At 71.3% G+C, this 56,291-nt stretch carries 49 protein-coding genes (2 of these 49 only partly in view); 17 read left to right on the top strand and 32 right to left on the bottom strand.

The features are described from left to right. A protein-coding gene (gene hisD / locus WFI16_RS17970; protein WP_419899217.1) for a histidinol dehydrogenase crosses the window boundary here: on the top strand, positions 1-920 show its 3' portion. Its footprint begins 364 nt before the window's first position; the window shows 920 of its 1,284 coding nt (coding positions 365-1,284); its start codon lies beyond the left edge, outside the window; the stop codon is at positions 918-920. Between the two features lie 74 nt (positions 921-994). On the opposite strand, the gene WFI16_RS17965 is transcribed toward hisD, so the two are convergent. Beyond that, positions 995-1,423: a serine hydrolase gene (locus tag WFI16_RS17965; RefSeq protein ID WP_419899216.1), complete on the bottom strand. Its 429-nt coding sequence runs from the start codon at positions 1,421-1,423 to the stop codon at positions 995-997. Between the two features lie 571 nt (positions 1,424-1,994). On the opposite strand from WFI16_RS17965, the gene WFI16_RS17960 reads away from it, so the two are divergent. The 4 genes from WFI16_RS17960 to WFI16_RS17945 are packed head-to-tail and all read left to right on the top strand — an operon-like array spanning position 1,995 to position 10,335. Then, the gene (locus WFI16_RS17960) at positions 1,995-2,819 is read left to right on the top strand and encodes a polysaccharide pyruvyl transferase family protein (RefSeq protein WP_419899215.1); all 825 of its coding nucleotides are present in this window, start codon (positions 1,995-1,997) and stop codon (positions 2,817-2,819) included. Further along, positions 2,816-9,064: a glycosyltransferase gene (locus WFI16_RS17955; protein WP_419899214.1), complete on the top strand. Its 6,249-nt coding sequence runs from the start codon at positions 2,816-2,818 to the stop codon at positions 9,062-9,064. The genes WFI16_RS17960 and WFI16_RS17955 overlap by 4 nt, the downstream gene beginning before the upstream one ends. Further along, positions 9,061-9,699: a hypothetical protein gene (locus tag WFI16_RS17950; RefSeq protein WP_419899213.1), complete on the top strand. Its 639-nt coding sequence runs from the start codon at positions 9,061-9,063 to the stop codon at positions 9,697-9,699. Before WFI16_RS17955 ends, WFI16_RS17950 begins: the two co-directional genes overlap by 4 nt. Further along, positions 9,700-10,335 carry a hypothetical protein gene (locus WFI16_RS17945; RefSeq protein ID WP_419899212.1) on the top strand — a complete coding sequence of 212 codons (636 nt, stop codon included), beginning with the start codon at positions 9,700-9,702 and terminating at the stop codon, positions 10,333-10,335. 155 nt (positions 10,336-10,490) lie between these two features. Here WFI16_RS17945 and WFI16_RS17940 read toward each other — a convergent pair whose 3' ends face one another. The 4 genes from WFI16_RS17940 to WFI16_RS17925 form a co-directional block, all read right to left on the bottom strand. After that, positions 10,491-12,017 carry a GMC family oxidoreductase gene (locus tag WFI16_RS17940; protein WP_419899211.1) on the bottom strand — a complete coding sequence of 509 codons (1,527 nt, stop codon included), beginning with the start codon at positions 12,015-12,017 and terminating at the stop codon, positions 10,491-10,493. Then, positions 12,014-13,378 carry an alpha/beta hydrolase gene (locus WFI16_RS17935; RefSeq protein ID WP_419899210.1) on the bottom strand — a complete coding sequence of 455 codons (1,365 nt, stop codon included), beginning with the start codon at positions 13,376-13,378 and terminating at the stop codon, positions 12,014-12,016. The genes WFI16_RS17940 and WFI16_RS17935 overlap by 4 nt, the downstream gene beginning before the upstream one ends. A gap of 47 nt (positions 13,379-13,425) precedes the next feature. Further along, a complete protein-coding gene (locus WFI16_RS17930) occupies positions 13,426-15,255 on the bottom strand; it encodes a glycoside hydrolase family 15 protein (protein ID WP_419899209.1) in 1,830 nt (609 codons plus the stop codon). Positions 15,256-15,641: 386 nt separating this feature from the next. Beyond that, positions 15,642-16,538: a LysR family transcriptional regulator gene (locus WFI16_RS17925; protein ID WP_419899208.1), complete on the bottom strand. Its 897-nt coding sequence runs from the start codon at positions 16,536-16,538 to the stop codon at positions 15,642-15,644. A gap of 140 nt (positions 16,539-16,678) precedes the next feature. Here WFI16_RS17925 and WFI16_RS17920 point away from each other — a divergent pair, with 140 nt between their 5' ends. The 3 genes from WFI16_RS17920 (at position 16,679) to WFI16_RS17910 (ending at position 20,044) form a co-directional block, all read left to right on the top strand. After that, entirely contained in the window at positions 16,679-17,008 is a 330-nt protein-coding gene (locus WFI16_RS17920) for a nuclear transport factor 2 family protein (RefSeq protein WP_419899207.1), read from the top strand. Further along, positions 17,005-17,784, top strand: coding sequence for an SDR family oxidoreductase (locus WFI16_RS17915; protein WP_419899206.1), 780 nt, complete (start codon positions 17,005-17,007; stop codon positions 17,782-17,784). The genes WFI16_RS17920 and WFI16_RS17915 overlap by 4 nt, the downstream gene beginning before the upstream one ends. A gap of 175 nt (positions 17,785-17,959) precedes the next feature. Continuing rightward, complete coding sequence (locus WFI16_RS17910) at positions 17,960-20,044, top strand: catalase (protein WP_419899205.1); 2,085 nt, start codon at positions 17,960-17,962, stop codon at positions 20,042-20,044. A 139-nt stretch (positions 20,045-20,183) separates the two neighbouring features. Here WFI16_RS17910 and uxuA read toward each other — a convergent pair whose 3' ends face one another. From uxuA to WFI16_RS17870, 8 genes are all read right to left on the bottom strand, one after another. After that, a complete protein-coding gene (uxuA, locus tag WFI16_RS17905; RefSeq protein WP_419899204.1) occupies positions 20,184-21,380 on the bottom strand; it encodes a mannonate dehydratase in 1,197 nt (398 codons plus the stop codon). A gap of 28 nt (positions 21,381-21,408) precedes the next feature. Further along, positions 21,409-22,893: a mannitol dehydrogenase family protein gene (locus WFI16_RS17900; protein WP_419899203.1), complete on the bottom strand. Its 1,485-nt coding sequence runs from the start codon at positions 22,891-22,893 to the stop codon at positions 21,409-21,411. 58 nt (positions 22,894-22,951) lie between these two features. Then, positions 22,952-24,229 (bottom strand): TRAP transporter large permease, encoded by a 1,278-nt coding sequence (locus WFI16_RS17895; RefSeq protein WP_419899202.1) that lies wholly within the window; start codon positions 24,227-24,229, stop codon positions 22,952-22,954. Further along, positions 24,229-24,729: a TRAP transporter small permease gene (locus WFI16_RS17890; protein WP_419899201.1), complete on the bottom strand. Its 501-nt coding sequence runs from the start codon at positions 24,727-24,729 to the stop codon at positions 24,229-24,231. The genes WFI16_RS17895 and WFI16_RS17890 overlap by 1 nt, the downstream gene beginning before the upstream one ends. Positions 24,730-24,793: 64 nt before the next feature. Beyond that, positions 24,794-25,786 carry a TRAP transporter substrate-binding protein gene (locus WFI16_RS17885; RefSeq protein WP_419899200.1) on the bottom strand — a complete coding sequence of 331 codons (993 nt, stop codon included), beginning with the start codon at positions 25,784-25,786 and terminating at the stop codon, positions 24,794-24,796. A 28-nt stretch (positions 25,787-25,814) separates the two neighbouring features. After that, a complete protein-coding gene (locus tag WFI16_RS17880; protein ID WP_419899199.1) occupies positions 25,815-26,834 on the bottom strand; it encodes a Zn-dependent oxidoreductase in 1,020 nt (339 codons plus the stop codon). A gap of 25 nt (positions 26,835-26,859) precedes the next feature. After that, complete coding sequence (locus tag WFI16_RS17875; protein WP_419899198.1) at positions 26,860-27,546, bottom strand: GntR family transcriptional regulator; 687 nt, start codon at positions 27,544-27,546, stop codon at positions 26,860-26,862. A gap of 206 nt (positions 27,547-27,752) precedes the next feature. Next, positions 27,753-27,911: a hypothetical protein gene (locus tag WFI16_RS17870; protein ID WP_419899197.1), complete on the bottom strand. Its 159-nt coding sequence runs from the start codon at positions 27,909-27,911 to the stop codon at positions 27,753-27,755. Positions 27,912-28,119: 208 nt separating this feature from the next. Between WFI16_RS17870 and WFI16_RS17865 the strand changes: the two genes are divergently transcribed. After that, positions 28,120-28,398, top strand: a complete 279-nt coding sequence (locus WFI16_RS17865) for a hypothetical protein (RefSeq protein ID WP_419899196.1) — start codon at positions 28,120-28,122, stop codon at positions 28,396-28,398. Positions 28,399-28,617: 219 nt separating this feature from the next. Here WFI16_RS17865 and repB read toward each other — a convergent pair whose 3' ends face one another. The 7 genes from repB to WFI16_RS17830 form a co-directional block, all read right to left on the bottom strand. Continuing rightward, positions 28,618-29,703 (bottom strand): plasmid partitioning protein RepB, encoded by a 1,086-nt coding sequence (gene repB, locus WFI16_RS17860; protein WP_419899195.1) that lies wholly within the window; start codon positions 29,701-29,703, stop codon positions 28,618-28,620. Further along, positions 29,703-30,917, bottom strand: a complete 1,215-nt coding sequence (repA, locus tag WFI16_RS17855; RefSeq protein ID WP_419899194.1) for a plasmid partitioning protein RepA — start codon at positions 30,915-30,917, stop codon at positions 29,703-29,705. Before repA ends, repB begins: the two co-directional genes overlap by 1 nt. A gap of 57 nt (positions 30,918-30,974) precedes the next feature. Continuing rightward, a complete protein-coding gene (gene repC, locus WFI16_RS17850) occupies positions 30,975-32,246 on the bottom strand; it encodes a plasmid replication protein RepC (RefSeq protein WP_419899193.1) in 1,272 nt (423 codons plus the stop codon). A 214-nt stretch (positions 32,247-32,460) separates the two neighbouring features. Next, positions 32,461-33,423, bottom strand: coding sequence for a replication initiator protein A (locus WFI16_RS17845; protein WP_419899192.1), 963 nt, complete (start codon positions 33,421-33,423; stop codon positions 32,461-32,463). Between the two features lie 607 nt (positions 33,424-34,030). Further along, entirely contained in the window at positions 34,031-35,206 is a 1,176-nt protein-coding gene (locus tag WFI16_RS17840) for a hypothetical protein (RefSeq protein WP_419899191.1), read from the bottom strand. 201 nt (positions 35,207-35,407) lie between these two features. Then, entirely contained in the window at positions 35,408-35,725 is a 318-nt protein-coding gene (locus tag WFI16_RS17835; RefSeq protein ID WP_419899190.1) for an Atu4866 domain-containing protein, read from the bottom strand. A gap of 89 nt (positions 35,726-35,814) precedes the next feature. Then, the gene (locus WFI16_RS17830) at positions 35,815-37,059 is read right to left on the bottom strand and encodes an MFS transporter (protein ID WP_419899189.1); all 1,245 of its coding nucleotides are present in this window, start codon (positions 37,057-37,059) and stop codon (positions 35,815-35,817) included. A gap of 236 nt (positions 37,060-37,295) precedes the next feature. Here WFI16_RS17830 and WFI16_RS17825 point away from each other — a divergent pair, with 236 nt between their 5' ends. Beyond that, the gene (locus tag WFI16_RS17825; RefSeq protein ID WP_419899188.1) at positions 37,296-38,597 is read left to right on the top strand and encodes a PQQ-dependent sugar dehydrogenase; all 1,302 of its coding nucleotides are present in this window, start codon (positions 37,296-37,298) and stop codon (positions 38,595-38,597) included. Positions 38,598-38,612: 15 nt separating this feature from the next. On the opposite strand, the gene pqqE is transcribed toward WFI16_RS17825, so the two are convergent. From pqqE to pqqA, 5 genes are read right to left on the bottom strand one after another with little or no spacing between them, the layout of a single operon-like run. Continuing rightward, a complete protein-coding gene (gene pqqE / locus WFI16_RS17820; RefSeq protein WP_419899187.1) occupies positions 38,613-39,692 on the bottom strand; it encodes a pyrroloquinoline quinone biosynthesis protein PqqE in 1,080 nt (359 codons plus the stop codon). Then, positions 39,689-39,958, bottom strand: a complete 270-nt coding sequence (pqqD, locus tag WFI16_RS17815; RefSeq protein ID WP_419899186.1) for a pyrroloquinoline quinone biosynthesis peptide chaperone PqqD — start codon at positions 39,956-39,958, stop codon at positions 39,689-39,691. Before pqqD ends, pqqE begins: the two co-directional genes overlap by 4 nt. After that, on the bottom strand, positions 39,955-40,695 hold the full coding sequence (gene pqqC / locus WFI16_RS17810; RefSeq protein WP_419899185.1) for a pyrroloquinoline-quinone synthase PqqC: 741 nt from the start codon (positions 40,693-40,695) through the stop codon (positions 39,955-39,957). The genes pqqD and pqqC overlap by 4 nt, the downstream gene beginning before the upstream one ends. Then, positions 40,692-41,624: a pyrroloquinoline quinone biosynthesis protein PqqB gene (pqqB, locus tag WFI16_RS17805; RefSeq protein WP_419899184.1), complete on the bottom strand. Its 933-nt coding sequence runs from the start codon at positions 41,622-41,624 to the stop codon at positions 40,692-40,694. The genes pqqC and pqqB overlap by 4 nt, the downstream gene beginning before the upstream one ends. A gap of 31 nt (positions 41,625-41,655) precedes the next feature. Continuing rightward, positions 41,656-41,763: a pyrroloquinoline quinone precursor peptide PqqA gene (gene pqqA, locus WFI16_RS17800; protein WP_419899183.1), complete on the bottom strand. Its 108-nt coding sequence runs from the start codon at positions 41,761-41,763 to the stop codon at positions 41,656-41,658. Between the two features lie 121 nt (positions 41,764-41,884). On the opposite strand from pqqA, the gene WFI16_RS17795 reads away from it, so the two are divergent. The 3 genes from WFI16_RS17795 to WFI16_RS17785 all read left to right on the top strand — a co-directional run bounded on the left by WFI16_RS17795 (position 41,885) and on the right by WFI16_RS17785 (position 45,044). Next, positions 41,885-43,201: a PQQ-dependent sugar dehydrogenase gene (locus tag WFI16_RS17795; RefSeq protein WP_442970706.1), complete on the top strand. Its 1,317-nt coding sequence runs from the start codon at positions 41,885-41,887 to the stop codon at positions 43,199-43,201. A gap of 144 nt (positions 43,202-43,345) precedes the next feature. Next, positions 43,346-44,707 carry a type II toxin-antitoxin system HipA family toxin gene (locus tag WFI16_RS17790; RefSeq protein ID WP_419899182.1) on the top strand — a complete coding sequence of 454 codons (1,362 nt, stop codon included), beginning with the start codon at positions 43,346-43,348 and terminating at the stop codon, positions 44,705-44,707. After that, the gene (locus WFI16_RS17785; RefSeq protein ID WP_419899181.1) at positions 44,694-45,044 is read left to right on the top strand and encodes a helix-turn-helix domain-containing protein; all 351 of its coding nucleotides are present in this window, start codon (positions 44,694-44,696) and stop codon (positions 45,042-45,044) included. The genes WFI16_RS17790 and WFI16_RS17785 overlap by 14 nt, the downstream gene beginning before the upstream one ends. On the opposite strand, the gene WFI16_RS17780 is transcribed toward WFI16_RS17785, so the two are convergent. After that, positions 45,022-45,588: a TetR/AcrR family transcriptional regulator gene (locus tag WFI16_RS17780; protein WP_419899180.1), complete on the bottom strand. Its 567-nt coding sequence runs from the start codon at positions 45,586-45,588 to the stop codon at positions 45,022-45,024. The genes WFI16_RS17785 and WFI16_RS17780 overlap by 23 nt on opposite strands. Positions 45,589-45,692: 104 nt before the next feature. Here WFI16_RS17780 and WFI16_RS17775 point away from each other — a divergent pair, with 104 nt between their 5' ends. Then, positions 45,693-46,985 (top strand): ArgE/DapE family deacylase, encoded by a 1,293-nt coding sequence (locus WFI16_RS17775; RefSeq protein ID WP_419899179.1) that lies wholly within the window; start codon positions 45,693-45,695, stop codon positions 46,983-46,985. A 10-nt stretch (positions 46,986-46,995) separates the two neighbouring features. Here the strand turns inward: WFI16_RS17775 and WFI16_RS17770 are convergent, their stop codons facing one another. Both WFI16_RS17770 and WFI16_RS17765 read right to left on the bottom strand, forming a co-directional pair. Then, a complete protein-coding gene (locus WFI16_RS17770; RefSeq protein ID WP_419899178.1) occupies positions 46,996-47,340 on the bottom strand; it encodes a hypothetical protein in 345 nt (114 codons plus the stop codon). Between the two features lie 95 nt (positions 47,341-47,435). Next, positions 47,436-48,689, bottom strand: a complete 1,254-nt coding sequence (locus tag WFI16_RS17765) for an MFS transporter (protein ID WP_419899177.1) — start codon at positions 48,687-48,689, stop codon at positions 47,436-47,438. Positions 48,690-49,013: 324 nt separating this feature from the next. Here WFI16_RS17765 and WFI16_RS17760 point away from each other — a divergent pair, with 324 nt between their 5' ends. After that, complete coding sequence (locus WFI16_RS17760; RefSeq protein WP_419899176.1) at positions 49,014-49,952, top strand: 2-hydroxyacid dehydrogenase; 939 nt, start codon at positions 49,014-49,016, stop codon at positions 49,950-49,952. On the opposite strand, the gene WFI16_RS17755 is transcribed toward WFI16_RS17760, so the two are convergent. Beyond that, a complete protein-coding gene (locus WFI16_RS17755) occupies positions 49,946-50,665 on the bottom strand; it encodes a DJ-1/PfpI family protein (protein WP_419899175.1) in 720 nt (239 codons plus the stop codon). The two genes, WFI16_RS17760 and WFI16_RS17755, sit on opposite strands and share 7 nt — an antisense overlap. A gap of 258 nt (positions 50,666-50,923) precedes the next feature. Here WFI16_RS17755 and WFI16_RS17750 point away from each other — a divergent pair, with 258 nt between their 5' ends. Both WFI16_RS17750 and WFI16_RS17745 read left to right on the top strand, forming a co-directional pair. Beyond that, positions 50,924-52,141, top strand: a complete 1,218-nt coding sequence (locus tag WFI16_RS17750) for an MFS transporter (RefSeq protein WP_419899174.1) — start codon at positions 50,924-50,926, stop codon at positions 52,139-52,141. Between the two features lie 100 nt (positions 52,142-52,241). Further along, a complete protein-coding gene (locus tag WFI16_RS17745; protein ID WP_419899173.1) occupies positions 52,242-53,123 on the top strand; it encodes a DMT family transporter in 882 nt (293 codons plus the stop codon). Positions 53,124-53,151: 28 nt separating this feature from the next. On the opposite strand, the gene WFI16_RS17740 is transcribed toward WFI16_RS17745, so the two are convergent. From WFI16_RS17740 to WFI16_RS17730, 3 genes are all read right to left on the bottom strand, one after another. After that, positions 53,152-55,155: a HAMP domain-containing methyl-accepting chemotaxis protein gene (locus tag WFI16_RS17740; protein WP_419899172.1), complete on the bottom strand. Its 2,004-nt coding sequence runs from the start codon at positions 55,153-55,155 to the stop codon at positions 53,152-53,154. Positions 55,156-55,439: 284 nt separating this feature from the next. Continuing rightward, entirely contained in the window at positions 55,440-56,006 is a 567-nt protein-coding gene (locus tag WFI16_RS17735) for a hypothetical protein (RefSeq protein WP_419899171.1), read from the bottom strand. A gap of 69 nt (positions 56,007-56,075) precedes the next feature. Beyond that, positions 56,076-56,291, bottom strand: partial view of a hypothetical protein gene (locus WFI16_RS17730; RefSeq protein ID WP_419899170.1) — the 3' portion only. The gene runs 87 nt beyond the window's last position; only the last 216 of its 303 coding nucleotides appear in the window; its start codon lies beyond the right edge, outside the window; its stop codon occupies positions 56,076-56,078.

The following is a 56,291-nucleotide window of genomic DNA, read 5'->3' as shown; positions in this document are numbered from 1 at the left end:
TCGGCGCCTATGTGCCGGGCGGGCGCTATCCGCTGCTCTCGGCGCCGGTGATGACCATCGTACCGGCGCGCGTCGCCGGCTGCGACGAGGTGGTGGCCTGCCTGCCACCCACCGCGCATCCGGACATGGTGGCGGTCTGCCATCTCTCGGGCGCCGACCGCATCTTCCGCATCGGCGGCGCGCAGGCGATCGCGGCGATGGCCTATGGCACGGAAAGCGTGCCGGCGGTGGACAAGATCTTCGGCCCCGGCAATGCCTATGTGAACGAGGCCAAGCGCCAGGTCTTCGGCACCGTCGGCATCGACCAGCTGGCCGGGCCGAGCGAGATCTATGTGGTGGCCGACGAGACCGGCGATGCGCGGATGATCGCGACCGACCTGCTGGCCCAGGCGGAGCACGACGTGATGACGCGCGTCGGCCTGATCACCACCGACCGCGCCCTGGCCGAGGCCACCATCGCCGAGGTGGAGCGCCAGCTCGCCGACCTCTCCACCGCCGGCGTCGCCGGCCAGGCCTGGCGCGACTATGGCGAGGTGGTGCTCTGCGCCGACGAGGCGGCGATGCTCGCCTGCTCCGACCGCATCGCCGCCGAGCACCTGCAGGTGCACACCCGCGACCCGCAGGCCACGGCGCGGCGGCTGCGCAACTACGGCTCGCTGTTCATCGGGCCGCTGGCCAGCGTGGTCTATTCCGACAAGTGCTGCGGCACCAACCACACGCTGCCGACGCTGGGCGCCGGCCGCTACACCGGCGGGCTGTGGGTCGGTTCCTACCTGAAGGTCTGCACCCACCAGTGGCTGGAGCCGCAGGGCGTCGCCGCGGTGGCCCCGCCGGCGATCCGCCAGAGCGCGCGCGAGGGGCTGGAAGGCCACCGCCGCGCCGCCGCCTTCCGCGTCGAGCAGAACAGCATGACCGCCTGACGCGGGCGCGGGGGGACCGGGGCGCCAGCCCCCGGCCCCCCCCCCCGCTGACGCGGCAGGCCGTCCCTGGCCGGCTATCGGGCGGGTATCCCCGGGACCGCGCGGCCTGCGAGGGCCTGCTGGGCGAGGGCGAGCCGCAGCGCCGTCGGATGGTTGCGGTTCGCCATCACGACCAGCCCGATCCTGCGGCCGGGAATCAGGGCCACAGAGGCCCCGAACCCGTTGGTGGCGCCGGTCCTGGTCAGCAGGCTCTCGGCGGGCGGTGGCCGGGGCGGGTCGAGGCGGATGACCGGGGTTGGCCTCAGCACCATCGTGTCGCCATGGCCGACCAGGAGGTCGTTGTTTGAGACCGCGAGCGGGTACCACTCCCAGATCAGCCCCTGCGTCATCGGTCCGGCCTGGAACTGGCCCGGCTGCGTCGCCGGGAGGGCGCGTCGCAGCGTCGGGCTCACCTCGATCAGCCCGAGATGCGCCTCGACGAAGCGCAGCAGGTCACGCGCCATGGTGCGAAGCCCCTAGGCTTCCGTGGCGAGAGGCGCCATCGAGACCCTGACCGGCCTGCCGTCCCGCGTGTAGCAGCAGCAGAACCGGATGTCGGCGTGTTTTCAACGTCCTTGATGGATACGCGCTCAAGCGGAGCCCCTCCTGCCTCGGAAGGCGGCGTATGCCGGACCTGCCGGCAGGCGACGAACGAGGGCTTTTGCTTCTGACATGAGAAAATCGGGGGGGGGGGCCTGCCATCAGGGGCAGAAGCGCAGCCTCCGGCTGTCGAGGATGGCCGCGCCGACCAGCCCGCCAGCCAGGATGGCGGTTCAACCCGGCGAGGCGCCGCGGCTGCGCCCTCTTCAGGAAGACAAGCTCGGCAATAATATTCGCACACGGGGTGACCTGGTGGCGTGAAGAGGCGCCAAGGAAGGCCGGTTCGGCACAGGGGCCTTGCCACATGGCTTCAAGATACGGACACTGCAACTGCACCTTGAACCAAACGAACATTGGTCTCTAAACATCAAACCCCCGAACCTTTGCTGAACGGAGGGCAGCTTTGATTTGCCCCGCGACAGTAAATTCTCCGTGATGCGCAGCAAGAACATTGGTCCCGAGGTCTTCCACTGGCGAGCCAAGGAGGAGCTGGGAAATTTCGGTGATGCGCTCACCGTCCTGTACCAGACGACCATGCTCGACGATGTGTGCTCCTTTCGCTCGGGGGTCATTCATCTTGTTGGCAGTGTCATTTCCGAAAATAGAATCGAGAAATCCTTCTCGCGCTCCGAGAAATCATCGGGGCGGGGACAGGCCATCTTCTGGGGATGTGGAAAGAAAGACGCCAAATCTCTGCCGCGCAATCTGATCCGTAAATCGATTTTCCTGGGCGTCCGCGGGCCGGGGACGCGTGACGCGCTCGATCTGCCGCGGAATACTCCGATGGGCGACACAGCGCTGCTTTGCCCCCGCTTCTACCGGCCGAAGCCTGATTCCCGAACGCTCGGACGGGTGCTGTGGGTTCCCCATGTGCACCATGCCGCCCTCGATGTCGCGGCACTCGATCCCTCGCCCGCGAGCGTCGTTCTGAGCCCGGCCATCCCCAACACCGCCGAGGCCTGCCAGGGCTTCATCGATGCCATCGCCTCCGCGCGCTTCGTGATGGCCAATGCCATGCATGCGGCCGTGATCGCCCTCGCCTATGGCGTGCCTTTCGCCTTCTGGACCGGCAGCTACGTCAATCATCCCTTCAAATGGCATGACTTCGCTGAAGGGGTCGGGTTCGAGGCCCCCTTCGCCAGCTCGTTCTGCGACGGCATCGCGGCCTATGACCGTTGCCGGCCCGACCGCGCCTTCTCGGCCTGGGATGCTGCCCCGCTGATCTCCGTCTGCCCCTATGGACTCCGGCCGGGGCTATGACGGCAGTCCCGCCACCCCGGGCAGGCGGCGATCTGTCACGGCTGCGGCAGTCGATCGATGCCGCCAGGGCCCTGGGCGACTTTCCCACGGTTGTCGAAGGCATTGAGGCGCTACGCCAGGCCGGTCTGGATCATGGCCTGCCGCCGGCGGAGCTGGCGCGCCTGAGCCACGATCTGGCGCATGCGCTGTATTCCCTGCGCGTCATTCCGAGAGCCTGGCTGGAGGCCGAGCGGCTGCGGACGATGCCCGGGCAGGACAGGAAGCAGCAGGCCCGGTCAGGCCTGCTCGTTGCCCAGATTGCCTTGCTGGCAGGACACCGGCAGCAGGCGGTCGCGGCGCTGGAGCCGTTGCGCGCGCGCCATCCGCGGGACAGCGCGGCGCTGATCAGCCTGGCGCGCATCGCCGCGGCCGATGCGGCGGGGGCCGGTATCGACCTGCTGCGCAGCGGCCTCGCCTCGGACGGCGATGGCCGTGTCGCAGCGGAGCTCAGCGAATGGCTCGGCCGCACGGGTCATGCGGCGGAGGCACTGGCGATCGTGGAGCAGGCCGGCGAAAGCCATGGCTGGTCGCCGGCCCTGCAAGGGGCGCTGTGCAACGCCGCGCTCCGTGCCGGCGACCGCGGGCGCTGGGCGGCGGCGCTGGACGCCCTGCTGGGGGATGCCGGGCTGGTCGGCGCGGCCGAGGAGGGCGGATCACTTGCCGGCTTCCTGAACCTGTACGCCCCGGGCCACACCGGGGCACCGCCCCCGGCCGCCGGCGACGGAACGCCCTCCCCGACGGTCGCCGTCATCATGACCGCCTACAACGCCGAGGCGACGATCGGCTATGCCATCGACAGCGTGCTGTCCCAGCGCCACGGCAACTTCACCCTGGTGGTGGTCGACGACGCCTCCACCGACGGGACGGCCGCCGAGATCGCCCGGCGGGCCGCGCAGGATCACCGCATCCACGTCATCCCGGCGGCCGGGAACCGCGGAACCTTCAGCGGCAAGAACATGGCCCTCGCCGCGGTCGAGGCGGAATTCTACACCTTCCACGATGCCGATGACTGGATGCATCCCGATCGGCTGAGCGACCATCTCGCCTGCATGGCGGCCCATCCCGGCTGCGTGCTGTCGCGGTCCAAGTGGATCCGCATGCAGGGCGACGGCATCCTGGTTTCCGCCGGCAGCCGCCATATTCGCAACAATCCTTCCTCCTTCTTCGTCCGCGCCGAGGTGTTCCGGCGGATCGGCGGCTTCGATCCGGGCCGCTGGGGCGGGGATTCGGAATTCTTCTGGCGGCTGCGCCGCGTCTACGGGGCGGCCGCGACACGGCAGATCGACAAGGTCCTGTCGATCGGGCTGTCGCATCCCGCCAGCCTCACCACGGCCTATCTTCCGACCGATGTCGACGGGCGGTCGGACACGCGCTGGGACTACAACCATCAATGGCTGGGATGGCATCTTTCGGTGCCTGCCGGAGAGACCCTCTTCATGTCCGATCTGCCGCAGGCGCGTCCCTTCCCGCTTCCGTCCGCGCTGGACGAGGCCGCGCAGGGCCGCGCCCTCGTGCTGACCACGGCAACCCCCGACTACGCCCGCACCTGGAACTTCGCCATCGAGGCGCAGCGCCGCTACGCCGAACGCTACGGCCATGCCCACCGCCTCTTCTCCACGCCGGCGCCGGGGATGAACGCGAAATGGAGCAAACTGGATTACGCGCTGAAGGCGCTGCGCCAGGGCTCGCACGTCCTGCTGCTCGACGCCGATGCCGCGCCGACGCCCTTCGCGCCGGACTTCCTGCCGCTGCTGGAGGCGCATCCCGGCAAGGATATCTTCTATGTCGAGGGCAATTCGGGCCGTGCCAACAGCGGCGTCCTGCTCCTGCGCGGCGGTCCTGAAGGCCGGGCCGCGGCCTTCCTCGAAGCCTGCCTGCAGCATCGCCACCAGCCGGTGGACGCGGCGCATTTCGTCACGGCCGAGGGCGAGAACGGCCATGTCATCCAGTTCCTGTCGCGGCCGCCCTTCGCGGATGCGGCCCAGCGCCTGCCCAGGCTCTGGAACTGCAGCCATCCCGAGGGACAGGCGCAGGCCTATATCCGGCACTACACCAACCAGCTCTCGCTCAGTCTCGTCGGACCAGGCCAGGCCTGGCCGGAGCATCCGCCCGTCTTCCTGCTGCCCGCGAAGAGCGACAGCCTCTATCTGCAGCTGCTGACCGGGCCGCTGGCCGGGCGCTATCATCGCTTCTTCAGGGACACCAGCAGCCTGCCCCAGGCCGTGGCCTGGGCGGCCGCGGGCGTGCCGACCCTCCTCCATCTCCATTGGGAAGAGTTCTTCCTGAGGGATCTCGCGACCGCGGCGGCGGCGGCGGAGCGCGCGGCCTCGGTCGGCGCGCTGCTCCTGGCCTATCACCGGGCCGGAGGGCGGATGTTGTGGACGGTGCACAATGAATGGCCGCACCGCGTGCCGCATACCGAAGCCTTCCTGGCGCTCCGCCGCCAGATCGCGCGCCTGGCCGATGTGGTCCTCGTGCATCACCGGGACGCCGTCGACGTCCTGCAGAGCCAGGGCTGCGCCCCGCGCGGGGTGGTCGAGGTGCTGCCGCATCCGAGCTACAGCGGTCTCTATGAGCCGGAAGAGGACACCGTCGCGGCGCTGGAGGCCGGACCTGCGGAGGAGCCTACCATCCTCTGCTTCGGCCGCCTGGAGGCGCGGAAAGGCTTCGAACCGGCCCTGGCCACGCTCGACACCGCCTTCCTGACGGCGGCCGGGGCGCGCCTGCGGATCGCCGGCGAGGGCGCGTACGGCGCCGAGCTCTTCGCCGCGCACGGGCATCGCACGGAGATCGACTGGGACCTCCGCTTCATTCCGCAGGCCGAGGTGGGCGGCCTGTTCCGGCGCGCCGCCTGCCTGGTGCTGCCCTACGAGCAGTTCCTCACCTCCGGCATCGCCCTGCTGGCGCTCACCCTGGGCGCGGTGCTCGTCGCCCCCGAGGCGCCCCCCTTCACCGAGCTCGTCCCGGCCGAGGCGCGGCGCTTCCTCTACCGTCCCGGCGACGCCGGGGATCTGCGGCGCGCCGTCTCCGAGGTGCTGGGCCTGACGCCGGCGGAGCGGCTGGCGCTGCGGCGCGCCGGGCTGCAGGCCGTGCAGGGCCTGCACCCACAGGACATCTCGCGCCGGCTCGGCGAGATCTACGACCGGGAGATCCGCCTGGCGGCGCAGGGCGATCCGGAGCATGCGGCGGCCATGGCGGCCATGGAGCTGGTCAGGCCGCTGCCCGCGCCCGCCGGGCCGCTGCTGGCGGTCTGGCCGGACAAGGCGCTGGTGGCCGAGAACTGGGGCGACAAGCTCAACCCGGTCCTGATCGAGCTGGTCTCCGGCCGGCCGGTGCTGAGCCTGACGCTGGCGGATCCGCAGGAAAGCGCCATGCCGGTCCAGCGCGTCATCGGCAGCGGCCTCAACAATGCGGATGAGCGGCAGGTCGTCTGGGGCTCCGGCTTCATCCGCTCCGACCCGCGCCTGCCGCTCTCGCGCGCCATCCATGCGGTGCGCGGCCCCTGGACGCGCGATCACCTGCTGGAGCATGGCATCGACTGCCCGCCCGTCTATGGCGATGCCGCGCTGCTCCTGCCGCTGTTCTACCGCCCGAAGGTGGAGGCGCGCTACGAGCTCGGCATCATCCAGCACTTCCGCGACGCCGAGAGCGAGCCGCTGCCGCCGGTGCCGCCGGGCATGACGGTCAAGGTGATCGACATCCTGGGCTCGATCACCGGCGTCATCGATGACGTCCTGTCCTGCCGCCAGATCGTCTCCAGCTCGCTGCACGGGCTCATCATCGCCCACGCCTATGGCATCCCGGCCAGCTGGATCAAGTTCGGCGACCGGCCGCTCGGCGACGACTTCAAGTTCCGCGACTACTGGGCCTCGGTCGGCTGGCGCCATGCGGCCCCGATCCTCTGCAGTCCGGACGGCTCGGCGGCCGATCTCGTCGGCGAGCTTACCACGACCCAGCCGCTGCTCTGCCCGCAGGAACTGATCCGCGCCTGTCCCTTCATCGACCGGCAGCGCCGCGAGGCCCTGCTGGAGCGTTGCCGCGCGGTCATGCCGCAGATGCCGCCGGTGCGCTTCCTGGCGCGCGCGCGCGACCCCGTGGAAGCGCCGCTCCCTGTCGCGTCCGGCGACTTCGATGACCGGCTGCCTTGGCTCAGCTTCATCATGCCGGTCGCCGCCGGGGCGGTGGCAGCGGCGGCGGTGCTGCGCGACCTCGCCGGCATGCCGGCGGCGGAGGGGGTCGAGATCCTGGTTGCCGATGCCCGGCAGGAGGCCGACGAGGATCTGCGCGGCCTGGCGCAGAGCCTGGGCGCCAGCTACCTGCATCTTCCGGAGGCCGCCGGCGATGCCTGCGCCGCGGCGGAGGCGGCCGCGGGACGCAGCATCGCGCCGCGGATCGCCATCAGCGCCCCCGGGACCGCCTATCCGCCGGGACTGCTGGCGCAGATCCGGGGCTGGACCGGCGCATTGCCCGACGCGGTCCTGGCGCTGCCCACCGCCCGCCTGCTGGGCGATGTTCCGGCTGGGGCGGCGGCGGCGGCGAGCTGCTGGGACCTGATCAGCGCGCTGGACGCGCGGCCGCTCTGGGAGCCCGGATGCCTCGTGCTGCGACGGGACGCCTTCGCCCGCGCCTATGGCCTGGCGCCGCGATCGGCCTCCGGCTCCGCCTTCTTCTGGCTGATGCTGCGATGCCGGCAGGACGGCCAGCCGGTCGTCTGGCAGGACGAGCGCCTGCTCGAGCTGCGGCAGCTGGTGGCGCAGCCCGAGACGGCCGCCGCACCGCCGGCGCCAGCGGTGCTCTACGGGCCGCATCCGCTGCGCGGCATCGCCACGCCGGTCTCCGTGGTCATCGCGACGCGCAACCGTCAGGCTCTCCTGCGCCAGGCGCTGCGCAGCGTCCAGGAGCAGAGCTTCAGCGACATCGAGATCGTCGTCATCGACGACGGCTCGACCGATGGCACGGCGGAGGTCCTCGCTGCGGTGGATGACCCGCGGCTGCGCGCGGTCAGCCTGGCCGCCCATGGCGGCATCGCCGAAGCCCGCAACCTGGGCAACCGGCTCGCGCGGGGCCGCTACATCGCCGTGCATGACGATGACGATCTGATGCTGCCCCGGCGGCTGGAATGGCAGCTGGCCGCGCTGCAGCCCGGCGATGCCGGAAGCTACGGCGGCTGGATCAACGTCATGCCCCGGGAGGATGGGGGGGATCTCGACTACCGGCCGGGCCTGGCGCCCTTTGGCTTGGGCGAGCTGCTCCTGTCCAGCTCCCTGCAGAACCACCCGACCCTGCTGCTGTCGCGCGAAGTTGCGCTGCGGGTCCCTTATGACCGGCGGCTGGTCGCCGGCTCCGATTTCCAGCTCGTCTCCCGGCTGGCGCTGGCCGGCTACCCGCTCCGCCATTGCGGGAAGTATGTGACCCTGCGGCGTTTCCACGCCGACAACCTGACCCGGCACAAGAGCCATCTGCAGAGCGCCGGATCGCGCCTGATCCGCTCGGCGATCCTCGGGGCCTGTCCGGCCGCGCATGAACAGGCCTTGAAGAAGGCGGCGGCCGCGGCGCGGGCGCCCTCGATCCAGCAGGATGACCTGCCGGCCGAGATCGGGCGGATGCTGGGCCAGGATTATGCCCTGGCGGCGCGCAGCTGGCCCTGCCAGGAGCCAGCGGTGATCGACCGGCTGCGGCAGCAGGGGCCGCCTTGCGCGGTCAGGCTGCGCCGGCAGGGCATGACGATGCATCCCGAGCTGGTGGTGGTCCTCGACCAGGCGCTGCCCCAGCCGGGCGACGCCGGCGCGGCGCTGTCGGCCTGCGGCCTTCCGGGCCCTGGCGAGATCCAGCCGCTCCGCCTGAGGCGCCGCTTCGACGTCACCGCGCCGGCCAGGGCAGCAGCCCTGCACCTGCTGGCGCCGGAGCGTCTGGCGGCGCGCGCTCCGGCCAGCTTCCTCGACAGCTGGATCCTGGACGATCAGCCGGACCGCTATCTCGGGGCCTGGATGGGCGGCAGCGACTGGCCCTCGGGGGCCGCGCCCTTCCTGCCCGTCGACGAGCAGGAGCATGGCTGGCTGATCCTGGACGGCGATGGCCGGGAGGGGGGCTGGCGGCTGCTCTTCGCCCGCGACGGCGAGCAGCGGGATGCCATCCGCCTGGCGCTCCTGGCGGGCCGCTATCCCTCGGCCCGGCTCGGCACCTTCACGCAGGAGCAGCGGTCGTGAAAATCGCCTTCGCCACCGACGACCTGCTGGGCCAGAGCGTGATCGAGGCCAGGGCCGAAGCCAATGATGGCATTCCCGCCGTCCCGCGCCTGTGGGTCGATGGCCGCCTCCGCTGGAACCACCCTTCCCGGACCGCCCTGGCCTGCGTGCTGCTGCTCGATGGCTGCATCAGCCAGTCGATCTCGCTCGATCCCGGCTGCGACCCGGCGATGGCGGCGGCGATCCGCCGCTTCCTCAGGCCGCGCGCCGTGCAGATCGTGTCAGGCGCCACGCCGGCGCTGCCGCCGCCGCCGGCAAGCCGCATGGCGGTCATCGGCAGGGCGCGCGACACCGATGGCGGCTTCGCCCTCCGCCTCGCGCCCGACACCCAGCTTCGCAGCATCGTCGAGCCCGACCGGGCCGTGCTGGCCAGCAACCTTCGCACCCTGCTGAAGCCCGGCCAGCCCGAAGCCTGGCTGGAGCTGGCCCTGGCGGTGCTCTATGCCGGCAATCTCTACATCGATGCGATCAGGGTCGACCGGTCGGATCTTTCCTGGCTCGGCCCCGCGCGATGCCTGGCCTTGACCGAAGCCCTGGCCGAGGCCGGAATCGCCTTGTGCCTCGGCAATCCCGGCGGCGGCGAGGAACCTCGATAGATGCCCTTCTGCAATCTGTGCGGCTGCCGCGAGTTCGCCGATCACAAGAACCGCCGGCAGATCCGCTGCACGTGCTGCGGATCGTTCGACGGGCATCGTCTGTTCGGCCTTCTGGCGCTCCATCTTCTCTCCGCCCGCCACGGCCGTGCGGCCCCTCCCTGCGTGACGCTGCTGTCCGAGCAGGCCGAGAGCGGCCGCCTCATCCAGCAGGTCGCGCCAGCATTCTTCACCATGCGTCCGGCGGCCGATCTGATCGCCGCGGGCGGCTTCGACATCCTGCTGCTGGACAAGGGCGTGGGCTCCTTCGCCCTGGCCCCTGTCGACCTGCTCGCCGCCTGGCGGCGCGGCATCCGCGAGGACGGCCTCATCGCCTTGCCGCTCACCCTGGGCGAGCGCGGCGCGGAGACGACGCCGCAGAACCAGGCGCCCGTGCTCCACAAGGCGCCGGCCCAGCTCAACGGCCAGGCGGCGCTGGAGTGGCTGCAGAAGCTTCCTGGCTGGCGGCTCCGCATCTGGGATCCGCACGAGCATTTCGAGGCCGAGACCGCCGGCGAAATGGGATTGCGGTACCGGCCCTCCGTCGCCCCCGTCCTGCTCCTCTCGCCGGTCGCGAAAGGCAAGGCTGTGCCAGCATGACGGCGCCAGGCCCGCGGGGCGGTTGATTGCCCCGCTGGCAGCGGCCAGCTCCATGGCAGGGATCAAGGCCGTGCCGACCGGCTGCCCCGCGCCCTGTGAGCGTCGCAGCGGCTGGTCCAAACGGTGGTTTGACCAAACGTCATGGCACCCCGCCTTCAGCGGCCGGCGTCAAGAAGGCGATCCGCCGCGCGCAGCGACAGCGCCATGATGGTCAGGGCCGGATTGGCGGCCAGCGCGCTGGGAAAGATCGAATTGTCGCAGAGGCGCAGATTGGGGATGTCGAAGCTGCGGCCATCGGCGTCGACCACGGCCTCGTCGCCGTTCAGGCCCATGCGGCAGGTGCCGATGGTATGCGCCGAGCGTTGCAGCGAAAAAATGTCCTGCGCGCCGGCCGCCGCCCAGATGTCGCTCATCACCTGCCGGGCATGCCGGTCGATCGCCTGCTCATTGGCGTGGTAGGTGAAATCGATGCGCGCCTTGCGGTGGCCGGAGGCATCGGTCTCCTCCGCCAGCGTCAGGCGGTTGTCGGGATGCGGCAGGCATTCGCCATTGATGCCGATCCCGGCCATGCGGTTGTAGTGGCGCAGCGTCGACTGCAGCGGGGCGCCCCACAACCCGGCGCCCCGCGCCAGGCCGGTGGCCAGGTTGACCGGCAGCACGCCCAGGCTCTGCATCAGGTAGCCGCCGACATGGCCGGCCGCCTCGGGCCGCATCATCGCCTCGCTGATCAGCGAGGACGGATAGCCACGGTTCATCCGCATCCCGGCGTCGAAGCGGCCCCAGACCTGGGTGGCGACATGCGCCATGAAGTTCCGCCCGACCTGGCCGCTGGAATTGGCGAGGCCGAGATTGAGCAGCAGCCGCGGCGTCTCGATGCCGCCGGCGCAGAGGAAGACGGTGGCGCAACGCTGGCGCTGCTCCCGCCCGTCCTGCCGGTAGACGACGCCGGCGATGCGTCCCTGTCCGTCGAACTCGAAATCCACCACCCGGCAGCCGGCGCGGATGCGGGCGCCGTGCGCCGCCGCCAGCGGCAGGAAGGTGGTGTCCATGCTGGTCTTCGCGCCGTTGCGGCAGCCCTGGTGGCAGGTGCCGCAATGGACGCAGGCCTGGCGCTGCCCCCAATGCGGCTGCGCGTGATCGCGGGAGACCAGCGCCGCCGGCGCATCGGCCACCGCGATGCCGAGCGCGGCGCAGCCGCGCGCCATGGCCTCGGCCGGGGCGTTGCGGGGAACCGGCGGATAGGCGAAGCGGCGGCCCGGGTCCCAGGGGTAGTCGGCCGGGCCGGAGACGCCGATGAAACGCTCGACCTCCTCGACATAGCGCAGCAGCTCGGCAGGCGGGATCGGCCAGTCCTGGCCCTCGCCGGTCAATTGCCGCAGCCGCAGGTCGCGCGCATCGGGACGCGGGCAGAAGGCGCCCCAGTGCAGTGTCGAGCCGCCGAGGCCCATGCCGGAATTGTTGGCGCCGAAGGCGGTGGGGTTGTCGCCGCCGCTCAGCCGCTCCTCCATCCAGTAGAGATCGGCGGCGACCTCGTCGGCGACATGCTCCTCGGGGCGGAAGGCACGCCCGGCCTCCAGCACCACCACCGACAGCCCGGCCGCGGCCAGCCGGGCGGCGAGGGGCGCACCGCCGGCGCCGCTGCCGATGACGACGACGTCGGCGGTATCCTGCACGCTGGTCATGCCCCGGTCTCCGCCGCCTGCCAGGCTTCCGGCTGGTCCGCCCCGGTGCGGGCATAGCCCTGCTTGCGCGGGCCGTCGCCGCCGACGGCGAAGCCGTCATAGCCGATCATCGCCATGGTCGCCGGCAGCGACACCCAGAGCCGCGCCATGGTCGCGCGCACATCCTCGAACCACAGCCGCATCTGCGCCGGCGACAGCGCATCGGCGCCGTCGGCCATGCCGGCCTCGCCCGCCGCGATCCGCTGCAGCCAGGCCGCCTGGGCGTCACGGTCGAGCGCGGCGAAGCCGCCGGCCAGCGCGTCCAGCGTGGCGATGCCGCGCCGCCAGGCCTCGCCATCGGGCGGCAGTCCGGCGAAGCGCCAGCCATCGCCGGCGCCTCCGGCGATCTCTTGCTCGAGGCGGCGCAGCAGATCGTCATCGCCGGCACAATCGGGCAGCACCTGCGCGAGCAGGGCCGCGACCACCGCGCGCTGCGGCGGCGTCCAGGCCAGTGCGCCCTCCTGCCCGGCGGCCGGAACCGGCCGGCTGCGCGCCAGCATCGCCGCCCGGGTGCGGCGGCTGACCCGGTCGGACCCCAGCAGCGCCGCGAAGCCGGCGGGCAGCATCGAGTCAGCGGTTGTCGTCGCGAAGGCCGCGATCAGCGCCGCCAGCCTTTCGGGCTGCTCATAGGGGATCAGATGCGCCGCCCCCTCCATCACCCGCATCTCGCCCTGCGGGTAGTGCGGCAGGTTCAGCCGGCGCTGCGCCGCCTCGCCCAGATCGCCATCCTCGGCGCCGGCCAGGATCAGCGCCGGCATGGCGATGCGGCCGACCGCGTCGCGCCAGTCCTCGCGGCTGCCGCGCTCCAGCCAGCCCAGCCAGGCCTCGCGGCTGGACCGGCGGACATCGCCGATCGCCTGGTCGCGCAGCAGCGGCGGCAGCGGCCGGGCCGTGTTGGCATCGACGAAGGCGGCCGCCTCGGCCGGCGTCGGTGCGCCGCGCGCGAACCAGCCGATCATCTCCACCCGCCGCGCTTCCGCCATCGGCTCCGGCGCCGGCGGCGAGGCGGCGACCAGGACGACGCCGAGGATGCCGGCCAGCCCCGCCTCGCCCGCCGCGGCGCGCGACGCCACGATGGTCGCGACCTTGCCGCCCATGCTGTGCCCGACCAGCAGGCAGGCGGTCAGCCGGTGGCGGCGGATCTCGTCGGCCAGCCCGTCCGCCATGGTGGCCAGATCGGCATGGCCGGCCGCGGCCCGCTCGCCGAAGCCCGGCAGGTCGAGCGCGAGGCAGGGCAGCCCCGGCAGCGCCGCGCGGACCAGCGACCATTCCCCGGCACTGGCGCCGAGCGAATGCAGGAAGACCAGGGTCGGCTGCGCCATGGGGTCTCGCGGGGGCTGGGGGGCGGGAGGCGGCAGAGGGCGGTCCATCAGCAGGGGTCCTGCTGCGTCAGCACGTGCAGCGCCATGACATGGGCCAGATGCGACAGGCCCTGCGGCAGATTGCCCAGGAAGGCGCCGCTGGCGGGGTCGGCCATCTCGGTCATGATGCCGACGCCGCGGTCGAGCGCCGTGGTGAGCGCCGCCAGGGCGGCCTCGGCGCGGTCGCGCTGGCCGAGCAGGGCGCGCGCCTCGATCATCCAGAAGCTGCAGGCGAGGAAACAGCCTTCCTCCCGCGCCATGCCGCTGTAGCGGTAGTGATAGGGCCCGGCGCCGAGCTCGGCATCGATGGCGTCCAGCGTCTTCTCCAGCCGGTCGCGGCCGTCGAAGCCGAAGCGCACGGCCAGCGCCAGCGAGGCATCGAGCGCCTCGCTGCCGGCGTAGAAGGTGAAGGCCTGCTTCTCCTCCGACCAGCAATGCGCCTCGATCCAGGCGGCGACGCGGTCGCGCTCGCGCGACCAGCGGTCGCGGCAGGTGGTGGGCAGCTGGCCCTGGTCGGCCAGCTCGACCGCGCGCGCCAGCGCCTGCCAGCAGCTGATCTTCGACATGGTGTAGTGCTGCGGCGTCTCCAGCTCCCAGATGCCGGCATCCTTCTTCCGCCAGGCATCGGCGCATTGGTCGGCCAGGTGCGACAGCAGCTCGGCGCTGGAGGGATCGAGGATATTGCCGCAGGCCACGAAGCGCGACGCGGTCTCGAAGATGTCGCCATAGATGCCGTGCTGGTGCTGCGTGGTGGCCAGGTTGCCGACATGCACTGGCGTCGAGCGCCGGTAGCCCGGCACGTCGATCACCGTCAGCTCCGGGGCGCGTGCGCCGCCCAGCGTGTAGCAGACGCGGGCATCATGCTCGCGCAGGCGCTTCAGCAGCCAGGTGAAGGCCGCCTTCGCCTCGGCCCGCGCGCCGGCGGTCAGGAAGGCCTTGATGGTATAGCCGGCGTCGCGCACCCAGGCGTAGCGGTAGTCGTAGTTCTTGCCGCCGCCGATGCCCTCCGGCAGCGAGGTGGTGGCCGCGGCGGCAATGGCGCCGGAGGGCGAGAACAGCAGCAGCTTCAGCGCCAGGATGCTGCGGATGAAGGCCTCGCGGTGGTCGCCGTCATAGGCGACGCGGTCCGACCAGTCGCGCCATTCCTGGTCGGACAGGTCGATGCGCTCGTCGATCTTGGCGATCGGATCGACGACCAGCGGCTCGCCCTCGCCGACGATCAGCGCCAGCACCTCGCGCTGCCCCTGGGAGACGGTCAGCCAGCCGCAGACGCCATCATCCTCCTGCTCGCCGGCGAAGCCGTCGGAATGCAGCAGCAGGCCCAGCACCGTGCCGACATGGAAGACGGCGTGCTGGCCGATCTTCGAGCGGTAGGGGCTGGCGCCATTGGCGCGTCGGCCCGGCCGCATCTCGACGGCGAAGGCCACCGTGCCGTCGAGCCCCTCGACGCGGCGCGCCAGCTCGCCCCAGGGCAGCCGGCCGGCGGTGCCGCTGTTCATCGATTCGGTCAGCCGCGCGCGTCCCCGCGCGGTGGTGAAGACGGTCTCCAGCACGTTGCTGCCGGGCCGGTAGCGCCGTTCCACGGTGAAGGGCTCGACCGGCGTCAGACAGAACCGCCCGCCTTCCTCCGGGTCCAGCAGCCGGTCGAACAAGGGCGGCGAGTCCAGATTGGGCACGCACCACCAGTCGATCGATCCATCGGCGCCCGACAGGGCGACCGAGCGGCCGTCGCCGAGCGCGCCGTAATCCTCGAGCGCCAGGTAGCCGTCGATCCGCTGCCCGCCGGCCTCAGGCGCAGAGGGGCTGGGGTGCAATCCAGGAGAGCCCGCCATGCTCATCGGCAGGGCGCCAGCGCGGCACGATCGCGGGGTGCCGACCGCCACCCTCGGGAGGCAGACGCCGAGGCGGGCCAAGGCCCTTCCAGGGCGCCATGCTGTCGCAGCAGGATCGGCGCAGCGAAAGCCGGCTGCTTCCTCTTCGCCCTCGCATCACGGTACATGCCAGATCGTCTCTCCGACACGCACAGAACTTGCGGAAGCGCAGCGCCCATGGGTGTTGCGCTGTAACGGACCTAATATAGGTTAGTTTCGCCGTCCTGCCCCGGCTGGATGCGGCCCGCTGCGCGCCTGCCGATCGCCGGCTTCCCGGCCCTCGGCATCGCCGGGGGCATCCCGGACAAGCCCCGCGCCCCGCCCTCATCGTGGCGGGGTGCAGGAGGCCGGCGCTATCCGGCCGCGAAATCGCGGGCGGCTTGCAGGAACGCGCTGAAGGCCGCCGAAGGGTTCTTCCGGCCCGGATAATAGAGGGCCAGCGGTGCCAGATCGGGCGTCCAGTCCTCCAGCACGCGCACCAGCCGCCCGGCCGCGATGTCATCGCGCACCTCCGGCTCCATGACATAGCCCAGGCCATGGCCATTCTGCGCCGCGATCCTGACCAGGCTCGGCTCGTCGAGGGTGAGCGGGCCCTGCACCTCGATCTGGACGGCGTTCCCCTCCTTCTCGAAGCGCCAGCGGAACAGCGAATGGTTGGGCAGCCGCGCCCGGATGCAGCGGAACCGGTGGAGATCGCCCGGCGTGGTTGGACGGCCATGCCGGCGCAGGAAGTCCGGCGAGGCGACGACCGCATTGCTGCGCCGCAGGCCCAGCGGCAGGGCGATCATGTCGCTCGGCACCAGATCGGCCGGCCTCAGGCCCAGATCGAAGCCGGCGGCCACGATGTCGACCAGCTGGCCCTCGGTCACCAGGTCGACATGCACCTGGGGATGGCGTTGCAGGAATGCGAGGATGAGGGGCGCCATCACCTCCCGCGCCGCCGAGGCGAAGGCATTGATCCGCAAGGTGCCGGCCGGCGTCTGCTGCAGCGATTGCGCGCCGAGGATGGCCTGCTGGATATCGGTCATCGCCGGGGCGACCCGCTCGACGAACGTCCTGCCCGCATCGGTCAGCGCGACGCTTCGCGTCGTGCGGTTGAACAGCCGGATGCCCAGCCGCTGCTCAAGCCTGGCGATGGCGTTGCTCAGGGCGGTCGTCGACATGCCGAGTTCCAGGGCGGCCGCCCGGAACGAGCCCCGGCGGGCGATGCCGAGGACGGCCTCCAGTTCCACAAGGAAGGATCGGGTCATTATCCCTGTTCTCGCAACACCTCATCCTGTTTTGTCCCGCTTATCGCGTCAACCGGAGCGCCTTACCGTCATGCTCGTCGATCGGGGGATCCGATCGGGACCCCCGGCCCGTCCAGGCTGAAGACAGGAAGGACACCGCAATGCCCGTCAAACTGCCCTGCAGTATCGCGGCCTATTTCGACGCCGGCCGCGATGGCGATCCCGACGCCGCCGCGGCCGCCTTCACCGAGACCGGCCTCGTCAAGGATGAGGGCAAGCTCCATCAGGGCCGCGAGGCCATCCGCGACTGGATGGCGGAGGCCGCGCAACGCTACGGCTACACCGCCGAGCCGTTTCTCGTCACCGCCGAGCAGGGCAGGATCCAGGTGAGCGCCCATGTCACCGGCCGCTTTCCCGGCAGCCCGATCGATCTGCGGTTCCTCTTCCTCCTCGCGGCCGACAGGATCGCCGAGCTGGAGATCACCGCATGACCCCGTTCCTGACCCTGGCGGGGCGCAGGGCCCTGATCACCGGCGGCACGCTGGGCGCCGGCGCTGCCACCGTGGCGCTGTTCAAGGCGCTCGGCGCCCGGGTGCTGACCACCGCGCGCTCCCGCCCCTCGGATCTTTCGGGCGCCGCCTTCGTCGCCGCCGATCTGACGACCGGGGCGGGGGTACAGACCGTCGTCGAGGCCGTGCAGGGCGAGCTCGGCGGGCTCGATATCCTCGTGAACATGCTGGGCGGCTCCTCCGCCCCTTCCGGCGGCTTCGCCGCGCTGACCGACGCGGAATGGGACAAGGAGTTCAACCTCAACTTCTTCCCGGCGGTCCGGCTCGATCGCGCCCTGCTCCCCGGCATGTTGGCCCAGGGCAGCGGCGTCGTGATCCATGTCACCTCGATCCAGAGCCGCCTGCCGCTGCCAGAAGCGACGACCGGCTATGCCGCGGCCAAGGCGGCCCTCAACACCTACAGCAAGAGCCTCTCCAAGGAGGTGTCGCCCAAGGGTGTGCGGGTGGTGCGGGTCTCGCCCGGCTGGATCGCCAGTCCGGCCTCCAACGGCCTGGCCCTGCGCATCGCCGAGGAGGCCGGCATCGACTATGAGGCAGCCCTGCAGGTGATCATGACCTCGCTGGGCGGCATTCCGCTCGGCCGGCCGGCGGCGCCGGAAGAGGTCGCCGACCTCATCGCCTTCCTGGCCTCGGACCGGGCCGCCTCCATCACCGGGACCGAGCATGTGATCGATGGCGGCACCACGCCGACCACCTGAACGCCCCCGGCAGGACAGCCGGCCGTCCTGCCGCGTCCCCTCTCCGCCCCGTCCTGCGGCGCCGCCTGCCTCACCGGCGCGGTGGAGCGTCCTGAAGGGGAAGCAGGTCAGGCAGCGTCTCTTCGCAACCGCCTTGCCCAACCCACCGTTGAGGACAGGATCAGGGACGAGGTGGATGATGAGCCAGGACGCAGCATTTTCCCGTGGCAAGGGCGGTGAGACCCATCAGGTCAGCGATGCTGATCATCCGGTTCTCACCACCAATCACGGCATGCCGGTCAGCGACAACCAGAACCAGCTGAAGGCGGGGCCACGCGGCCCCACCCTGCTGGAGGACGAGGTCTACCGGGAAAAGATCAACCACTTCGACCATGAGCGCATTCCCGAGCGGATCGTGCATGCCCGCGGCACCGCCGCGCATGGCTATTTCGAATGCACCAGCAGCCTGGCCGATGTCACCCGTGCCGACCTCTTCCAGAAGAAGGGGCAGCGCACCGACGTCTTCGTCCGCTTCTCCACCGTGGCCGGCGGCGCCGGGTCGATCGACACGCCGCGCGACGTGCGCGGCTTCGCGGTGAAGTTCTACACGCGCGAGGGCAACTGGGACCTGGTCGGCAACAACATCCCCGTCTTCTTCATCCAGGACGCGATGAAGTTCCCGGACCTGATCCATGCGGCGAAGATGGAGGCCGACCGCGGCTTTCCCCAGGCGGCGACGGCGCATGACACCTTCTGGGATTTCATCTCGCTGATGCCGGAAGCGACGCATATGGCGATGTGGGCCATGTCCGATCGCACCCTGCCGCGCAGCTTCGCGACGATGGAGGGGTTCGGCATCCACACCTTCCGCTTCGTCAGCCGCGAGGGGCAGTCGACCTTCGTCAAGTTCCACTGGAAGCCGAAGGCGGGCCTCGCCTCCACCATCTGGGACGAGACGGTCAAGGTGGCCGGCGCCGACCCGGATTTCCAGCGGCGCGACCTGTTCGAGCGGATCAGCCGCGGCGACTTCCCCGAATGGGAGCTCGGCGTGCAGCTCTTCGACGAGGAATTCGCCAACAGCCAGCCCTATGACGTGCTGGACGCGACCAAGATCATTCCCGAGGAAGTCCTGCCGGTGCGCATCGTCGGGCGGCTGGTGCTGGACCGCTACCCGGACAATTTCTTCGCCGAGACCGAGCAGGTCGCCTTCTGCCCGAGCCATGTCGTGCCCGGCATCGACCACAGCAACGACCCGCTGCTGCAGGGCCGCCTGTTCTCCTACCAGGACACCCAGATCAAGCGGCTGGGCTCGACCAACTGGCACCAGATCCCGGTCAACCAGGCCAAGGGCCGCCCCGGCGGCTGCCCCTTCCTGAACATGCAGCGCGACGGCCACATGCAGATGCAGGTGCCGAAGGGGCGGGCCAATTACGAGCCGAACAGCCTGCATCTGGCCGGCGAGGCCGGCGGCCCGCGCGAGGCGCCCGAGGCCGGCTTCAAGAGCTTCCCGGCGGAGGAGCACGGCCCCAAGCTGCGCATCCGCCCGGAGAGCTTCGCCGACCATTACAGCCAGGCGCGGCTGTTCTGGCTGTCCATGCACCCGGCCGAGCAGGCGCATATCGCCTCCGCCTTCGTCTTCGAGCTGAGCAAGGTCTCGCTGCCGCATATCCGCCAGGCCATGATGGCCAACCTGCGCAATGTCGACGAGGGCTTGGCGCAGCGGGTCGCCGAGGGGCTGGCGATGGATCTGCCCCCCGCCTCGCCCAGCGCGGCGCCGGTGCTGCCGATGGACCCCTCGCCCGCGCTGCGGATCATTGGCGGCCCGCGCGAGCGTGATTCCCTGGAGGGCAGCACCGTCGGCATCCTGATCGGCGAGGGCACCGAGGCGAAGGCGCTGCAGGCGCTGACCACGGAGATCAAGAGGGCCGGCGGCCGTCCGCTGCTCATCGCCATGAAGGTCGGCATGGTGCCGCTGTCGGATGGCAGCAAGGTCAGCGCCGATGCGCAGCTGTTCGGCCAGCCCTCGGCCACCGTCGATGCCTGTGCCGTGATCCTCGCCGAGGCGGCCTGCGCCAGGCTGGTCAAGGAAGCGGCGGCGGTGCAGTGGGTGATGGATGCCTTCGGCCATCTGAAGGCGATCGGCCACAACGCGGAGGCGATGCCGCTGCTGGACAAGGCGGGGGTGGAGCCCGATGCCGGCGTCACCGGGCTGGAGGGCTTCGTGGCGGCGGCCGGCCGCCGCTACTGGGACCGCGAGGCGAAGGTGCGCAGCCTGGCCTGACCCCTCGGCAGAGAGGGGAAGCCGGTGTCGGGGGGTCTTCGGGCCAACCGACACCGGTCAAATGCAGGGCGACACGCCAGGGTACTGGTCCGCTCGGGCGGAGCAGGGCGGCGGAGGCCGCCCTGTCGCGCCAGGACGGTCAGACCGAAAAGCCCTTGGCCCAGGCCAGCCCGGCGATCACGCCACGCAACTCTGCCAGCCCGCGCATCCGACCGATGGCGGGGTAGCCAGGGAAGGTGGGCTTGCCCACATCATCCAGCAGCTCATGCCCGTGGTCGGGGCGGAACGGGATACGCCAGTCAACGATGCCCGCATCCTTTCGGCGCTTCTGTTCCGTGAGGAGTGCGTCGACCACCGCCACCATGTCCACGTCGCCGCCGAGATGGTCCGCTTCCATGAAAGACCCGTCCGGCTCCTTGGCGACGTTGCGCAGGTGCGCGAAACGGATGCGGTCCGCGAAGCGGCGGGCTATCGCCGGCACGTCGTTATCCGCCCCGGCGCCGAGCGAGCCGCTACACAGCGTCAGGCCGTTGGCAGGGCTGTCCACCATGGCCAGCAGATCAGCGATGTCCTGCTCATTGGAAACGACACGGGGCAGGCCGAACAACGGCCGCGGCGGGTCGTCGGGGTGCATGCACAGGCTGATGCCGACCTCCTCTGCCGTCGGCACCACCTCCTCCAGGAAGCGCTTCAGGTTGGCCTGCAGGTCGGCACGCGTCATCTGCCCGTATTCGGCCAGGATGCGGCGCAGGCCGGGAATGTCGTAGCGGTCGAAGGCACCGGGCAGGCCGGCCATGACGGAGGCGAGCAGGGTATCCTTGTCCGCCTGGGTGGCGTTGTCCACCCAGGACTTCGCCCGTGCCAGGAGCTCGGGCGCAACGCCGTCCGCCGCCCCGGGACGCTCCAGCATGAAGACGTCGAAGCCCACATACTGGTGCGCATTGAAGCGCAGCGCCGTGCCGCCGCCCACCAGGGGGTGCGCCAGCTCGGTCCGCGTCCAGTCCAGCACCGGCATGAAGTTGTAGCAGATCACCGTGACGCCGCAGGCGGCGAGGTTGCGCATCGAGGCGCGGTAGTTCTCGAACAGCGCCGCGCAGTCGGCATCGCCGCGGCGGATCTTTTCATGCACCGGCAGGCTTTCCACCACGCTCCAGCGCAGGCCAAGTGAGGCGTCCTCGGCCAGGATCGCCTGCCGCTTCTCGATCTCCTCCACCGACCAGACCACGCCGTAGGGGATATGGTGCAGCGAGGTGACGATGCCGCGCGCGCCGGTCTGCCGGATGTGGTTCAGCCGCACCGCATCGTCGGGGCCGAACCAGCGCCAGGTTTCTTGCATGGGAGAAGTCCCTCCTTGCGGGATCGCGTCAGGCCGAGGCGGCGGCGCGGGCGCCCGCGCTCAGCAGGGTTTCAAAAGCCGTCGTGACGGCGGCGACGAAGACCGGGTTGGCCGGCAGGTCGGTGCCGAAGATGGGTTCCACCGCCAGCATAGCCGCGACGCGCTCCGCCGGGGCGGGGCCCGCGGCGTCGAGCCGGGCGCGTAGCTCGGCCGCCATCGGGTCGCGCAGATCGATCGGCGCGCCACGCTCGTCCGTGCCGCCGACGTAGCGAACCCAGGCGGCGACGGCGAGCGCCAGCGCCGGGATCGGCAGCCCTGCCGCCAGCCGTTCGCGTACCGTGGACAGCAGGCGCTGCGGCAGCTTCTGCGAGCCGTCCATGGCGATCTGCCAGGTGCGGTGCCGGATGGCCGGGTTGCCGAAGCGCCGCAGCAGCGCGTCGGTGTAGGCTTCCAGGTCCTGGCCGGGCGGCTCGGGCACCATGGGGCGGATCTCGGCCCACAGTCGCCGGGCGTAGCCGGCCAGCGCCGGGTCGGACACCGCGTCGACGATGGTCTCATGCCCGGCCAGGTAGCCAAGATAGGCCAGCGCCGAATGCGCGCCGTTCAGCAGGCGAAGCTTCATGTGCTCGAACGGCGCCACGTCGGCCACCAGCTGCGCGCCGGCTGTTTCCCACGCCGGGCGCCCGGCCGGGCCGAAGCGGTCCTCGATCACCCACTGCCGGAAAGGCTCATGCCCCACGGGCGCGTGGTCGGCCAAGCCTGTCGCGGCCTGCGCGGCGGCGAGGTCGGCCTCGGCCAGCGCCGGCACGATGCGGTCGACCATGGTCGCGGGGAAGCGGACCTCGGCGGCGATCCATTCAGCCAGCCCGGCGTCCAGGCGCGCGGCGTGGTCGCGCACCAGGCCGGCGACCAGCGCGCCGTTGTGCGGCAGGTTGTCGCAGCACAGCACGGTGAAGGGCGGCAGGCCCGCTGCCCGGCGCTGCCGCAGCGCGGCGACGAGGAAGCCCACGGCGCTGCGCGGCGCGTCGGGATGCTCCAGGTCGTGCCGGACGTCGGGGTGGTCCGGGTTCAGCCGGCCGGAGGCGGGGTCGTGGCAATAGCCCTTCTCGGTCACTGTCAGGCTGACGATGCGAGTGTCCGGATGGGCCAGCCGCGCGACCAGCGCAGCCGGATCCTCGGGCGCCACCAGCACGCCCAGCAGACCGCCGACAACACGTGCCCGCTCGCCCTCCGGACCGCGTTCCAGCGTGGTGTAGAGGCCGTCCTGCGGCGCCAACCGGTCGCGCTGGTCCGGACGCTGCAGCGACACGCCGAGGACGCCCCAGTCCCCGCCGGCTTGGTTCAGCACGTCTTCGGTGTAGAGCACGCCATGGGCGCGGACAAAGGCGCCGAGGCCAAGATGCACGATGGCGGGACGCAGCGCCGCGCGGTCGTAGCGCGGCAACTCCACCGCGCCTTGCGGCCGAAGCTGGCCGAGGGAGCGGGACGACAGGCGGGGAACGGCGTCGTTCATGCGGGTACCGGAGGGATCAGGAGCGACAGCGCAGCCCCGGGATAGGGCTGCGCGCTGCTCATTTGAAATACAGGTTCGGCAGCCAGAGCGAGATGCCGGGGATGAAGCTGACCAGCATCAACACGATGATGTTGCAGATCAGAAAGGGGACGATCGCCCGGCTGACCGCGCCCAGCGACACCTTGGCGATGTTGGCGGCGACGAACAGGCAAACGCCGACCGGCGGCGTGGTCAGTCCGATCATCAGGTTCAGCACCACGATGATGGCGAAGTGGATCGGGTCGATCCCCACCGCCGTGGCCACCGCCAGCAAGGGCGGGAACAGGATGATCAGTGCCGCGATGGTTTCCATGAAGGTGCCGACGATCAGGAGCAGCACGTTCACCATGATCAGGATGAGGTACTTGTTGTCGGTGATCGAGAGCATTGCCTGCGCGATCTGCTGCGGTATCTGCTCGCTGGTCAGGATCCAGCCGAACACATTGGCCAGCCCGACCAGCAGGATCAGCGCGCCCGAACCGATGGCGCTTTCCAGCAGGATGCCGGGCACCGCGCGCAGCTTGAAGCCCTTGTAGACGAACAGCCCCACCACGAAGGCGTAGAGCGCCGCGACCACCGAGGCCTCGGTCGGCGTGAACAGCCCGCCGACGATGCCGTACAGGATGACGGCGGTCATCAGCAGCGCCCAGAAGGCCCCGCGCGACGAGCGCAGGACCTCGCCGAAGCCCGCCCACTCGCCCTTCGGGTATCCGCGTCGGCGCGACAGGAGGTAGACCGTGATCATCATGCCGAAGCCGAGCAGCAGGCCGGGGATGGCGCCGGCCAGGAACATCTTGCCGACCGACAGGCCCGACAGCGTGCCCACAATGATCATCGGGACGCTGGGCGGGATGATGGGCCCGACCGTGGAGGCGGCAGCGGTGACGGCGGCGGCAAACGGCGCGTCATAGCCGGCGCGGCGCATGGCCGGTATCATCACTGAGCCGATCGAGGCGGTTTCGGCGACCGCGGTGCCGGAGATGCCGGCGAAGATCATGGAGCCCGTGACGTTGGCCAGGCCGAGGCCGCCGCGGATGTGGCCGACCAGCGAATTGCCGAAGCGTACGATCTGGTCGGTGATGCCGCCGCCGTTCATCAGGTTGCCGGCCAGCACGAAGCCGGGGATGCAGAGCAGCACGAAGCTGTCCATGCCGGCATAGGAATACTGCGCCACCACGGACAGATCGATGTCGGCGCCGATCAGGTAGACGGCGCCCGCCAGCCCCAGGGCGATGCCGACCGGCACGCCAAGGATGAGGCAGATCGCGAAGGTGGCGAAAAGCAGCGTGACGAGCATCAGGTCAGCTCCCCGTGCGAGGCGGGCGGGGTTTCGGCATGGCCCAGCAGGCGGAAGGTGGAGAACAGGGCGAGCGAGACCGGGATCAGCAGCATCACGGCATAGATCGTGATCATCGGGATATCGACTGAGCGGGCGCGCTCGCCCAGGCTATAGGCCACGTAGTCCCAGGCGCCCGGGATGATGAGCAGGCTGAACGCCAGCACGATCACATCCACCAGGCGCTCGATGCCGCGGCGCAGGCCCGCAGGCAGCGGCGCCACGAACAAGTCGACATTGACCATTTCGCCCCGCAGCAGGGCCAGGCCGCAGGAGAAGCCGACCAGATAGACCAGCGCGAAGCGTGCCACCTCCTCCGTCCAGGAGAAGGAGGGGAAGCCCGGGATGCGGCCGAGCACCTGGATGGTGACCACGCCGATCAGCACCGTGAAGGCGACCAGTGTGCCGGCACGGCACACCGATCGGATGGCCGCCAGCGCGGCGGCCAGGACGAGACGCATGGAATTTCCTTCCGCGCGGGAGGCGCCAGGGCCAGGGCGGCCCCGCCGCATGCCCGGCCAGCCCTCAGGCGGCGATGATCTGCTCGTAGAGCGGGCGGATCTCGGCGTTCAGCGCGCCGGCCACGGCGTCCTTGGCCCGGCTGGCAAAAGCGGCCTTGTCCACCTCGACGAACTCCATGCCCTTGGAGGTCAGGTCGGCAGCGAGGTTCTTTTCGTCTTCCAGGAACAGGCTGCGCTCGTATTCCTGCGCGGCCTTCGCGGCCTCGGCGATGGCGGCTTGCTGCTCGGCCGGCAGGCGGCCCAGCTTGCGGGTGCCCCCAACCACGTAGATCCAGCTCAGCACATGCTCGGTGCGGTTGATCTTGCTCTGCACCTCGCTGAAGCTCGCCGACTTGATGAGCGCGAGCGGGTTCTCCTGCGCGTCGATGGTGTGGTTCTGCAAGGAGGTGAACACCTCGGAGAACGCCATCGGCGTCGGCTTCGCTCCCAACGCCTCCCAGAATTTCACGAACAGGGGTACGTTGGGCACCCGCAGCTTCAGCCCGTTCAGCTCCTCCGGCTTGGTGATCGGCCGGTTGGAGGTGAGGTAGCGCGGGCCGCGAGCGAAATAGGCCAGCGTCTTGAGCTGCGTCCTGTCCGCAATGTTCTCGGCGATCTTGGCGCCGATCGGGCCGCTGACGACGCGGTCCATGTGCGCCAGGTCGCGCACGGCGTAGGGCACGGCCAGCAGCGCGGCGGACGGCGCCCAGTTCTGCAGCGACTCGCCGGTGATGGTGAAGTCCACCGTGCCGAGCTGGATACCCTTGATGAGGTCGGTTTCCTTGCCGAGCTGCTCGTTCGGGAACACGCGGATCTCGATGGCGCCGTTGGTGCGACGTGCCACTTCCTCGGCAAACCGCAGGCTGGCCTTGTGCCAGGTGTTGTCCTCGTTGCCGAGGTGGCCGAGCTTCAGCGTCGTCGCCGCATGCGCCTTGAAGGCGGGTGCCACGCCGGCCGCGAAGATCCCGGCGAGGCCGCCGAGCACCACACGGCGGGGCGGGGTGAAGGTGATGGTCATTCTTGTCGTTCTCCCGAAAGGTCGATGGTCAGGCGTCGAAGCTGAGCTGCACCTTCACGGTGCTGCCCGGATCGCGCTCGATCAGCGCGAAGGCGGCTGGCGCGTCGCCGGCCGCGAAGGTCTGGGTAATCATGGCCGCAGGCTGCAGCCTGCCCTCCGCCAGCCACTGCACCACCTGCGGCAGCAGCCGCCGGTTCAGGCGGGAGCCGACCAGCGTCAGCTCCTTCTTGACGATCTCCTGCTGGCTGACGTTGCAGGGACCGGGCGAGAAGCCGAGCACGCCGATGCGCCCCGCCGGGCTGGCGACGCGGCAGGCTTCCTCCAGCAGCGCCGGCACGCCCGCGCCATCGATCACCAGCGAAGGGCCGAGGCCGTCATGCTCGCCCGCCACGGCCTCCGGCACAGACTGGTGGCGCGAGTTCACCAGCACGTCAGCGCCGAAGCCGCGCGCGCGTTCCAGCCGCGCCTCGTCCAGATCGGCCACGATGCAGCGGGCGCCGTGCAGCTTGGCCACCTGCAGCACCGTCAGCCCCACCGTACCAGCGCCATAGATCAGCACCGAATCCCCGGCATCGATGCCGGTGCGGCCCAGCACGTTGGCGGCGATGGAGAAGGGCTCGGCCAGCGCGGCCAGCTCGACCGGCAGGCTATCGGGCACCTTCACGGCGTTGGCGGCAGGCACCGCCACGCGGTTGCGGAAGCCGCCGTCGCGGTGCACGCCCATCACCTCCAGCTTGCCGCAGACGTTGGAGCGACCGATGCGGCAGGCATAGCAGTGGCCGCAGGAGATGACAGGGTCCACCACCACGCGGTCGCCGACGGCGAGCCCTTCCACCCCGTCGCCCACGGCTTCCACCTGCCCCGCGAACTCATGGCCGATGATGCGCGGGTACTTTGCGAAAGGGTTGCTGCCGTGCAAGATGTGGAGGTCCGAGCCGCAGATGCCGGCGCGCTGTACGCGGACCAGCACCTCGCCCGGCTGCGGCGAGGCGGCGGCATCGTCGAAGAGTTGCAGCACGTGCGGCTTGCTGACCGAGATAGCGACCATGGGACCTTTCCTGTCTGCGCCGCGCTCAGCGGCAGGGCGCGAAAAAATGCGGCTTGGTGACCATCAGCCGCTCGATGGCCGCGAACACGGTGCGCAGATGCTCACGCATCATCGCTTCCGCCCGGTCGGCGTCGCGCTCGGCGACGAACTGCACGAGCCGCACATGCTCCTCGAAGATTTTGCCGAGCCAGTCGTGACTTTCGAAGGACAGGTAGCGAACGCGATCCAGCTGGCTTTTGACATTCTGGATGACGGTCCAGATCGCCTCGCGGCCGGCCATGCGGATCAGTTCCACGTGCATGGCGTCGTCGGCCGGAAAGAAGGCTCGGTAGTCGCCCCCCAGTACCGTCGGCCGCTGCCGCTCCAGGTGCCGCTGCAGCGCCGCGTCGTCGGCGGGAGTGGCGCGCTCGACCGCCAGGCGGATGGTGCAGCATTCTAGCGTTTCGCGAATAAACTGACTGTCGTGCACAGCGGCGAGCCGGATGGGGGCGACAAAGGTGCCAACCTGCGGGCGGATCTCCAGAAAGCCCTCGTCGGCCAGCCGCCGGAAGACTTCCCGCACGGGGGTGCGGCTGACGCCGAGCTGCTCGGCGCAGGATACCTCGGAGATGGCGCTGCCGGGCAGCAGCTCGCTCGACAGGATGCGCTGCCGCAGCTCGTCATAGAACTCCTGCGCGATGGACGCGCGGTGTTTCGGCAGCAGGCCAGTCATGGGTCAGGCAGACTCCATCGCGCTCTTGTTCACTAGTATGCAAGATGGCCGAGCAGATCAAGGCCTGCGATGGGGCAGGTCCGGTACCGCATCCACCAGCTGCTCTGGCTGAGTGATCCGCCAGCATCGCCGGCAGCCCGCGAACCCCTTCACATATGACGGGAGGCCTGGATTACAGCGTGCGCTACAGGCACGATAACCTTTGATTATCGGGTATGAACCTTCTGACCGACTTGTTGCCGCAATCGGCGCGAGGCTGAGCGCCGCTCCAGGTGGGCCAGCAGCGCATTCAGGGCCGGATCGAGCAGCCAGAAGCCCGGCAGAATGATCGCATAGCAAAAGGCCCAGAAGCCCAGCACGGCCATGACCCGATCTGCCTCCACACCGCGCGGGAATGCACGTGCAGCAAGAACCTTGTGATCTGCGCAAGGTTTCGGACCCGCTTCGACTGGTTCTTTACGCCTTATTATTGAGGCCTGCGGGGGCCATGTATCCGTCCCGCTGCCCGGCCATGCCTGGCCGTATCGGGTTCGCGGCGGGGCCGCCTCGCCGCCACCACACGGAGGATCCGCCATGACGAAATCGACCAGCTGGGACGGGCTGGAGAACTGGGGCCGCGGGCCCTCCACCGGCCGTCCCACCAGCGTGGGCCCGCACGATGTGCGCCAGGACCAGACCGATCCCGACAATCCGGGCCTCGATCCGGCGCGCTATCATCTGCAGCCGGGCGACAACAACAACCGCACGGCCGATGATCCGGGTCCGGGCGGGCCGGTGACCATCAAGGTGAAGGGCCAGTCCGCGCCGGAAAGCCCGGACCCGGAGACGGGGAAGCCGCCGACGGGCGGCTGAGCGGCGCTTCGCCACGGGGCGCGGCGCGCTGCCGCTTCCAGGCGCCTGCTGCGGCGGCAGCACGGGGGGCGCCTCGTCGCCTTTCGGGACGAGGCGCCGATCCTGCCCCAACCCCGCCCCTGCGCGGCCACGGTGCTGGCGGCGGGACGCGTGGTTTGCCGAGGCTCCGGCGCGGCCTCTGCCCCTAGCCGCCGGCCAGCCTGTCCGGCGGTGCCGCCCTCAGGATTTCCGCTTACCGGAGGGCGGCCGCCCTTCGCTGGCCAGGAAGCCCGTGAACAGTTCTTCCATACGGTCCAGCAGATAGGTGTCGAAGCCCGCGGCCGCGCGGCGGTCGATGGCCAGCAGGGTGGCGCGCCGGCCGGTCGAGACCGTCAGCACCCGGATGCCGCTGGAATGGACCCAGTCCTGCGGCACTTCCCGCTCGGAGGGTTCTCTCGGGGCCTCGCTGGGGGGCTCGTCCCCCTCCCCGGCTGCCGGCGGAAGCGGCGGCGATGAGGGCGCCAGCGCGGCCAGGACCAGCTGGAAACGCTCGTCGGAAGCCGCCTCGGCAAAGCCTTCCTGGCCGAGCGCGGCCTCCGCCCCCCCTGCCCCGCCCTTCTGGATAAGGCTCGCCAGTTCCACCCAGCGGTCCCGCCCGGTCGCCGGGGCCGGCCCGATGGCATCGATGACGGCGGCGGGAATCCGCTCCACCACCGTGATCAGCCGCGAGACCGTGGTCTTGTCGGCGGAGAGCGCCAGCATGATGGTCTCGCGGTCATAGCCGCTCTGCTCCAGCCGGTGCGCGAAGCGGGCGCGCTCGATGAAGCTCAGATTGGCGCGGGCGCTGTTCTCCTGGCCCTGGGCCAGCACCAGCTCGCGGTCGGAGAGTGGCCGCACCACGGCCCGCACGCTCTGCCCCAGTTCGCGCGCGGCGCGCAGGCGGCGATGCCCGAAGGCCACCTGGAAGCGGCCCGGCGCGCCGGGATGCGGCCGCACCAGGATCGGCGAATCCTGGCCGCTGCGGGCGATGCTGTCGCGCAGCGCCAGGTAGTCATTGTCGTCCTGCGCCATGCGGTCGGCCATGAAGGAGGCGTCGATCACTGCCGGATCGAGCGCCACGATCACCTGGCCCGAGGTCAGCCGCGCTTCCAGCTCGCGCGCCGCATTCGCCTTGGCCGCCAGATCCTCGATGCTGCGGGTCACCGCGCCCACGGCACCGCGCCCGGCAAAGGGCATCGCCATGGCGCGGGCGGGCTTCGGCTCCTCGCTGTTGACGGCCGTCAACTTCGGCTCGGTCAGCCCGGCCAGCAGGTTCTTCCGCGCCATCAGCTTCTCCCCCAGGCGCCATGGACCAGCTGCTCGATCTCGCCATTCACCGCGTCCAGGCATTCCATGGCCCGGTCATAGGTGGCGGGGGTGAACAGCCGCCGCTCCACCTCGTAGAGGGTCTGCTTGGTGATGCCGGCATCCGAGATGGCGACGCTCTTCAGCATCGGGTGGGTCAGCACATGGGCGCCGAACAGGCTGCGCATGAAGCCGACCATCTGCGTCTGCGGCCCGTCGCTCGGCTCGTAGCGGGTGACGAGATAGCGCAGCCAGTCGTAGCGCAGCTGGCCGCCGGCATTCTTCAGATGGGTCATGACATCGCCCAGCATCAGCAGGAACTGGCACATCGACATGACGTCCAGCATCTGCGGATGCACCGGGATCAGCACCGCGGTCGCCGTGCAGAGCGCCGCCATGGTCAGGTAGCCGAGCTGCGGCGGGCAGTCGATGACGACGGTGTCGTAGTCGTCGGCGACCGCCGCCAGCGCCTGGTCGAGCCGGGCGAAGAAGTCCTGGCCCGTGGCCCCCCCCTCCCCCGTCGCCAGCACCCGCGGCGTGTCGTACTCGAATTCCATCAGCTCGATATTGGCCGGCACGATGTCGAGCCCGGGGAAATTCGTCCGGCGGATGATGTCGCGCAGCGGCCGGCGCTGATCGTCATAGCGCAGCGCCGCATAGAGGCTTTCATTCGGCCCCAGGTCGAATTCCGGCTGGAAGCCGTGCAGCGCCGAGAGGCTGGCCTGCGGGTCGAGATCCACCGCCAGCACGCGATGGCCCGTCAGCGCCAGGTGCTGCGCCAGATGCGCGGTGGTGGTGGTCTTGCCCGAGCCCCCCTTGAAGTTCACCACGGCGATGACCTGGATATGCTCGCCCCCCCGCCGGTGCGGCCGGTAGCGGCGGCTGGCACGGCCGGTCTCGTCCAGGTAGATGCGCAGCTCCTGCAGCTGCTCGGCCGAATAGGAGCGCCGGCCGCTGCTGGTGACACGGGGCGCCGGCCCTTTCCCTTCCAGCGACAGGTTGCGCAGATAGCCGCTCTTCACGCCGAGCAGCTTGGCAACCTCCGCGGCCTGGAAGGCCCGCAGCGGTTTCTGCGCCGCCGGCGGAAACAGCTCCAGCCGGTGCGCCTGCAGCTTTTCCGACAGCTCCTGCGCCTGGGTGCTGACGATGGTGTCGATATCCGCGAGCGGCTTGCGGGTGCCGGACAAGCTATCCATGGATTCCAATCGCAGATGCGGCCGCAAGGGCGGGTGCCTCAGAATATCGCATTTTCCTCAGCCACGGAAAGGGGCGGCAGGGTGAAAGTTGACGGCCGTCAACCGCTGAGGCGGCGGAAACCGTCGTTCGCGCAGGCCGAAAAGGCTCCGTTCCAGGTGCAATTCTCCCTGTTCTGCCCGGCGCAGCATGCCGCGGAGATAGCCGCCTGGGCCCGCGGTGTGGAAATGACCGGGAGGCCGGGTCGAGATCAGCGCCACGGCCACTGCCGCCGGTCGCCGTCCCAGCAGGCGGCAGGCCTCGCCATACAGCCCGCCGCTGATGCCCATCTCCCGCGCCAGGATGGCCGCCGCCTGGCTGACCGCCGGCCAGTCCGGCTGGGCCACCGCCAGCCAGCCCCCGAGCCGGGGCGCCAGCCGCACCAGTTCACGGGGCGACAGCGTCAGCGGCGCTTCCTCCCCAGCCGTCTCCGGTGCCGCCGGCGATCCATCGGCCCGTACAGCGCCTACCGTAGAACCTTCAGGTTCCTGGTGTTCTTTTGTAGGTATTATGGAGCTGACTCCCGAGTCAGCCGAGCCTGACTCTTTGGCGCTTTCCCCCGTTGATTCCGCCGCCGATTCCAGCCGCTGGCGCAGCCCGGCCTCCAGCCGCCGCAGCGCCGCGAGGCCGGATTCCAGCGCCTCCGGCGCCTCGATCCGCCGCAGGCCAGCCAGCAGCGCCAGCGCCTCGCCGGACACCTCCTCGGCCATCGCCTCCAGGCCCAGGGCGCCGGCCAGGGCGCGCAGCTGGCCGACCGACTGGCCGAGCCGCCGCGCCTCCCGCCGGCCCTGCTGCAGCGCCCGCCGCGCCGCTTCCCCCGCTTCGGCGACCGACAGCAATTCGGCATGGCGGGCGGCGAGGGGGCGCAGGCTGAAGCCCCAGGCGGCGACGATGCGGCCCTGCTCGCGCCAGCCGCGGCGGCGGCGGTCGGTGCCGTCGCGCGGCGCGATCAGCCGCGCCTCGATGGCCGCCGCGAGCAGCCGGCTGACATGGCGCTCGCTGCAATCCAGCATCAGCGCCAGCGCCTCGTTGCTCGGCCAGACGATCGGCTCAGCCTCCGGCGCCCAGTCCTGCGGCTGGGTGAAGCGGAACAGCGCCTCCATCAGCGGCAGCAGCCGGGTCTGGCCGAGGAAGGGGGCGGCACGGCGCAGCAGCGCCAGCAGCTGGTTGGGATGCCGCACGCCATCGGGCAGGCCGAGCGCCTGTCCCGCCAGCTGGCTGGCCACGAGATGATTGAGGGTGAGCTTGCGCAGGCCCATGGGGGTGCCGCGCGGAACCAGAGAGGTGTCCACCGTGCCCGTTCCTTCGTCCGAGGAGGGAAACGGAGCGGGCACAGGCCCCCGGCAGCGCCGAAACCACGTTTCGCGCTTGACCAGCGATGGCGGATGACCCTACGGAATGACTGTCCAGGACATTCCATCAGGGCCGGCGTCCACCGGCTCCGGTTTGTTCGGCAAGCCCCGCTCTGCAAAGCGGGGTTTGCTTTTTCCAGGCCCTGCCTGGCGCTCAGTCTTTGCCTGCAGGCTCTCCGTTCTCGCTCTCGCCGGCGCGCGGGGGCGCCGGCAGGGCAGGGGGAAGCGAGGGGGGCCGCAGCCCGGCCGGCCGCGCGCGCAGCGTCACCACCAGGCCTTCATAGCCAGGGCGTCCGCGGCGCTGCGTCTCGGCGGGCGGGCGGTGCAGCCCGATCTCGTATTCGATGAGGCGCTGGCTGCGTTCCAGCTCGGTCAGGAACTGGCCGAAATGCCGCAGCAGCCCGCGGGTGCCGACCCGGGCATGCAGGTCCTCGATGCCGATCGACCAGCCGGCCTCGTCGACATCCTCGGCCTTGGCGATCTCGTAGAGGCGGCGCTCCAGCGGGGCCAGGTCGAAATAGCCCTCGGCGAAGGTCAGCAGCCGGGTGTCGCTCAGGATGCCGCGATACAGCCAGGCGCAGAGCGTCACCGAGACGCTGACCAGCTCCTTCTCCGCCCGCGCATTGCGGCGGTAGCGGGTGTTCACCGCGTCTATCCAGGAGAAGACGCCGTCGGTGCCCTCGCCGCCCATCTCGATATTGGTGCGTACCTGGGTGCCCTGCAGCCGCTGCAGCATCTGCAGCAGGCGGTCATAGGCCTTGCCCGCGGTGTCGCGCCCGGCCACGCGGAAGAAGTCATGCGCGGTGAAGGTGAATTCGCGGTCCGGCCGGGCATCGTCGGGGCGCAGCTCGCCGCGCCGCATCTTCTCGGCCATCAGCGAGGCGATATAGAGGATCAGGTCCTTGTCGTAGATCGTGGCCATCCCGGCCGGGCCGGGCGCCACCTCGATCCGCACCTGGCCGTCATCGTAGCGCAGCAGCTCGCGCGACGGCGCCGTCTTGCCCAGGTGGAAGAAGGGATAGGCCATGATGCCGCGCTGGCCGCGCAGCTTGCCGCGCAGCGGGCTGTCGAACAGGTCCGGCGCCGTCTCCCGCGACCGGCGCGCGGCCGCCGCCACGCCGCCCCGGCCCGGCCCAGCGGCCGTCGGGGAGGGGTCGGGGCGGTCGAGGGAGGCCTGTCGGGCGTCCTTCCGCGCGGAAATCGGGCGAGCCATGCCGGCGCCTGTGCTGTCGAACTGCCACAATGCACAGGCGAGGGGCCATCGCGAGGGGGTTGGTTCGGGGTTTCGCCTCCGATAGCCCGGGAAAGATTCGGGGTTTCACCTCCGAAAGGCCGAATCAAAGGCGATCCACCCCGGCATGGGCGCTTCAAATCGCATCTGCGCGACGCTCTTCATCCGTCCGATCCCCCGCGATTCGGGCCGGCAAGCGCCACTCTTCCGACTCGCGGCCGGGCGTTCCGGCGCCGGGGAGGGGGTGGTGCCGGCGTGGAGGCGATTTGCAGCGGTCCAGGCTGCCGGAAGCGTCTCCAGCCCCTGCTCCGCCGCCGGTCGGGGCCGCCACCCGCCCGGTCCGCCACGGTCCCTGGCGGCCGGCTCGGGGTTTCGCCTCCGATAATCGGGGGGCAGGCGCGGCAGGGCCGCTGACGGCGGCAGGTCTAGCCGAAACGGCTCAGAAATAGCAATATATTCCTGTTGCCGTCGCGGATCCTCCTGCCGCGCGGGCTCAGTGCCGCTCGCCGGCGGCGGCCAGCGCCAGCACGTTCAGCGGCGCGCCGCCCAGCGCGATCTCGCGCAGCGGCGCCAGGCTCGCCGCATCCAGCACCAGCACCCGGCCGCGCACCGGATCGGTCACCGCCAGCAGCCCGCCCGCCGCCGAGAGCCGCGGCCGTGCCACCGCCGCGCCGCCCTCCAGCGAATAGCGCGGCAGGAGGGCGGCGCTGGCGACGATGCGGGCCTGCAGCGTGTCGATGCGGTGGATCTGCCCGTCCTCGGTCAGCACGAAGAGGGCGGCGGCGCGCTGCGGGTCGAGGCTGAAGGCCAGGCGCCGCGCCGGCAGCTCGACCACCGCGAAGCTGCCGGCATCCGGGTCGAGGATGGTCATGGCCTGCGGCCCGAAATCGCCGGCGAAGAGGTGGAAATCGGCGCCGCCGGCCAGGCTGCGGACCATGCGCCCGGCCTCGCCGCCGGCCGGATAGGCGACCTTGCGGAACTGCTGCGTCCGCGTGTCCAGCAGCAGCACGCCATCCTCGCAGCCCAGGCCGATGACCCGGTTGGACTGCGCCTCGCCATGCAGCCGCGGGCAGTCGTCGCGCCGGGCGAGCTCGGCGCCGGCCTCGTCCAGCAGCACGACGCCGCCGGGCCGGGCCCCGGCCGCGGCGGCCTGGCTGACCAGCAGCCGCGGCCCGCCGGCGGAGAGGAAGGGGTAGGCCAGGCCATGATGCGCGACATTGGCGGAGAGCCGCCGCGTGCCGCCCTCCTGCGCCACGACGATGCTGCCATCGCCGTCGAAGAAGCTGGCCAGCCGGCCATGGCCGCCCAGCACATGCGAGGGCTTCGGCCCTTCGGCGACGCGCGGCAGCAGCCGGGGCGGCGACAGCGCCAGATCGGCATGGTCGCCATGGCTTTCGACGCCGAGGCCGAGATCCACCACATCGACCCGCCCGGCCGCCCCCTGGGCCAGCGAGAGCTGCCCGGGCGCCGCGCCCGGCCGCAGCCCGCCCGGCCCGCCGGTCTCGAAGCGGGCCAGCACGGCGCCGCTCAGCAGGTCGAGGACCGCGACGCTGGCGGCCGCGTGGTCGGTGACGGCGGCGCGCACCGCCTGGACCGGCTCCTGGGCATCGGCCGGTCCGCTCAGGCAGAGGGCGGCGAGGGCGGCGGCGGGCAGCCAGCGAAGCGACATCGGATCTTTTCCAATTATGTTATAACATTTCATTAATCAGCCCGCCGTCTTCGCGCAAGTCCGGTCGCCTGCCCGATCAGGGGCCAGGGGTGCCTGCCAGTGCCGGCCGCGCGACCGGCGCCGCGCGTGCTGTCGGTGAAACGCCCGATCGCGGGAGGGGCCGGCCTCCCGCCATGCCCGGCGGCAGGCCGGCCGGCAGGCTCAGCGCTGCCGCCGCAGCACCATGCCGCCGTGATGCAGGGTGTCGGCATCGACGAACTCGCCATCGGCAGTGAAGCCGGTGTCGTCCCAGTAGTCGATATGGCGGCCGGTGACCTGGTAGCGGCCGCGATAGGCGCTCTCGCGGCTGCCGCGGGCCTCGTCATAGCGGCCACCGGGCAGCAGCCGGTGGCGGACGCGATGGTCGTCGGTGACCCAGAGGCCGATATAGGGGTGGTCTTGCATGCGCGCCGTCTCCGCCAGGCTGGCCCCGGGAAGCAGCACGGTCATCGCCAGCGCGGCGATCCTGCCGAAAGCCATCGGGCTTTTCCTCGATCCATCAGGGTTGATGGAGCGAGGCTGGCAAACGGGCGCCGGCGCGACAATCCGGCGCCGGCGCACCAGGGTGGTCAGCGGCGCTGACCAATCGCCTCCGCCTCGGCGGCCGCCGCCGCGGCGCGGGCGCTGGCGGTGGCCAGCAGCGCGCCGATCGCCAGGACCAGCGGCGCGAAGGACAGCCACAGCACCATGTCCCAGCCATAGGCGGCCAGCAGCCCGCCCGACAGGAAGGAGCCGAAGGCCATGGTGCCGAAGACCACGAAGTCGTTGAAGGACTGCACGCGGGTGCGCTCCTCCGGCCGGTGGCATTCCAGCACCAGGGCCGAGGCGCCGACGAAGCCGAAATTCCAGCCGAGGCCGAGCAGGATCAGCGTCGCCCAGAAATGCGTCACATCGACGCCGGTCAGCCCGGTGGCGGCGGCGGCGGCGGTCAGCGCCAGCCCGGCGGCGACCACGCGCGGCGCGCCGAAGCGGGTGATCAGGCGGCCGGTGAAGAAGCTCGGCCCGTACATGGCGATGACATGCCATTGCAGCCCGAGATTGGAGGATTCCTGCGACAGGCCGCACATCTTCATGGCCAGCGGCGCCGCGGTCATCAGGAAGTTCATCAGCAGGTAGGAGACCACGCCGCAGATCACCGCGGTGACGAAGCGCGGCTGGCGGGCGATGACGGCGAGCGGCCGGCCGCGCCCGGCTTCCGCCGCGCTCGGCTTCGGCAGGCGGATGCCGAGCAGCAGCAGCGCCGAGAGCGCCGCCACCGCCGCCTGCGCCAGGTAGGTGGCGGCGAAGACATGCGGCAGCCAGAGGTCCATGGTGTGGGTGACCAGCTGCGGCCCGATGACGCCGGCGAAGACGCCGCCCGCCATCACCGCCGAGAGCGCCCGCGGCCGCCGCTCGGGCGGCGCGCAATCGGCGGCGGCGAAGCGGAAGGACAGCACCACCGCGGCATAGGCGCCGCCGAAGAAGGTGGCCAGGCAGAACAGCCAGAACAGGCCCAGCATCACCGCCAGCATGGCCAGCAGGCCGGTGAGCACGCCGCAGCCTGTGCCGGTCAGGAAGGCGGCGCGGCGGCCATGGCGCTGCGCGATCATGCCGGAGGGCAGGGTGCAGAGCGCCATGCCGACGACGAAGAGCGAGATCGGCAGGGTGGCCAGCGCCGGGCTGGGCGCCAGCATGGCGCCGACGATGGCGCCGGTCGCATAGACCACCACCGAATTGGCGCCCGCCAGCGCCTGGGCGACCGCCAGCCGCAGCACGTTGCTGCGCTCATGGCGGTAATGGTCGGGGGGCGGTGGCGCGGCGGTGGCGTGCGACATGACGTTCCTTGGGGCATTCTGCGGGCCGGTAGCCGAGGATGCGGCAGCATGCCGGGCCCTTCGGCATGGCCGCGCGGGCAGGATAGACCTGCGGCGGCTGGCGGTCTTTCGATGCGATGCCAGCCGGTATCGATGAGCGGACATTCTTCCCCTGATCGCGCCCTGGCAAGGGGCCGCTTGATCTCGGCGCCCCCCGCTGGTCTGCTGGCGCCGGCAGCCTGGACAGGAGAGCGCCTTTGAGCTTCTCGGCAGTTTTCGCGCAGATGGTGGCGGCGGTCGGCCGCGTGACGGTCGCGGTCCGGCGGATGACCGATGGCGACCCCACCCCGGCCTGGGGCCAGGCGCCGGCGATCCCGGCGGCCAAGCCGCAGGGCGCCATCCCGACGCTGAAGATGCCGACCGCGCGCGGCTGGAAGGACGGCCACCTGCCGACCGTGGCGCCGGGGCTGAAGGTCAATGTCTTCGCGGACAAGCTCGAGCATCCGCGCTGGCTCTGCGTGCTGCCGAATGGCGACGTGCTGGTGGCCGAGTCCAGCAGCGTGACGCGCAAGGCGAAGAACCTCTGGGACTATGCCCAGGTCGCCACCATGCAGCGCGCCGCCGCCATGGGGGTCAGCGCCAACCGCATCACCCTGCTGCGCGACGCCGATGGCGATGGCGTCGCCGAGCAGCGCCACACCTTCCTCGAGAACCTGAACCAGCCCTTCGGCATGGCCCTGGTCGGCGACACCTTCTATGTCGGCAATACCGACGGGCTGGTGGCCTTCCCCTACGAGGCCGGCGCCACCCGCATCACCGCCCCCGGCCGGCAGATCTGCGACTTCAAGCCGGGCGGCCACTGGACCCGCAGCCTGCTGGTCAGCCCCGATGAGAAGCAGCTCTATGTCGGCGTCGGCTCGCTGACCAATATCGCCGACAACGGCATGGCGGTGGAGGAGGGGCGCGCCGCCATCCATGTCATCGACCTGGCGACGGAGGAGCGCCGCATCTTCGCCACCGGCCTGCGCAATGCCGTCGGCATGGCCTGGGAGCCGGTGACCGGCGCGCTCTGGACCGTGGTGAACGAGCGCGATGGCCTGGGCGACGAGACGCCGCCCGACTACCTGACCAGCGTGGTCGAGGGCGGCTTCTACGGCTGGCCCTATTGCTACTGGGACCGCATCGTCGATGACCGGGTGCCGCAGGATGCCGCCAAGGTGGCCAGCGCCATCAGGCCGGATTACGCGCTGGGCGGGCATACCGCCTCGCTCGGGTTGTGCTGGCTGCCGGAGGGCACGCTGCCCGGCTTCCCCGCCGGCATGGCGATCGGCCAGCACGGCTCCTGGAACCGCAGCATCCTCAGCGGCTACAAATTGGTCTTCATTCCGTTCACCGACGGCCATCCCTCCGGGCCGCCGTGCGATATCCTGTCCGGGTTCCTGTCGCCCGATGAAAAAGAAAGCTATGGCCGGCCGGTCGGCGTGCATATCGGGCCGGACGGCTCGGTGCTGATGGTCGACGATGTCGGCGACGTCGTCTTCCGCGTGACGGGGGCCTGACGCGGGCCGCCTAGCCTAGCTTCTGGCGCGGTAGCGCAGCGGCGGCGGCGGCGCGTCGCTCGCCGCCAGCGCCGCCAGCACCTGCCGGTGGTGCGGCGAGCGGTCGCAGACCGGGTCGGAGGCCGCTGCATCGCCGGCCAGCGCCAGCGCCTGGCAACGGCAGCCGCCCCAGTCACGCTCCTTCAGCGCGCAGGACTGGCATTCCGCCGGCATCCAGCCCGTGCCGCGAAAGCGGGTGAAAGCCTCTGACCTTTCCCAGATGTCTGCCAGGGCGTGCTCGCGCACCGAGGGGAAGGCCATGTCGGGAATGGTCTCGGCGGCGTGGCAGGGCAGGGCGCGGCCGGCGGGCGAGACGTTGATGAAGCGCTGCGCCCAGCCGCCCATGCAGGGCTTCGGCTGCGTCGCGTGGTAGTCGGGGGTGACATAGTCGATCGCCATCCGCCCGGCATGGATCGGCCGCGCTGCCTCCACCGCCGCGGTCGCGGCCTCGAGCTGGGCGGCGCTGGGCAGCAGCGCGTCGCGATTGGCCAGGCCCCAGCCGTAATACTGGGTGTGCGCGATCTCGACCCGCCGCGCGCCGAGCTCGGCCGCCAGCGCGATCATCGCGCCGACATTGCCGACATTCTGGCGGTGGACGACGAAGTTGACGGTCAGCGCGACATCGGCCGCGCGGATCAGCCGCGCCGCCGCCAGCTTGCGCGCCTGCGCGCCCCGGAGCCCGCCAATCCGCTCGGCATTGTCCGCGTCGACATCCTGGAAGCTGAGCTGGACATGGTCGAGCCCGGCCGCGACCAGCGCCGCCAGCCGCGCCTCGGTCAGGGTCACGCCGGAGGTGATCAGGTTGCTGTAGAGGTCGAGCCCGCGCGCATGGGCGACCAGCGCCTCCAGGTCGCGCCGCGCCATCGGCTCGCCGCCGGAGAAATGCACCTGCAGCACGCCGAGCGCCGCCGCCTGGTCCAGCACCCGCTTCCAGCCCTCGGTGTCCAGCTCGTCGGAGGCGCGGTCGAGCGCCAGCGGGTTGGAGCAATAGGGGCAGGCCAGCGGGCAGCGATGCGTCAGCTCCGCCAGCAGCGCCATGGGCGGCGCGACACTCATGACCGCAGCAGGCCCTTGGCCGCCAGATCCTGCAGCATCGCCAGCACGTCAGCGGCGATCAGGTCGCGCGGCGCATCATACTGCGCGGCCAGGGCCCCGGTGATGGCCTCGATGCTGCGGCTGCCATCGACCAGCTGCAGGATGGCGGCGGCCTGCTCGTCGGGCTGGAACAGCCGCTCCGGCGCCAGCAGCGCCCAGGCGGCCCGCGCCTTGTCGAAGCGGAAGCGCACGCCGGGGGCGAAGCGCGGCACGCTGTCCGGCGTCACGGCCGCCAGGCGCCCGGCGGGATATGGCCCGGCGACAGATAGGCATAGGCCAGCGCATCCAGCTGCGCCCAGAGCACGCCGCATTTGAAGCGCAGCGCCTCCAGCACCGCCTCCTGCTGCTCGGCCGTGCGGGCGTGCTGGCGGACATAGTCGAGGGCGAATTCGACATCCTTCGGCGCCTGGGTCAGGCGCGGCGTGAAATAGGCCAGGGTCTCCGGCGTGATGAAGTCGTAGTGCCGCAGCATCCCCGAGACGCGCTCGCTGATGATGTTGGGAGAAAACATCTCGGTCAGCGAGGAGGCGATGGCCTCCAGGATCGGCCGGTGGCGGACGAAATTGACATAGGCATCCACTGCATGCCGGGTGCCGGGCAGGATGCCGCGCGTCGAGACGACATAGTCGCGGTCCAGCCCCAGCCCGTCGGTCAGCTTCAGCCAGCGGGCGATGCCGCCATTCTGTTCCTCGCCCTCCGGCAGCAGGTCACCGTCATGATCGACGATGCGGCTCCGCCACAGCCGCCGCAGTGCCGGGTCTTCGAGGCGGGCCAGCAGAAAAGCATCCTTCGCCGGGATGCGCGCCTGGTAGTAGTAGCGGTTCAGCGCCCAGGCCTGCACCTGCACCCGCGTCAGCCGGCCGTCATGCAGCGCGCGGTGGAAGGGATGCAGGTTGTGGTAGCGCTCGGCGCCGATCTGGCGCAGCGCGGCTTCGAGCGCTTCCGGGGACAACAGCGCAGTCATGCCAGCAGGATCTCCATGCCGTCCCGCGCGACCTCCCAGCCGGCGGCGGCGGCCACCGCGCGCTCGGGGGAATCGGCCAGCAGCACCGGGTTGGAATTGTTGATGTGGACAAAGATCTTGCGGGCGACGCCGAGGCCCTCGAAGGCGCGCAGCGCGCCGGCCGGGCCTGTCGCCGAGATATGCCCCATGCGCTGCCCGGTCTTCGGGCCGAGCCCGGCGGTGATCATCTCGTCGTCGCGCCACAGCGTGCCGTCGAACAGCACCAGCTCGGCGCCGCGCAGCCGGGCGGCCAGCGCCGGCGTCATCGCCGCGCAGCCGGGAATGTAGAAGAGCACCCGCTCGCCATCGCCGATCGCGACGCCGACCGTGCCGCCCTCCTCGCCGTCCAGCGCCAGCGTGCCGTCGGCCGCCGCCTCCATGAACAGCGGCACCTTGCCGGGGACGGGGAAGAGCAGGGCGCGCAGCCCGCTTTCGGCGCCCTCGGCGTCGCGCAGCGGGAACCACTGTTCCAGCGGCACCGCCTCGCGCGGCACGATGGCGCGGTTCAGCACCTCGAAAATCGGATTGGCGTCGAGCAGGCCGAGCACCTCGGGCGTCGCCATCAGCCGCAAGGGCTGGCGTTCGCGCAGGGTCAGCAGGCCGGCGATGCCATCGACCTCGCCGCCGGTCAGCAGCACGCCGGCGATGGGCGTGGAGCGCAGCCCGTGGCGCGGCTGCAGCGCGCGGTTCTCGGCGATCTGCTGGCGCAGGTCGGGGGCGGCGTTGATGATGAACCAGCGCTCGCCATCGGCGCTGACCGCCAGCGAGGCCTGGTGCCGCGGCAGCGCGGCCGGATCACCGGCGCGGGCGCGGTTGCAGGCTTCCGCGTTGGAATTCCATTGCGGGAAGCCGCCGCCGGCCGCGGCCCCCAGCACCAGGGCGTGGATCATGCCCGGGCCCGAGGCACGCGGCCGGGAAGGATCACTTCTTCTCGGCGCAGACGTAGCTGTTGATCTCGGCGCCGAGCGCGATTTCGACGATCTTCGGGGTCTTCCAGGTCATGCGAGCCTCCTGAGCGGATGGGGACAATCGACGCCGGCGAGCTTACGGGGGGGTCGGCCAGGCGACCAGCCCGAATCTGGGGCGCCAACCGGCTTCAACCAAGGGGCGCGGCGCGCGTTGCAGGAGGGTCCGCAGGAGGGTTGCGCCGATGCATCGCAGGCTGGTCCCGTCGCTCGTCCTGGCCCTGGCCACAATGCTGGCCGGCTGCGGCGAGCAGGCGACGCGGACGGTGGAGCAGGGCAGCGGCCCCAGCCCGCAGCTGCCGCCGCCGCGCGAGGGCTGGCTGCCCACCGTCAACATCGCGCCGGCCCGTGGCTGGGCCGAGGGGGCAGCCCCGGTCGCGGCCCCTGGCCTCGCGGTGCAGTCCTTCGCCGCCGGGCTCGAGCATCCGCGCTGGATCACCGTGCTGCCGAATGGCGACGTGCTGGTGGCCGAGAGCAATGCGCCGCCGAAGCCGGAGGAGCGCGGCCTGCGCGCCTGGGTGATGGGGCTGGTGATGCGGCGCGCCGGTGCCGGCGTGCCCAGCGCCGACCGCATCACCCTGCTGCGCGACGCCGATGGCGACGGCATCGCCGAGCAGCGCGCGGTCTTCCTGAGCGGGCTGCGCTCGCCCTTCGGCATGGCGCTGGTCGGCGGGGATTTCTACGTCGCCAATACCGATGGCATCCTGCGCTTCCCCTACCAGCCAGGGCAGCTGTCGATCACCGCGCCGGGCACGCCGCTGGCGCCGCTGCCGGCGGGCCCGCGCAACCACCACTGGACCAAGAGCCTCATCGCCAGCCCGGACGGCACGCGGCTCTACGCCACCGTCGGCTCCAACAGCAATGTCGGCGAGAACGGGCTGGAGGCCGAGGAAGGCCGCGCCGCCGTCTGGGAGATCGAGCGCGCCAGCGGCCGGGCGCGGCTCTATGCCAGCGGGCTGCGCAACCCGAACGGGCTGATGTGGGTGCCGGCGACCGGCGCGCTGTGGACGACAGTGAACGAGCGCGACGAGATCGGCAGCGACCTGGTGCCCGACTACATGACGTCGCTGCGCGATGGCGGCTTCTATGGCTGGCCCTGGAGCTATTTCGGCCAGCATGTCGATGCGCGGGTGCAGCCGCCGCGGCCCGACCGGGTGGCGCAGGCGATCGCGCCGGACTATGCGCTGGGGCCGCACACCGCCTCGCTCGGCCTGGCCTGGGGCTGCGTCGCCGGCGGCCTGCCGGCACCTTTCGCCGAGGGCGCCTTCATCGGCCAGCACGGTTCCTGGAACCGCGACCCGCCGAGCGGCTACAAGGTGGTCTTCGTCGCCTTCCGCGACGGCCGGCCGGAGGGGCTGCCGCGCGACGTGCTGGCCGGCTTCCTGAACGCCGCCGGCGAGGCGCAGGGCCGGCCGGTCGGCGTCGCCATGGATGGCCGCGGCGGGCTGCTGGTCGCCGATGATGTCGGCAACCGGATCTGGCGGGTGGTCGCCGCGCGCTAGGCTGCAGGCCGGATGGAAGGAAAATCCGCCTCGAAATCAGCTGTCCAGGGTGTCATGCCGGCGTGAACCCTCCTCTCCCATGTGTTCCCTGAAAGGAACATAAAGAGATGGATCGAGCACTGTTTTGTGCCCTATAGGGGTCACATGGCGAAGCCGCGGGACCTGACCTTCCAGCTTCATGCCGATGGCCGCTGGAACGACGTGGCCCGGCTGACCCTGAACGACCCCGACCAGGGGTGGCAGGGGGCCAGCCAGCTTGTCCATGACGATGCCTGGGTGTTCGAGGCGGACCCGGAGATCACCGGCGGCCTGCGCGGCTGGAAGGCGCTGAGCGTCCGGCTGCCGCCCTCGCTGGCGCTGCACCGCTTCCGGAGCTGGCCGCCCTTCCTGCTGGACCTGCTGCCGCAGGGCCATGCCCGCAAGGTGCTGGCCGGGGTGCTGGGGCTGCCCCAGGATGCCGCCGCCTGCGACACGCCGCTGCTGCTGCGGGCGGCGGGCGGCCCGATCGGCAATATCCGCATCCGCCAGGCCTGGGAGGCCGAGCGGAAGCGGCTGAAGCAGGCGCCGACCCATCCGGGCCTGACGCTGGACGAGATCTTCGCGCGCAGCGATGCCTTCAACGAATTCGCCCGCGACCATGCGGCCGTGGCCTCCGGCTCCAGCGGCGTCCAGGGCGCCTGGCCCAAGCTGCTGATGACCCGCAACCGGGCGGGCCGCTGGCTGCCGGACCCGATGGTGCCCGACGACCAGGCGACCGACCATGCGATCGTCAAGTGGCTGGGCGACCGGGACGCAGCGACCCGGCTGATCCTGGCGGCCGAGGCGCCCTATCTGGAGCTCGCCCGCGCCTTCGGCCTGCGCTGCGCCCGGCCGCTGCAGCACCGCCATGGCACGCTGCTGATCCCGCGCTTCGACCGCCAGCTGGTGGCCGGCCGGGTGGTGCGTCTCGGCCAGGAGAGCATCGTCGCCGCGGCCGGCGTCGCGGCCTTCGGCCACCAGGCATCGCACGAGGCCTATCTCGACGTCATCAAGGCGCAGTGCGACGACCCGGCCGCCGAGGTGACCGAATATGTGCTGCGCGACGTCCTCAACCTGGCGCTGGGCAACCCGGACAATCATGGCCGCAACACCGCCCTGCAGAAGACCCCGGATGGCGCGGTGCGGCTGACGCCGCTCTACGATTTCTGCCCGATGCGCCTGGATTCCTCCGGCATCGCCCGCTCCACCACCTGGCGCTGCCTGCGGCCGTTCAACGGGCCGAGCCGCGACCTCGATCCCGACTGGGCGGAGGTCTGCCGCGTGGCGGCGGAGGGGGTGCCGGGACTGCAGGCGGAGACCCTGATGGCGGTGCTGGCCGGCAAGGCGGAGACGCTGCGCCGGATGCCGGATCTCGCCCGCGGGATGGGCGTGCCGGAGGCGGTCATCGCCGGCGCCATGGGCTTCTGCACCCGGCAGGCCGAGGCCCTGGCGGCGCTCGGCCGGAGGCGGACCGATGCCGCGCGCTAGGCGGCCCTCGGCCGATGAGCGGATCGCGCTGCGGGTCGCGCTGCACGAGGAGATCGCCGCCGGCGGCCTGGGCTGGGGCGAGGCGGTCAGGCGGATGCGGCAGGCCCTGGGCATGACCCAGGCGCGCTTCGCGCAGACCTTCCGGCTGACCCGCCGCCTGGTGGTGGAGCTGGAGGCCGGGCGCGCCAATCCCACCGCCGAGACGCTCGCCAGGATCGGCAGGCCCTTCGGCTACCAGCTCGGCTTCGTGCTCGCCAGGCCGGCGGCGGCCCCGGATGGCGGCGGCCCTGTCCAGGCTGCGGCCGAGGGCGCGGCTAGGCTGCCCCGCCCAGGCTGAGCGCCAGCAGCGCCGCCGGCTGCGGCGCAAGGCCGAAGAGATGGCGGTAGAACAGCCCGCCATAGAGCGCGTCATAGATCGCTGACGGCGCTGCCGCAGAGGGAATGCTGCCATCCGCCTGGCCCTCGGCGATGATCCCGGCCAGCGCCGCGCGGCGCTGCGCCAGGTAGCGCTCGAAGAAGGCGGCGGCCGAGCCGCTGCGGGCGATGCATTCGGCGATCACCGCCAGCTGCACCCGGCCGAGGTCGCTGTCCAGCGCGGCGCTGTACTCGGCGACGTGGCGGCGGATGCGGTCGGCGCCGCTGCCCTCGGCCGGCAGCGGCAGCAGCGCCGCGGCGCGGTGCAGGAAGGCGTCGATCAGCAGCGCCTCGCGCGTCGGCCACCATTTGTAGATGGTCATCTTCGAGACCCCCGCCGCGCGCGCCACCGCGTCGATGCTGCTGGCGGCCAGGCCCTGGCCGGCCATCAGCGCATAGGCGGCCTCCAGGATGGCGGCGGTGCTGGCGGCGGAGCGCGGGCGGCCGCGGGCGGCGGGCAGGGTCATGCGGCGCAGGATAGGGGGCTCGGCCGGCGCCCGCGAATCCCGCTTGCCCTGGCCGAAATATTGGACGTATCGTCCAGTTATTGAAGCCGAGCCAGGAGACGCCCATGGCCCTCGACCCCGCGCTGCGCCAAAAGATCCTGGACTCGGTCGAGGCCGGCTTCGCCGAGCAGCTCGCCTTCACCCAGGCGCTGATCCGCTTCCCCTCGCTGCGCGGCGCCGAGCATGCCTGCCAGGATTTCGTCTTCCGCGCGCTGCGCGAGCGCGGCTTCGCCATGGACCGCTTCGCCATGGACCGCGAGGCCATCACCGCGCATCCCGGCGGCGGCCCCTGGTCGGCCGAGCATTCCGACGCGCCGATCGTGGTGGGCATCCACCATCCGCGGCAGGAGACCGGGCGCTCGCTGATCCTGCAGGCGCATGTCGACGTGGTGCCGACCGGCCCTGCCGACATGTGGTCGCAGGCCCCCTTCGATCCGGTGGTGCAGGGCGACTGGCTCTATGGCCGCGGCGGCGCCGACATGAAGGCGGGGCACGCCGCCAATCTCTTCTGCCTCGATGCGCTGCGCCGGATCGGGCTGCAGCCGGCGGCGACCGTGCTGGTGCAGTCGGTGGTCGAGGAGGAATCCACCGGCAATGGCGCGCTGATGACGCATCTGCGCGGCTACAAGGCGGATGCCGTGCTGATCCCGGAGCCGGAGGAGGAGATGCTGGTGCGCGCCAATGTCGGCGTGCTCTGGTTCCAGGTCGAGGTGCGCGGCCTGCCGGTGCATGTGCGCGAGATGGGGCGCGGCGCGAATGCCATCGACGCCGCCTGGCGCGTCGTCGGCGAGCTGCGCCGGCTGGAGGAGGAATGGAACGCCGACAAGGTGGGCCGCGAGCATTTCGCCGAGATCGAGCACCCGATCAACCTGAACATCGGCAAGATCGAGGGCGGCGACTGGGCCTCCTCGGTGCCCGGCTGGTGCCGGATCGACTGCCGCATCGGCCTCTATCCGGGGGTCGACGCCGCCACTGCCGCGCGCGAGATCAGCGAGCGCGTCGCCCGCTTCGCCCGCGCCGACGGCTACATGGCGAACAACCCGCCCGCCGTCACCTTCAACGGCTTCCATGCCGAGGGCTATGTCCAGCCGCCCGGCAGCGAGGCCGAGGCGGTGCTGGCGCGGGCGCATCAGGGCGCGACCGGCCAGGCACTGAAGAGCTTCATGACGCCGGGCTATCTCGATACCCGCGTCTATGCGCTCTACGACCGCATCCCCGCGCTCTGCTACGGCCCGATCTCGGAGAATATCCACGGCTTCGACGAGCGGGTCAGCCTGGCCTCGGTGAAGCGCATCACCGGGGCCATGGCGCTGTTCGTCGCCGAATGGTGCGGCGTGGAGCCGGTCAGCCCGGGCTGACCGGCGGCGCTCAGCGGCGCGGGGTCTGGTCGGGCCGCTCGCCGGGGCCGACCTGGCGCTGTTCCAGCGACGGTCCCTCGGTGCGGCTGGTGCCGGTGCCGGCCGGCTGCTCGCGCTGCGAGGGCGGCACCGTGGCGCTGTTGCCGGCCTGCGGATTGCCGCCCTGGGTGCTGCCGCCGCCGGGACGCTGTATGCCGCTGTTGTTGGCCGTGCCGCTCTGCCCGACGCTGCCTTCCAGCCGCTCGGCCGGCGCGCCCTGCGGCGCCGGGGTCTGGGCCCGGGCGGAGACCTGGGCCAAGGCGGGCAGGGTGGCCGCCAGCAGGGCGGCGAGGGCAAGGTGGTGGCGACGGGGCATGGCTGGGCGCTCCTGGATCGGGGATGCCCCTCGGGGCTTACCGTCACCAACCGGGCGGGGCCGGGCGGGTTCCCCCGGCCGGCCGCCGCGCCCGGTCAGGGCGTCGCCGCCCCGGCCGGCCGGTCGAGGGCGGTCGCGGGCGCCGCGGGCCGGGCGCGGCGGCGCAGCAGCAGGGTCGCGATGATCAGCACATTGGCCGCGTTCCAGGCGGTGCCGTTGAGGAAGGCCGCCGCATAGCTGCCGGTGGCGTCGAAGATCACGCCGGACAGCCAGCCGCCCAGCGCCATGCCGACCAGGGTCGAGCTGAGCACGATGCCGACGCGGAAGCCGACCTCGGAGGCGGGGAAGTTCTCGCGCACCACCACGGCATAGGAGGGCACGATGCCACCCTGGAACAGGCCGAACAGCGCCGAGAGCAGGAACAGCGAGCCCAGCCCGTCGAAGAACAGGAACAGCGACAGCGCCGCCCCCTGCGCCACGGCGCCGAGCAGCAGGGTCGGCAGCCCGCCGATGCGGTCGGCCAGCAGGCCGGAGACCAGGCGCGAGACGATGCCGCAGCCCAGCATCAGCGACAGCATCTCCGCCCCGCGCGCGACGCCGTAGCCGAGGTCGCCGCAATAGGCGACGATATGCACCTGCGGCATCGCCATGGCGACGCAGCAGGCGATGCCGGCGAAGGCCAGCACCAGGGTCAGCCCGTTGCGCGACAGGCCGAGCGGCCGCGCCGCCCCGACATCGCTGCGCCGCCCGTTCTGCTGCAGGCCGGGCGCCCGGCCGCGCAGCATCAGCGCCAGCGGCAGCATGGCCAGCAGGCAGATCACCCCCACCGTCACATGCGCCACCCGCCAGCCATAGGCGGTGATCAGCGCGGTCAGCAGCGGCGGCCAGACCACCCCGGCCAGGTAGTTGCCGGAGGCCGCCAGCGCCACCGCGATGCCGCGCCGCCGGCGGAACCAGAGCGAGGCATCGGCCATCAGCGGCGCGAAGGAGACCGAGGCGCCGAGCATGCCGATCATCACCCCCTGCGCCAGGGCATAGACGATCAGGCTGGGCGCCAGCCCGGCCAGCACATAGCCGCCCGACAGCATCAGGATGGCCAGCAGCAGCGGCCGCATCACGCCGAAGCGGTCGGCCAGCCGGCCCATCACCACGCCGCCGATGCCCAGGCCCAGCATGGTCAGCGTATAGGGCAGCGAGGCATCGCCGCGCCCGGCGCCGAACTCGGCCTGCACATGCGGCAGCGCGACGACGACGGTCCACATCCCGGCGCCGCCCAGCGTCGACAGCGCCACGATGGCGGCGAGGCGGATCCAGGCGGTGCGGGAATCCAGCAGGTGTTCGTCGGTCATGCGGCGCCTCGGCCGCCGGCCCGTGCCGCAGAGATCGTCATCGTCGCGTTTCCTCTTGTCGCCGGTGGGCCGGCCTTGTCGTCATGCTTCGCCGGGCAGTCTGGCGCAGCCGCGCCGCCGGCGCCACCGGGGCGCCACCACCTTGGTCGCCACCCGGCGGCCGCCAGGATGGCGCCTCGCTGGCGCAGGCGGAAAGGCCAGTCGGCTGGATTTCCACCAGTCCAGTTTCACCCCTGGCCGCGGCGCGGCGGCTGCCGCATAGTCGCGCCCCCCGCCGTGCAAGCCCCCGCTGTGCAAGCCCCTGCGAGAGAAGGTCCTGGCCCCGTGAGCATCCTCCTGATCGGTTCCCTCGACGACGAAGACTATGCCGACTGGAAGACGCATCTGCTGGCGCATCTGCCGGAGGGCGAGACGCTGGTGCTGGCGACCGAGCCGCATGACGTCGAGGCCGTCGACGTCGCCCTGGTCGCCAACCCGCCGCACGGGACGCTGGCGCGCTACCCCCATCTGCGCTTCGTGCAGAGCCTCTGGGCCGGCGTCGACCGCATGCTCTCCGACCCGGCGCTGCCGACCGACATCCCGATCGCCCGGCTGGTCGATCCGGCGCTGACCCAGGCGATGGTGGAATGCGCCCTGGCCAGCGTGCTGCTGCTGCACCGCCAGCTGCCGGCCTATGCGCGGCAGCAGGCGCGCGCCGAGTGGAAGCAGCTGGCGCAGCCGCTGGCCGGGCAGCGCCGCGTCGGCGTGCTCGGGCTCGGCGCGCTGGGCGGCGCCTGCGCCACGGCGCTGGCCGGCGTCGGCTTCGCCGTCAGCGGCTGGAGCCGCGCGCCGAAATCGATCGAGGGCGTCACCTGCCTGAGCGGCGCCGAGGGCATGGACCGGCTGGTGGAAACCTCGGACATCCTGGTCAACCTGCTGCCGCTGACGCCCGACACCGCCGGCATCCTCGATGCCCGGCTGTTCGGCCGGCTGCCGCCGGGCGCCGGGCTGGTCAACCTGGCGCGCGGCCGCCACCTGGTGGAGGAGGACCTGCTGGCGGCGCTGCAGGCCGGCCAGGTCGGGCATGCCGTGCTCGACGTCTTCACCCAGGAGCCGCTGCCGGCCGCGCATCCCTTCTGGGCGCATCCCGGCATCACCGTGCTGCCGCATGTCGCGGCCTATAGCGCGCCGGAATCGGCGGCGCGGATCGCGCTGGAGAATGTCGCGCGCCACCGCGCCGGCCAGCCCACCACCGCCATGGTCGACCCCGTGCGCGGCTACTGAGGCGGGCGCGGCTCCGGCGCCTGGCGCAGCCGCGCCGCCGCCTCTGCCACCAGCGCCTCGCGCTCGGCCCGGCGGGCGCGCGAGGCCTCGCGCACCGCGGCGACGATGTCCGGCGGCGAGCTCTCGGGACGGCCGCCCGGGAAGGGCGGCGCCGGGTCGTATTCGATGGCCAGCTGGATGCGGCGGGCGAGCGCCTCACCCTCCAGATCGGCCACCACCCGCAGCGCCACGTCGATGCCCGAGGTGACGCCGCCGGCGGTGTAGAAGCGGCCATCCACCGTCACCCGCGCCTCGGAGGGCAGGGCGCCGAACTGCGCCAGCAGGTCGCGCGCCTGCCAGTGCGCGCCGGCGCGGCGGCCCTGCAGCAGCCCGGCCGCGCCCAGCAGCAGCGAGCCGGTGCAGATGCCGAAGACATGCGCCGCCGTCGCCGCCTGGCGCTGCACGAAGCCGATCCAGCCCGGGTCGAGCATCGCCAGGTCGATGCCGGTGCCGCCCGGCACCACCAGCAGGTCGGCCGGCGGCGCCGTGTCGCGGGTGGCGTCGGGCACAATGCGCAGGCCGCGATCGGTGCGCACCGGCGCCAGGCTCTCGGCCACCAGCGTCACCTGCCAGCCCGGCACCCGTGCCAGCACCTCATAGGGGCCGGTGATGTCGAGCTGCACCATGTTCTCCACCAGCAGGATATTGACCTGGCGTGTCCTGGCCTCGGGCATGTCGGGACTCCTTCCGGCCGCAGCAGGCCAGAGGCGCGGCCGCCTGTCGATGGCAAAGGCCGGCGGAATCCGGCCCGGCCAATGGATTGCCCACCCGGCCCCTGGGCTGCCCCCGCCGCCCCGCTTGACGGCGGCCGGACCAGGGACTTTGCTGGCAGCCGGACTTCCCCGGCCCGGGCGCCGGCCTCGCCACGGCCTCTGGCAAACCCCAGGCCGTCCCAGGTTGCCCCCCTGGGCAGCCGCATGAAAGACCACGGCATGTCCTCGTCCGCGGCGCTCGGCAGCCGGCCGAAAGCGCATCTCTCCGTCCTGCTGGTGCTCGGCCTGACGCATCTGCTCAACGACCTGCTGCAGTCGCTGATCCCGGCGGTCTATCCGATCATCAAGACCGCCTATGGCCTCGACTTCGTGCAGATCGGCGTCATCACCTTCACCTTCCAGATCGCCGCCTCGCTGTTCCAGCCGGTGGTCGGCCATGTCACCGACCGCCATCCGATGCCCTATTCCACCGCAGTCGGCATGGGCTTCAGCCTGGCCGGGCTGCTCGGCTTGGCCTTCGCCGCCAGCTATCCGGCGATCCTGGCGGCGGCGGCCTGCATCGGCATCGGCTCCTCGATCTTCCATCCGGAGGCGACGCGGATGGCGCGCAACGCCTCGGGCGGGCGGCAGGGGCTGGCGCAGGGCATCTTCCAGGTGGGCGGGCAGATGGGCGGCGCGCTCGGGCCGCTGCTGGCGGCGCTGGTGATCGTGCCGCATGGCCAGGGCAGCCTGGCCTGGTTCGCCCCGGCCGCCCTGCTGGCCATGGCGCTGACCGTCTGGATGGCCGGCCAGCACGCGGCGATCCGCCGCCAGGTGGCGGCGCTGCGCGCCGCGCGCGGCGCCGGCGGGCCCGCCCGCACGCCGCATGCGCCGCGCACCGTGCTGCTGGGGATGACCATCCTGACGCTGCTGATGTTCTCGAAGAACGCCTATATCGAGAGCTTCCGCTCCTTCTACACCTTCTACCTGATCGACCGCTTCCAGGTCTCGGTCAGCACCTCGCAGCTGATGCTGTTCATCTTCCTGGTGGCCTCGGCGGTCGGCGCGCTGATCGGCGGCGTGGTCGGCGACCGCATCGGCCGCTACCGCATCATCTGGTTCTCGGTGCTGGGGCCGCTGCCGCTGACCCTGCTGCTGCCCTATGCCGACTTCTTCTGGACCGGCGTGCTGACGGTCGGCATCAACCTGATCATGGCCAGCGCCTTCGCCGCCATCCTGATCTATGCCATGGAGCTGGCGCCGGACCGCATCGGCCTGGTGGGCGGGCTGTTCTACGGGCTGAATTTCGGCCTGGGCGGCATCGCGGCGGCGATCCTCGGCGGGCTCGCCGACGGCATCGGCATCGAGCGGGTCTATCAGCTCTGCGCCTTCCTGCCGCTGGCCGGGCTGCTGACCTGGTTCCTGCCGCGCATCGAGGACGGGCGGGGCCGCGCCTGACCCTGCCGCGCAGCGCCGCGTCCTTGATCCCTTGCGGCGCAGCGGCGACCCCGCTGCCGCCGCCCTGGCGGCCGCGGGCCGGCCCTATGACCCGAAAGCCATGCTCCTGATGACAGCCCGGGCCACCGGCCTCTGCTACGCCCTCGCCGCCGTCGGCATCTTCGCGATGCAGGACGGCATCTCCAAGCATCTCGGCGACGCCTATCCGCCCGTCCTGATCGCCATGATCCGCTACTGGGCCTTCGCCGGCTTCGCCATCCTGCTGGCCAGCCGCTCGGGCGTCGGGCTGCGGCGCACGGCTTCAGCCCGGCGGCCCTGGCTGCAGGTGGCGCGCGGCGTGCTGCTGGCGGTGCAGATCGGGCTGTCGATCTTCTCCTTCTCCCGCGTCGGGCTGGCGGCGACCCACACGCTCTATGCCGGCACGCCGCTGGTGGTCGCCTGCCTCTCGGTGCCCTTCCTCGGCGAGCGCGTCGGCTGGCGGCGCTGGACCGCGATCGGCATCGGCTTCCTCGGCATCCTGCTGATCATCAACCCGCTGCAGGCCAGCTTCGACGCCAAGATCGCCATTCCCGCGATCGGCACCGTGCTGTTCGCCGTCTATTCGGTGATGACGCGGCTGGCCAGCCGCACCGACACCGCCGGCACCGCCTTCCTCTATACCGGCGTCGCCGGGGCGGTGGCGATCAGCCTGGTCGGCCCGTTCTTCTGGACCGCGATCACGCCCGCCGACTGGCTGTGGATGCTCACCCTCTGCGTCACCGGCACGGTCGGCCACTGGTGCTTCATCCGCGCCTTCGACCTGCTCGACGCCGTGGTGGTGCAGCCGATGACCTATATCCAGACCGTGCTGGTCTGCCTGATCGGCGTGCTGGTCTATGGCGAGGTGATGAGCCTCAGCATGGTGGCCGGCTGCGCCATCGTCATCGCCGCCGGCCTCTTCACCATCTGGCGCGAGGCGATGCTCGCCCGCCGCGCCGCCTAGGACGGCGCGGCGCGCAGCGCGCCCTGCCTCAGGCGGCGCGGACCCCGGTGAGGAAATTGACCACCTCGCCGGACAGCTGATCGGAACTCCTGGACAGCGCCGAGGCCGCCGCGAGCACCTGGGAGGAGGCCGCGCCGGTCTCGCCGGCATTGTGGCTGACATCGGCGATGTTGCGCGTGACGGCCTCGGTCGCCTGCGCCGTGGACTGCACGGTGCGGGCGATTTCGCTGGTCGCGGCACTCTGCTCCTCGACCGCGGCGGCGATGCCCACGGTGATCGTGCTGATCTCCTCGATCGTCAGCGTGATCGCCTCGATGGCACTGACCGCCGCCGCGGTCGCGCCCTGGATGCCGGTGATCTGCACGCTGATCTCCTCGGTGGCCTTGCTGGTGGCCTGCGCCAGACTCTTGACCTCGCTGGCGACCACGGCGAAGCCCTTGCCGGCATCGCCGGCGCGCGCCGCCTCGATGGTGGCGTTCAGCGCCAGCAGGTTGGTCTGTCCGGCAATGCTGGTGATCAGGTTGACCACCTCGCCGATCTTGCCGGCCGAGTGCGACAGGGCACGGACGGTGCCATCCGTGTTCCGGGCACTCTGCACGGCGCGGCCGGCCACCTGGGTCGCCTGCGTCACCTGGCGGCTGATCTCGCCGATCGAGCTGCTGAGCTCCTCGGTCGCCGCGGCCACCGTCTGTACCCCGGCGCTGGTCGTGTCGGCGGCGGAGGAGACGTTGCCCGCCTGGTCGTTGGTCTGCTGCGCGATGCGCGACATGGATTGCGCCGTCGCCTCCAGCTCGGTGGAGGCGGAGGCCAGGTGGCCGGTGAGCGCCTGCACCGTTCCCTCGAACCCCTGAACCAGCTCGGCCAGCCGGGCGGCGCGCCGCTCCTTGGCCAGCCTTTCGCCCTCCTGGGCCTCGGCGAGGCTGGCCGCCTTGATCATGTTGTCGCGGAAGACCTGCACGGTCTGCGCCATGGCCCCGACTTCGTCGCCGCGCTCGACGCCGGGGATCGACACCGTGGTATCGCCGCCGGCCAGCCTCTGCATGGTGCCGGTCATGGCGACGATCGGCCGCGAGATCGAGCGGCCGATCAGCCAGGCCGCGAGCGCACCGACGACGATCGCGGCGAGCGCGGTGAGCAGCAGGAACCACCGGGCCGCCTCGCCTGCCGCCGTCGTGGCGGAACCCAGCATGGCCTGGCTTTCCATGTTGGAGCCGAGGGCGGCCCCGAACAGGCTTGCCAGACGGGCGCCGGAGGCATCGAGCCGGGCGGCCTGGAGGGCCTTCATGCTGTCGGTCAGCCGCATCTTCTCGTCGAAGGCCGCGGCATAGGCGGCCAGTGACGTCTCCAGCTGCGCCGCCGTCTGCCGCAAGGCCTCGGTGCCGAGCTCGGGTCGGAGCGCGCGCAGTCGGGCGGCCGTCTCCGTCAGTTCGGCGCGCGCCTGCTTCGCCGTCGGCTCATCCTGGTGGAGTTCGTAGCGCTGCACGGCCAGGCGCGCCAGAAGCGCCCGGCGATGGGCCTCGCTGCCGGCGAAGGCCAGCGCGGCATTGTTGTCCGCAGCCGCTGCCTGGACGATTCCCTCGATCCGGCGGTCGAGTTCCGCGCCGATGACATCAAGCTTGTCACGGGTGATCGTGTCGCGGGCCGCCTCGAGCGTGGCGACCTCATTGAAGGCCTGCGCATAGGTCCCCAGGACGGATTGCGCTTCGGCCAGCAGGCGCTGCCGCTCCGGATGGCGGACGTTCGGCGCCAGCTCCTCCAGCAGCTTCTGCGCCTCGGCGATCCGCGTGGCGACCCTGGCCCTGCCTGCCGCCGAGGCCTCGAGCAGGAAGTCCTTCACGGCGATCCGGGCCTGCAGCATCTTCCCCTGCAGTTCGGCGAAGCCGTTGCTGTTGCGCGCCAGTCGCCGATAATCGGCGACCGCATCGTTGCTGTTGCCCAGCTGGACATAGCCCGACAGCGCGACGCCGCCCATCATCAGCAGCAGGACCGCGAAGCCAGCCCCGATGCGGTGGGAAATCTTGATCTTTGCCACGGCGGCCTTCCCCAGGAGATGAAACCAAGGGCCGGCCCACAGGGACCGGTCCCTCACCTGGACAAATTTCCGTGATAATTCCGCCTGTTTTATTAACCCGAAATAATAAACGACTCGCAACAAGCGGTTTTCCCGAGGCGCAGGAAGCAGCGTCTTCCTTCCTCAGGGCTTGACGGTCCGGGCCAGGATCACCCGCAGGCCGGCGTCACGCGATCAGACACCCGGCGCCAGAGCGGATCGCGCGATCCGGGCTTCCCGGTGCTTCCACCTCAAGCCGTCGCGCTCTATTGCGGCAGCTGGTCGGGCGACATCGCGACCGACAGCCGCAGCCCGCGCAGCAGCGGCCGCTCGGCCTGGCGCGGCTCGGCCGGCAGCAGCAGCACCGGCGAGGCCTCGCCCATCTGCGCCAGCATCTCCGGCAGCGCGACCGCGGCGACCAGGCCGCGCAGGAACAGCGTCGCCGTATCCTCCACAGCGGCGGTGCCGAAGGGCAGGGGGATGGTCTCCGCCGCCTCGGGCAGGGCGTCGGCGCCATCGGCGATGCCGAAGCCGCGCGCCGAGAGCCCGCCGCGCCGCTTCTCGATCATCCAGCCGAGCAGGCGGGCCGCCTGCCGGGCCTCGACCCAGAACAGCGGCGGCAGCGCGTCCAGCACGGCCGGGGCGCGCGCCACCTCGCTGCCGCCGAGGCCGGCCGCCAGCGCGGCGATCTCCGCCTCGACCGCGACCGCCGGCGCCGCCTCGGCGCGCAGCCGCTGGGCGGCGCGGCGCAGCTCGACCGGCGCCTGCGGCCCGAGCAGGGCGGCCAGCAGGCTGCCCGGGGGGAAATTCGGTCTCGGCGTTTCCGGCGGCATCCGGCGCTCCTTCCTGCTTCGCTGGCGGGTGATGCCCGAAGCCGGGGGCTCGCGCCAGGAGAGGCGGCGTCAGGCGATGTCGAGCTCGAGGTCGCGCAGCAACTGGGCCCGCGCGCCGCGCTCCGCCTCGGCCGCCAGGGCGGCGGTCGCCGGCGGGATGCTGGCGAGGCTGTCGATCAGGTCGGCCACCTCCTCCTCGCTGCAGGCGACGCGGTGGCCGTAGCGCTCGGCGAACCAGGTCTCCGCCCAGGCGGCGCCGGCGGCGGCGGGGTCGTCGCGGCCGGC

Origin of the sequence: Roseomonas sp. USHLN139 (genome assembly GCF_037145735.1) — a bacterium.
Taxonomy (GTDB): domain Bacteria; phylum Pseudomonadota; class Alphaproteobacteria; order Acetobacterales; family Acetobacteraceae; genus Pseudoroseomonas.
Note: the sequence above shows the minus strand (reverse complement) of the source record. Positions and strands in the feature narration are given on the sequence as shown.

Excerpts from the sequence above, each read along its gene's own strand:
- WFI16_RS17965 (WP_419899216.1), bottom strand. The coding sequence starts at position 1,423 with ATGGCGCGTGACCTGCTGCGCTTCGTCGAGGCGCATCTCGGGCTGATC.
- WFI16_RS17960 (WP_419899215.1), top strand. The coding sequence starts at position 1,995 with ATGCGCAGCAAGAACATTGGTCCCGAGGTCTTCCACTGGCGAGCCAAG.
- WFI16_RS17955 (WP_419899214.1), top strand. The coding sequence starts at position 2,816 with ATGACGGCAGTCCCGCCACCCCGGGCAGGCGGCGATCTGTCACGGCTG.
- WFI16_RS17945 (WP_419899212.1), top strand. The coding sequence starts at position 9,700 with ATGCCCTTCTGCAATCTGTGCGGCTGCCGCGAGTTCGCCGATCACAAG.
- WFI16_RS17940 (WP_419899211.1), bottom strand. The coding sequence starts at position 12,017 with ATGACCAGCGTGCAGGATACCGCCGACGTCGTCGTCATCGGCAGCGGC.
- WFI16_RS17935 (WP_419899210.1), bottom strand. The coding sequence starts at position 13,378 with ATGGCGCAGCCGACCCTGGTCTTCCTGCATTCGCTCGGCGCCAGTGCC.
- WFI16_RS17930 (WP_419899209.1), bottom strand. The coding sequence starts at position 15,255 with ATGAGCATGGCGGGCTCTCCTGGATTGCACCCCAGCCCCTCTGCGCCT.
- WFI16_RS17925 (WP_419899208.1), bottom strand. The coding sequence starts at position 16,538 with ATGACCCGATCCTTCCTTGTGGAACTGGAGGCCGTCCTCGGCATCGCC.
- WFI16_RS17920 (WP_419899207.1), top strand. The coding sequence starts at position 16,679 with ATGCCCGTCAAACTGCCCTGCAGTATCGCGGCCTATTTCGACGCCGGC.
- WFI16_RS17915 (WP_419899206.1), top strand. The coding sequence starts at position 17,005 with ATGACCCCGTTCCTGACCCTGGCGGGGCGCAGGGCCCTGATCACCGGC.
- WFI16_RS17910 (WP_419899205.1), top strand. The coding sequence starts at position 17,960 with ATGATGAGCCAGGACGCAGCATTTTCCCGTGGCAAGGGCGGTGAGACC.
- uxuA (WP_419899204.1), bottom strand. The coding sequence starts at position 21,380 with ATGCAAGAAACCTGGCGCTGGTTCGGCCCCGACGATGCGGTGCGGCTG.
- WFI16_RS17900 (WP_419899203.1), bottom strand. The coding sequence starts at position 22,893 with ATGAACGACGCCGTTCCCCGCCTGTCGTCCCGCTCCCTCGGCCAGCTT.
- WFI16_RS17895 (WP_419899202.1), bottom strand. The coding sequence starts at position 24,229 with ATGCTCGTCACGCTGCTTTTCGCCACCTTCGCGATCTGCCTCATCCTT.
- WFI16_RS17890 (WP_419899201.1), bottom strand. The coding sequence starts at position 24,729 with ATGCGTCTCGTCCTGGCCGCCGCGCTGGCGGCCATCCGATCGGTGTGC.
- WFI16_RS17885 (WP_419899200.1), bottom strand. The coding sequence starts at position 25,786 with ATGACCATCACCTTCACCCCGCCCCGCCGTGTGGTGCTCGGCGGCCTC.
- WFI16_RS17880 (WP_419899199.1), bottom strand. The coding sequence starts at position 26,834 with ATGGTCGCTATCTCGGTCAGCAAGCCGCACGTGCTGCAACTCTTCGAC.
- WFI16_RS17875 (WP_419899198.1), bottom strand. The coding sequence starts at position 27,546 with ATGACTGGCCTGCTGCCGAAACACCGCGCGTCCATCGCGCAGGAGTTC.
- WFI16_RS17870 (WP_419899197.1), bottom strand. The coding sequence starts at position 27,911 with ATGGCCGTGCTGGGCTTCTGGGCCTTTTGCTATGCGATCATTCTGCCG.
- WFI16_RS17865 (WP_419899196.1), top strand. The coding sequence starts at position 28,120 with ATGACGAAATCGACCAGCTGGGACGGGCTGGAGAACTGGGGCCGCGGG.
- repB (WP_419899195.1), bottom strand. The coding sequence starts at position 29,703 with ATGGCGCGGAAGAACCTGCTGGCCGGGCTGACCGAGCCGAAGTTGACG.
- repA (WP_419899194.1), bottom strand. The coding sequence starts at position 30,917 with ATGGATAGCTTGTCCGGCACCCGCAAGCCGCTCGCGGATATCGACACC.
- WFI16_RS17840 (WP_419899191.1), bottom strand. The coding sequence starts at position 35,206 with ATGTCGCTTCGCTGGCTGCCCGCCGCCGCCCTCGCCGCCCTCTGCCTG.
- WFI16_RS17835 (WP_419899190.1), bottom strand. The coding sequence starts at position 35,725 with ATGGCTTTCGGCAGGATCGCCGCGCTGGCGATGACCGTGCTGCTTCCC.
- WFI16_RS17830 (WP_419899189.1), bottom strand. The coding sequence starts at position 37,059 with ATGTCGCACGCCACCGCCGCGCCACCGCCCCCCGACCATTACCGCCAT.
- pqqE (WP_419899187.1), bottom strand. The coding sequence starts at position 39,692 with ATGAGTGTCGCGCCGCCCATGGCGCTGCTGGCGGAGCTGACGCATCGC.
- pqqC (WP_419899185.1), bottom strand. The coding sequence starts at position 40,695 with ATGACTGCGCTGTTGTCCCCGGAAGCGCTCGAAGCCGCGCTGCGCCAG.
- pqqB (WP_419899184.1), bottom strand. The coding sequence starts at position 41,624 with ATGATCCACGCCCTGGTGCTGGGGGCCGCGGCCGGCGGCGGCTTCCCG.
- WFI16_RS17795 (WP_442970706.1), top strand. The coding sequence starts at position 41,885 with ATGCATCGCAGGCTGGTCCCGTCGCTCGTCCTGGCCCTGGCCACAATG.
- WFI16_RS17790 (WP_419899182.1), top strand. The coding sequence starts at position 43,346 with ATGGCGAAGCCGCGGGACCTGACCTTCCAGCTTCATGCCGATGGCCGC.
- WFI16_RS17785 (WP_419899181.1), top strand. The coding sequence starts at position 44,694 with ATGCCGCGCGCTAGGCGGCCCTCGGCCGATGAGCGGATCGCGCTGCGG.
- WFI16_RS17780 (WP_419899180.1), bottom strand. The coding sequence starts at position 45,588 with ATGACCCTGCCCGCCGCCCGCGGCCGCCCGCGCTCCGCCGCCAGCACC.
- WFI16_RS17775 (WP_419899179.1), top strand. The coding sequence starts at position 45,693 with ATGGCCCTCGACCCCGCGCTGCGCCAAAAGATCCTGGACTCGGTCGAG.
- WFI16_RS17770 (WP_419899178.1), bottom strand. The coding sequence starts at position 47,340 with ATGCCCCGTCGCCACCACCTTGCCCTCGCCGCCCTGCTGGCGGCCACC.
- WFI16_RS17765 (WP_419899177.1), bottom strand. The coding sequence starts at position 48,689 with ATGACCGACGAACACCTGCTGGATTCCCGCACCGCCTGGATCCGCCTC.
- WFI16_RS17755 (WP_419899175.1), bottom strand. The coding sequence starts at position 50,665 with ATGCCCGAGGCCAGGACACGCCAGGTCAATATCCTGCTGGTGGAGAAC.
- WFI16_RS17750 (WP_419899174.1), top strand. The coding sequence starts at position 50,924 with ATGTCCTCGTCCGCGGCGCTCGGCAGCCGGCCGAAAGCGCATCTCTCC.
- WFI16_RS17745 (WP_419899173.1), top strand. The coding sequence starts at position 52,242 with ATGCTCCTGATGACAGCCCGGGCCACCGGCCTCTGCTACGCCCTCGCC.
- WFI16_RS17735 (WP_419899171.1), bottom strand. The coding sequence starts at position 56,006 with ATGCCGCCGGAAACGCCGAGACCGAATTTCCCCCCGGGCAGCCTGCTG.